Genomic DNA, 55,785 nt, shown 5'->3' with positions numbered 1-55,785 from the left:
GCGGTCCACGGGCACGTCGAGGACGCGCTGCTCGGTGCGCAGGTCGATGGTGGAGCCGGTGAAGCGGAACCGGGACAGCCGGATCAGCCCCTTGAAGGGCGCGAAGTCCGCGGGCTTGCCGGTGACCGGGGCGTCGCCCTCGTTGACGTCCGGCGTCGCGGGGTCGTCGATCGGGGTGTCGAGAGGTGGCGAGTAGTAGAGGTAGACCCAGTCATCCTTCTTGGAGCCGGTGCCGAAGCCGGGGCCGAGGGCGATGCTCTGCAGCCCCTCCTCGTCGTGCCGGTAGACGTCGAGCCGGGCGGCCAGCGTGTTGAGGCCGGTCTTCGGGTCGTTCAACCAGACGTCGCCGCGCCGGGTGGTGTGCAGCACCCTCGAATCCGGTAACACCGCCAGGTCCATCGGCTCGCCCGGATTGTCGTTGAGCGTCACCTTCTGGAAGTCACTGTCGGGAGGCGGGGCCAGGGCGCTCGCAGCGCTCCCGGCGCTCCCGGCGCTCCCAGAGGCGTGGGCGGCGGCGGGCAGGAGGATCGCCGCGGCAGACACGGCCGCGATCACGGTTCTCACTCGCATTGCCTCTCCCTTCGGTCTACTCGGGGGATAAGAGAGGGCAAATCACCGTGAATGTAACCCGAGTTACGCCGATAGAGGAGGGGGCAATCGCGGATGATCGAGCATCTTTCGCCTTCCGCTCGGACTAAGTGCCTCATCGGTTCCAAGTTGCGCTGCAGTGTGCTCCAAGTCGGCTTGATCACACTTGGCCGGTGGAATTCCGAGTTCTGGGGCCCTTGGAGGTCCGTACCGGTGACGGGCGGGCCGTCGCGCTGGGCGGGGCACGCCCGCGGGCGGTGCTGGCGCGGCTGCTGGTCGCGCGGGGAACGGTGGTCTCCTCCGACGCCCTGATCGACGACCTGTACGCCGGAGCGCCGCCGCCCAGCGCCCTGCCCACGCTGCACTCGTACGTGTCGAACCTGCGCCGCGCCCTCGAGCCCGGCCGCCTCCCGCGCGCCCGGCCCGGACTGCTGATCGGCCGGCCACCCGGTTACCTGCTCGCCGCCGAGCACGTGGACGCCGACCGGTTCGCCGAGCTGCTGCGCCGGGCGGAGCTGCGGCCACCGGTGGAGGCGCTGGCCTGCCTGGAGGAGGGGCTCGGGCTGTGGCGCGGCACGCCGTACGGGGAGTTCGCCGAGGAGCCGTGGGCCGTCACCGAGGTGAGCCGGCTGCGCGAGCTGCGACTGGTCGCGCTCGAACGGCGCGCGAACGTGCTCCTGGAGCTGGGCCGGGCCCAGGCGGTGATCACGGACCTGGAGACCGAGGCGGTCGCGAACCCGCTGCGCGAGCGGCTGTGGAGCCTGCTCGCGCTGGCCCTGTACCGTACCGGCCGCCAGGCGGAGGCGCTGGGCGTGCTGCGCCACGCGGCCGAGCTGCTGGCCGACCAGCTCGGCCTCGACCCGAGCCCCGAGCTGCGCGCGCTGGAGCAGGACATCCTGCGGCAGGCGGGCTCGTTGCTCCCCGCGCACGACACCCCCGCGTTCCTCTCCGCGCCCCCGTCCACCCCCGCGTTCCTCTCCACGCCCCCGTCCACTCCCGCGTTCGTCTCCACGCCCCCGTCCACTCCCGCGTTCGTCTCCGCGCTCCCGTCCACCCCCGCCATGCGCGGGCGCGACCGGCAGCTCGCCGAGCTGACGGCGCTGGCCGCGCGGGCCGCCGACGCCGGTCTGTCACTGGCGGCGGTGAGCGGCGAGCCGGGGATCGGCAAGACGCTCCTGCTGGAGGAGTTCGGGACGCACTGCGCCGCCCGGCTCGGGCAGCTCGTGCTCCGCGGACGCTGCCACGACGCCGAGGGCGCGCCGCCGCTGTGGCCGTGGATCCAGGTCCTGGAGGCGCTCGAACACCACTGCCCGCCACCGGACCGGCAGGCGCTGGCCGGGCTGCTCGACGCCGGGACCCCGGCGGGTCCGGCCGACGGGATGCTGTTCCAGCGGAACCAGGCCGTGGCCCGGTGGCTGTCGTCGGCCGCGCGCGCCCGGCCGCTGGTGATCGTCCTGGACGACCTGCAGTGGGCCGACGCCGCGTCGCTGGACCTGCTCAGAGATCTCGTCGTGCTGCTGCGGGCGGCCTCGGTCACGCTGGTCGCGGCGTTCCGCACCGGATGCGACGACCCGCTGGGCCGGCTCGCCCACTACGACCTGCTGAGCCTGCGCATGTCCGGCCTGGAGCCGGCCGCGGTGCGGGCCATGGCGGCGGACCTGGGGGTGGAGCTCGACGCGGACGCCGCGCTGCGGATGGCCGGCCGGACCGCGGGCAACCCGTTCTTCATCCGGGAAAGCCTCCGGCTGCTGGCCCAGGGACAGGCCATGGACGCCGTCCCGGACGGCGTCGCCGAGCTGGTGCGGCAGCGGCTCGACGCGCTGGCCGGGGACCCCGCGGCGCTGGAGGTCGCCGCCGTGATCGGCAGGGAGTTCGACCCCGCGATCGTGACCGAGGTAGCGGGCCAGGAGGCGAGCGACCTGCTCCACCGCGGGGTCCGTTCGAGTCTGGCGGGCGACCTGCTCGACCGCGCGGTCCGCTCGGGTCTTCTCCAGGTCGCCGGGGGCGGCCGGCTGGCCTTCGCCCACGACCTCGTCAGGGAGGCGCTGGTACGGGATCTCCCGCCGCTGCGCAAGGCCGCCGTCCACCGTGACCTGGCCACCGCGCTGGCCGCCCGCCCGTCGACCGACGTGGCCGTCATCGCGCACCACGCCGTACAGGCCGGGCAGGAGTCGTACGGCCAGGCCGTGCACTGGGCCACCGCGGCGGCCGAGCAGGCCGGCCTGCGCCTGGCCTACCAGGAGGCGGCCACCTGGTGGGGGCACGCGGTGGCCGCTCACGACGCGGCCGGCGGCGATCCCGCCCAGCACGTGGAGCTGCTGCTCTGCCACACCCGCGCGCTCCTGGCCGCCGGCGATCCGGCCACCGCCCGCCGGAGCGCCGCCACCGCCCTCCGCACCGCCGACCGCGTCCCCACCGGCCACGTCCCCACCGGACCGCGCGCCGCGGACCGCGTCCCCGCCGGTCGTGACCTGGTCGTCCGGGCCCTGACCGCGCTCGACACCCCCGCCCTCTGGGTGCTGCGCGACCCCTACGAGACGGTCCACCGCCCCCTCGTGCACCGCCTGGAAACCGCCCTCGACGACCTCCCCGCCACCGACTCCCCCGAACGCGCGCTCCTGCTGGCCCGCCTCGCCCAGGAGCTCTACGACGGCACCGCCGACCCCCGCTGCGACACCCTCTCGGCCCATGCCGTCGCCATGGCCCGCCGCCTCGGCGACCCCCACCTGCTCATCCGCGCCCTCAACGCCCGCCACCTCTCGATCCCCCAGCCCCAGTCCCTGCCCGAGCTGATCAAGCTCACCGGCGAGCTCCACGAGCTGGCGCGGCGCACCCGCAACCCCCGCGTCGAGCTGCTGGCGGGCATGATGGACACCCACAACCGGCTGGAGACCTTCGACATCGCCGGCGCCGACCAGGCCGCCGCGCGCTGCGAGGCCCTACTCGAACGCCTCCCGCTGCCCTGGCCCCGCTTCCAGCACACCCTCTGGCGGGCCAACCGGCTCGCCCTCGACGGCCGCTTCGACGAGGCCGACCAGGTCTACGACGACGCCGACGACCAAGCCCGCGACCTCAAGCTCTGGCACGCCCGCCCGGCCGTCGCCGCCGGCCGCATCGCCCTGAACCACCACCGCGGCACCATCGCCGACACCGCGTCCCTCATCGCCACCGTCCGCGCCCACCCCACCCTCTACCACGACGCCACCACGCTCCATCTGGTCGCCCAGGGCCGTCTCGACCACGCCAGGAGCCTCAACGGCGGCCCCCGGCCGGCCCCGCCCCAGGACTGGTCCTGGCTGTCGGCCACCTGCCTGCGCGCCGCCGCCGTCGCCGCGGTCGGCCACCCCCACGAATGCCGCGCCGTCTACACCACCCTGCTCCCCTACAGCGGCCGCATCTCCGCCCTGTCGGCGGTCCTGTGCCTGGGCCCCGTCGACTGGTACCTCGCCCTGCTCGCCACCGCCACCGGCCATCACGACACCGCCGCCGCCCACCTCACCACCCTCGAACAGCAGGCCGACGCCGCCGGCCTGCACTGGTGGCGCGACCGCGCCGCCGCCACCGGCGAGCCCCTTCACGTGGCGACCAGTGGATGACAAGCGCCGCCTGGTCGGCTGGCAGGCCGATCACGAGAAAGCCGCTTTCGGTCAGCTCAGCAGCTCGCGGACCAGCGCCTCGCTCCACCAGCGCTCGACCCGCTCGGGTGACCAGCCGCGCTCGGCGGTGAGCGTGGCGTAGACGTCGATGCTGCACATGCCCGCATAGACGTCCACGGCCGCCGGCACGTCCAGGCCCGGCCGGAGCGCGCCGGCGGGCCAGGAGGAGAACACCGCCGTGCGGGTCTCGTCGGCCCGCCTGCGGCCGTCGCGATAGACCGTCGCCAGCTCGGGCTCGACGCGGCCGGCCTCGCGCAGCAGGGTGATGACGTCCCCGGCGCGCTCGTACAGGCGCCGGTCGAAGCCGGCCATCGCGGCCAGTTGCCGCGCGGGATCCGTCCCGGGGGCCTCCAGCTCCGCGAGCTGCTGGGACGGGTCGGCCGACAGGTCGGCGGCGTCGGCCAGGGCCCGGGTCAGGCCGGTCTTGTTGCCGTACACCGAATAGACCGTCGGCACGGAGACCCCCGCCTCGCGGGCCACGTCGCGTACGGTCGTCGCCGCCCAGCCGCGCTCGACGAAGAGCCGCCGCGCGGCTCGGGCGATCTCGGCCCGCGTCTCCAGCGCCTGCGTCGTACGGCGCAGCGAGTCATAACGGCGCGGCCCCACCTCTGCCTCCATGACTTGCACCCTAAGGCTCCCGGATCGGCGGCATCGCCGCCATCGGCTTCGCCACCTCGATCGTGACCGCCAACCTGATCATGGCCGCGGCCGGCCTGCCGCTGACGGGCGCCGGGCTCGACGAGGTCAACGCGTTCTTCGGCGCGTACGGCCACGTCGTCGGCCTCGAACCCGCGTTCGGCCCGTCGCCTGGGTGCCGGCCACCGTGTTCGGCGCGGGCGCGGTCTCCGCGCTGTGGGCGTCCGTGGCGGGCCTGCGCGCGAAGCTGCTGCGCCCCTGGGAGGCATGCTGGGGTTCGCGGCCTGCGCGAGGCTTAGCAGTCCACCTGGAGCTCCTGGCAAGGTCCCCCCGGCGCTCCCGCGAGCCCGGCGAACGGCGTCCGGCTCACACTGTCCCCATGTCCACGGCGATCGTGCTGTTCAACAGGGACCTGCGCGTCCACGACCACCCCGCCCTCGTCGCCGCCTGCGAGCGGGCCGAGCGGGTGGTGCCGCTGTTCGTGCTGGACCCGGCCGTACCGGAGGGGAATCGGCACGGTTTCCTCCTGGAGTGCCTGGCCGAGCTGCGGACCGCGCTCCGCGCCCGCGACGGCGACCTGGTCGTACGGCAGGGCGACGTCGTCCACGAGACGATGAAGCTGGCCGCCGAGGTGGACGCGACGACGATCTGCGCCGGCGCGGACGTCAGCTCGCTCGCCAGGCGGCGCGAGGAGCGCTTCGCCCGGGAGCGGATCGAGTACCTGCGTTTCCCCGGCGTCACCGTCGTGCCGCCGGACGCGCTGCGGCCCTCGGGCGGCGGCGACCACTACCGGGTCTTCACCCCCTACTGGCGCGCGTGGACCCGCCACCCCCGCCGCCCGGTCCTGCCGCCGCCGCGCACGGTAAGGACGCCCTCGGGCCTGGCCGCCGGGCGGCTGCCCCGGCCCCAGTCGCCCGGGCCGATGCCCGGCGGCGAGCCGGCGGCCCGCGAGCGCGCCGACCGCTGGCTGCGCCAGAGGCTGGACGGCTACGCCGAGGGGCACGACGACCTGGCGGGCGACCGCACCTCACGGCTCAGCCCGTATCTCCGCTTCGGCTGCCTGTCGCCGCTGGAGCTGGCCTGCCGCGCCGAGCGCAGCGAGGCCTTCGTCCGCCAGCTCTGCTGGCGGGACTTCCACCACCAGGTGACGTACGCGTTCCCGCGCATCGGCCGCGAGAACTACCGCCACCCCGAACGGCGCTGGCGGCACGACCCGGACGCGCTGCAGGCGTGGCAGGCCGGGATGACCGGGCTGCCCATCGTGGACGCCGGGATGCGGCAACTGCTCGCCGAGGGCTGGATGCACAATCGGGCCCGCTTGATCACGGCCGCATATCTGGTCAGGCATCTCGGCCTCGACTGGCGCGACGGCGTACGGCACTTCTTCGAGCACTTGCTCGACGGCGATGTGGCCGACAATTCGGGCAACTGGCAATGGGTCGCCGGCACGGGGAACGACACCCGTCCCAATCGCACCTTCAATCCCCTACGCCAGGCCAAGCGCTACGACCCCGAGGGCCACTATGTCCAGCGCTATGTGCCCGAACTCGCCGCCGTGCCGGCCCCGTACGTCCACGAGCCCTGGCGACTTTCCGCGCCGCCCGCCGGGTACCCCGCGCGGCTTGACAGTGCCGCTGACCAGGGATGACTCTCGGACGATCTATTACGCCGGCCATGTCACGAAGAATCTGGTCACAAACATTTCCCGAAATAACCGGTCTATCGTATTGTCATTGACTGGAATTGTTGGAACATATGGTCAGAGTCATCGAGTGAAGTCCAAAGATCGCTTACCGCAAAAAGGTCAGCGGCGAGGGGAAAGGGGACAACGCTCATGCACCGACGTGCTGTCCGAAACCTGGCCAGGCTCGACACGACGCAAGCCAGAATCACTCGGATATTCGACGCCGCCGCAGGTGGGAAGGACAACTTCCTGGCGGACAAAGACGTGGTGCGCCATTTTGATCAAGTTACACCTGCCCTCACGACTGCGGCCCGCGCCGTTCTACAATTCGTGTCCCGGGTCGTGGCCCACCTGGCGGCCGAAGGCGTGGACCAGTTCATGATCGTGGGCAGTGGCGTCCCCAGCGGCCTCTCGGCCGGGAACCGGTTACACGACATAGCCCGCCGCGCCTCGCCCGGGTCCGCCGTACGCGTCGTGTACGTCGAGAACAACCCGATGGTGGTGGCCACCGCCCAGGCCACCATCGAGCCCTTCACCGACCTGGTCCGCGTGGTGGACGGCGATGTTCGGGAGATCGACGAGATGCTCCGGGACCACGTGGTCCAGACGTTCATCGACTGGGAGCGGCCCCTGGCCGTGCTCCTGCTGTCGTCGCACAGCCTCGACGACGACGAGTACGCCCACTACGTCGTCAAGCGGCTCCAGCACGCGGCGCCCAAGGGCAGCTTCCTCGGCCTGCTGCACACCACGTTCGACGCCGTCCCGCCGGAGCTGCTGCCCGCCATCCGCGACATGGTCGCCATGACGCTGCCCCGCCTCGCGATCCGCTCGCGGGAGGAGGTCGCGGCCCTGCTCGACGGCCTCGACCTGATGGAGCCCGGGCTGGTGTGGGTGCCGGAGTGGCACCCCGGCGGGCGTGACCTCGCCTGCGCCGACGAGCCGAGCGCGTCGGGCAACTACGGCGCCGTCGCCCACATCCCCTGACGCGTCTCTCCGAGCCCGGAATCGTAACGAAATCGCATTCGCATAAGTGAGGACGAGAGCTTATCGTGGAGTTGGGAGCGCTCCCAATCTGAGAGACGTGATGCGTATGTCCCCCCGCCCCAGCTCCTTGTCCGCCGCTCCGACTCGCGCGGTCGCGTACCTGCTGCCGTCGGTGCCGGCCGGTGTCTGCGAGGCGCGCTCCCTGGTCCGGGCCGAACTGACCGGCTGGGGCCTGGAAAGGCTGATCGACGACTGCGTGCTCATCGTCAGCGAACTGGTGACCAACGCCGTCCGGTACGGCGGGTCGGCGTACGCGTTACGCCTGGAAGATCGTGCGGACCGGTTGTACGGGGAGGTCTTCGATCCGGGCGACGGCGAGCCCCGCCCGTGCTCGCCCGACGCGGACGCGCTCTCGGGGCGGGGGCTGCAGATCGTCTCGGCGATCGCCGACGACTGGGGAGTGACCGCGGCGGACGGCGGCAAGGTCGTCTGGTTCTCGGTCCTGAGCGCCATCTGACCGGCGCGGCGGGCCGCCCTCAGACCGGCGCGGCGGGCGCGGTTTCAGCGGGCGAGGCGTCAGCGGGTCATGGCGTCAGCGGGCGAGGACGCGGGCCAGGGCGTGCAGGGTCTCCACGGGTGTGCCGGGTGGCGGGGAGACGCGGAGCACGGGTTCGCGCAGGTCCAGCGGCGCGCGGGCGGTCGGTACGACGTTGACCAGCAGCGACGCCTCGGCGGCCCGGACGGCGGCGCTCTGCGCGCTGTCTCCCGGCGGCGGCCTGAGCGTGACCAGGGCGGACGGCTCGTCGAGCGGCTCGACCACGCGCCACCCGCCGGCCCCGTCGAGCACGCCGCGCGCCGTACGGCCGAGGTCGGCCAGGTGCGCGTGGACCGCGAACGGCCCGAGCTCGTGATGCTCCAGCACGGCCGCCCCGAGCCCGGCCCGCGCCGCGACCGCCGCCTCCGAGCTCTCGAACCGCACCACCCCGGGCAACGGCACCGGGCCGCCACACTCGGGCACCACCCCGGGCAGCGGCACCGGGCCGCCACACTCGGGCAACCGGCCGTCAGAAGTCCACAGGTGGCCACCCAGGGTGGGGACCGCGGCGTCCATGGCCGGCGTGAGCCCGGGGACGATCAGGAAGCCGACGCCGCGCGGCCCGGCCAGCCACTTGCGCGAGGTGCCCACGTACGCGGTCGCACCCGCCCCGCGTACCTCGACATGCCCGAGTGACTGGCAGACGTCGAGCACGAACGGCACCCCCGCCGCGCGGCACAGCGCCCCGATCTCCTCGGCGGGCTGCACGACGCCGCGATGGGAGGCCACGTGGGAGACGATCACCAGGTCGAGCCCGGACGCCAGCAGGGCCCGCAGCCCTTCGAGGTCGAGGCGGGCGTCGCCGTCCACCGGCAGCTCGACCGGCTGCCAGCCGCGCTGGGCGGCCAGGCGGTGCAGCAGCATCAGCGTGCCGCCGTACTCGGTGCGCGCGTGGCCGACGCGGCTGCCCGGCGGGAGCCGCCACCCGCCCAGGAGGGCCGCCATCGCCGCCGTCCCGCTCTCCAGGAACGCCACGTCCGCCGGGCCGCCCCCGACCAACCCGGCCAGGGCCGATCTGGCCGGGGTGAGGTCGGGGACGGCCGCATAGCCGCCGCGTTCCCGTTCCAGCCGCAGGTGCGCCACGACCGCGTCGAGCACCCGGTCGCTGGGCACGTTGCAACCGGCCGCGTCGAGATGCCCGGGCGGCACGACGCTGCGCGCCGCCCGCCACAGCTCACCGGCCCGCGCCGCCCACCCGGCCCGATCGGCCCGCGCGTCCGGCCCGACTCCGGCGGCCGACGCGTCCGGCCCGGTCCCGGCGGGCGGCGCCACCTGCCCCGTTCCGGGGATCACGCCTCCGCCAGGATCAGGGTGAAGTCACCGTCCGGGTCGGTGTAACCGCGGCGGACGAGGAAGCCCGCCCCGGCCAGCTCCGCCCGCAGCCCCTCCGGCCGGAACTTGGCGCTGATCTCGGTACGCATCTCCTCCCCCGCGGCGAAGTCCACCTCCAGCCCGAGCTCCGAGACCCGCACCCGCAGGTCCCGGACGGCCCGCAGCCGCATCTCGATCCATTCGTGCCGCTCGTCGTAGAGCGCCACGTGCTCGAACGCCTCCGGCTCGAAGTCGGCCCGCAGCTCCCGGTTGATCACGTGGAGCACGTTGCGGTTGAAGGCGGCCGTCACTCCGGCCGCGTCGTCGTAGGCGGCCACCAGCCGCTCGGTGTCCTTCACCAGATCGGCCCCGAGCAGGAACGTGTCCCCCCGCCGGAGCGTGGCCCGCACCTCCTTCAGGAACGCCCGGCGGGCGACGGGTTCGAGGTTGCCTATCGTGCCGCCGAGGAAGGCCACCATCCGCCGCCCGGTACGCGGCAGCAGCCCCAGGTGGTGCTCGAAGTCGGCGCACACCGCCCGCACGTCGAGCCCCGGGAAGCGCCCGGCGACCCGGCGCGCCGCCGCCTCGAGCGTGACGGCGTCCACGTCCACCGGCGTGTACGCGCGCAGCATGCCCGCCGCGGAGAGCGCCTCCAGCAGCAGCTCCGTCTTCTCGCTGGTGCCCGACCCCAGCTCGACCAGCGTGTCCGCGCGGGAGGCGGCGACCAGGTCCGCGGCCCGGGACCGCAGGATCGCCAGCTCGCGCCGGGTCGGGTAGTACTCGGGCAGCCGGGTGATGCGGGAGAACAGCTCGCTGCCCGCGGTGTCGTAGAACCACTTGGGCGGCAACCACTTCGGCGAGGACGTCAGACCCATCCTGACGTCACGTTCGAGGGCCTGCCGCAGGTAGTCACGGTCGAGATGGTTGATCACATGCACGGACGACTGGCTGACGGCCATGAGGCCTCCTATGGTGAGATCACAACGGCTGCACGGCAACGCGGTCGGGGGTGACGGTCAGCAGGCTGCGCTCGGGAACGGGCTGCCAGCCCGGCAGGTCGTCGAGCGGCTCGCTGGCCACGCGCACGCCGTCGTGGCTTCGATGGTGGAAGAGCGTGTCGCCCCAGGCGGTCGCGGCGATCGAGGCGCCGTCGCAGGCGAGCAGGTTGAGGCGGGCGCCGGGGTCCTTCTTCCCGGCGTGGACGACGACTTCGGCCAGCGCCTCGCCCAGCCCCAGCCCGGCGCGTCCGCGCAGGAACACGGCGGTCGCCACCCAGGCGGCGTCGCACGCGCTCTCCGCGCGACCGGCCAGGTCGTCGGCGAGGTCGCGCAGCGCGTCCTTGCTGACGCGCCCGTTGTGGCTGAGCAGCCACCCCTTGTCGGTGAACGGCGCGGTGGCGCTCTCCTCGATCGGCATGCCCGCGGTGGCCGAGCGCACGGCCGCGAGCAGGCAGGTGGAGCGGGCGATCTGGGCGAGCGCGGGCAGGTTGGCGTCGGACCAGATGGGCACGGTACGGCGGTAGCGCACGGGCTCGGGGCGCGTGGAGTCGTACCAGCCCATGCCGTAACCGTCGGCGTTGATCATGCCATTGCGCTGGTGCCGGGGCGCGTACGACTGCTCGAACAGGCCGTGCTCGGGTTCGTGGATGAGCCAGGTGAGCGGGCGGGGCTCGCCCAGCCAGGCCGCGTGCCTGCACACCTAGACCAGCTCCGAACGCGCGCAGCGGAACCCGGTGAAGATCTGCCGCCGGATCGGGTAGTCCCAGTTCCTGAACGTGGTGCGGACCGCCGCCGGGTCGGCCGCCCAGGAGCCGCCGCGCAGCACCCGGTATTCCTGTCCGAAGAACACCTCGCTGTACTCCTTGTAGGGAAACGCGCGGAAGCCCGGGTAGGGCTGGAACCAGGAGCCGGTCCACTCCCACACGTCTCCGACCATCTGCTCGACCCCGTACGCGCTGGCCCCGGCCGGGTAGGCGCCCAGCGGCGCGGGGTGGGCGGCGCGGTGGCCGAGGTTCGCCCTGGCCGGGTCGGGGGCCTCCTCGCCCCACGGGTAGCGGCGGGCGCGGCGGGCCTCCGGGTCCCAGCCGCAGGCCTTCTCCCACTCGGCCTCGGTGGGCAGCCGCTTGCCGGCCCAGCGGGCGTAGGCGTCGGCTTCGTACCAGCTCACGTGCTGGACGGGCTCGTCCATCGGGATCGGCTCGGTGCGGCCGAAGCGCCTGCGCCACCAGGCGTCGCCTTCCTTGACCCAGAACAGGGGGGCGACCACCCCGCTGCGCTGCCGCCACTGCCAGCCCTCGGCGGACCACCAGCGCGGCTCGTCGTAGCCGCCCTCCTCGATGAACGCCGCGTACGCGCGGTTGCCGACGGGGAGCCGGTCGATCCAGTACGCGGGCAGGTCCACCTGGTGGGCGGGACGTTCGTTGTCGTAGGCCCAGGGGAGGGTGGCGGTGCCCATCATGAAGGAGCCCGCGGGCACGTACACCTCCTCGGGGCCGCCGCTCCGGCCCTGCGGCAGGTCGCCCTCGCGTACCAGGCCGGGCTGCCCGGACAGCTGCAGGGTGGCGAGCATGGTCTCGTCGTGCTGGTGCTCGTGCTGGATCACCAGGCCGAACACGAAGCCGTCGCGGTGCAGCGGGTCGGCGCCCTCCAGGTCGACCGCGTCGAGGACGTCGAGCACGCGCCCGCGTACGCCCTCGATGTAGCGGCGGGCCTCGGCCGGGCCCAGGAGGGGCAGGGTGGGACGGTCCTTGCGCGGATGTTTGAACGCGTCGTAGATGTCGTCGATCTCGGGGCGGATCGGCTCGATGCCGCCGGCCGCGCGCAGCACCCACAGCTCCTCGTAGTTGCCGACGTGCGCGAGGTCCCACACCAGCGGCGACATCAGCGGGGAGTGCTGACGCACCAGCAGGTCGTCGTCCGCCTCGGTGTAGGCGAGCGACCGGTCGCGCACGGCGAGGAGTTCGGCCGCGATGCGTTCCTTGGAGTCGGTCATTGCCGTCCTTCCCCGTTCAGCCAGGCCGGGACGCGCCGTCCCGGCACCGGATCCATCAGGTCGGCCGCCGGTGAGCGGCCCGTTGTCACGTGCCGGTCGGCGAACGCGGCCACCTCGCCGACCAGGCCGGGGTCCGCGCCGAGGCGGGGCAGCGCCTCCAGCGCGGCGCGGAAGCACGCCTCGGCGGCCCGGCTCAGGCGCGGCTCGGTCAGCCCGCACCGTGCCGCGTCCCGCCACAACTCCCGGCTCGGCACCCGGCCGGGCCCCAGGTACGGCTCCACGGCGGCCAGCGCGGCGTCGGCGGCCCGGTCGTCGGCGACGAGGGCGTGGGTCACGGCCACGCACACCGGCCAGGCCGCCGGGTGCTGGGCGTCGAGGTAACGGATCTCCAGCCAGCCCCTGGGCCGTACCGGGGGGAAGACCGTCGTGGCGTGATAGGCCAGGTCGTCGGCGGTGGGGCGGCGCTCGCCGGCGCCGTTCAGCCAGTCGCGGAACGTCGAGCCGTCGCGGACCGGGCGACATCGCTCCCCGTCCTCGCGCACCAGCATGAGCCGGGCGTCCAGCAGGTAGCCGGCCCAATCGGCGGCGGGGTCGCCCGAGGCGGGCACGGGCGCGGTCCGGGTGCGGTCGAGGCGGTCCCAGACGGCCTGGCGGCCCGACATCCAGCCGCACGGCCGGCCGCCGCTGAGCGGCGAGTTGGCGAAGGCCGCCATCAGCACGGGGCCGAGCGCGTGCGCCCGCTCCCACCGGGCCTGCGGCCGCTCCCCGAGGTCCAGGTTGACCTGGACGGAGGCGGTCGAGCACATCATCAGGGCCCCGTACGGCTCGCCGAGGAACTCGGCCATGGCGTCGTACCTGGGCAGGCGGAGCTGGCGGCGGGCCGGGCGCACCGGGTCGAGGCCCACCCCGGCCAGCACCAGCCCCGCCGGGCGCAGGGCGGCGCGCACGGCGGAGACGTCGGCGGCCAGGCCGTCGAGCGCGTCCTGCAGCGGGGCCGCGGGACCGGACAGCTCGAGCTGCCCGCCCGGCTCGAACGTCACCCGGCTGCCGCCCGGCAACGCCGGGACGGCCCGCTCGACCTCGGCCATCGGGACCTGCGCGGCCGCCGCCGCACGGTCGAAGACCAGGAACTCCAGCTCGACGCCCACCCGCTCCTCGGCGTCCGGATCCTGCGTGGCCGGCTGGAAGCAACGGCGCGCGAAATCCGCCACCTCGGAGGCGTCCCGCAGCGGCGTGCTCTCGGACGTCAGCCCGATCATCGTCGTCCCCTTCGCGTGGCGCACAGGTCTACAGACCCGCGAGGCGCGCGAACGTTACAGGCGAATTTTCGTGTAACGGATGGGACGTGACCGGGACTAGGTCACATGGAGCGGGCAGCGGACGACCTCGGATGCGACGACGTGCTGGAGCTGCTCACGGACTATCTGGAGGCGGCGCTCCCGGCGGGGCGACGGCGGCGGGTCGCGGACCATCTGGACGCCTGCCCGGCGTGTTCGGAGTGGCGGGCGCAGATCCTGGCGACGATCGCGGCGCTCGGCTGCCTGCGTGACGACGTCATGCCGGCGCCGGTGCTCGCCGCGCTGCGGGCGAGCTTCCGTATAAGCCCCGGCTCATAACCGGCGTCGCTCGCGGAAGGCGGACATGAGCCGGTCGCGCATGTCGGCGGGCAGCTTCTCCGGATGCGGGTCGCCGAGGGCGTCGATGGTCGCCCGGAACTGCTCGACGTAGCGCTCGCACCCCTCGCAGCAGGCCAGATGCTCCCGCACGCCGTCGCGGGCGGGCCGGTCGAGGGCGTCCTCAAGGTAGGCGGTGATGAGTCCCGCCAGCTCGTCGCAGGTGAACCGCTTCACGACGTCGACCGCCCTTGCCTCTGGATATGAACCGTTTCACTTATTGTCGCCGCTTCGCCGCCCAGGAGAAGCCCACCGGCTACTCCGGCTGCTTCACGGACTCGAAATAGTCCGCGAGCCAGCCGCGCACGGCCGTGCGGGCGCGATGCAGCAGCACCCGCTGGTTGGCCTCGGAGATCTCCAGGATCTCGCACACCTCCTCGGACGTGCACCCTTCCACGTCCCGCAAGGTGATCACGATCCGCTGCCGGGGAGGCAGCCTCGCCAGCCCTTCGGCGATCAGCCCGCGCACCTCAGAGGCGAGCGCCTCGCTCTCCGGCGTCGGCCAGGTCGCGGGGAGCTCCTTCCAGCCGCCCGGCAGCACCGCGTCGAAGCCCTGGTCCGCCACCGAGACGCCGTCGTGCTCGAAGGAGCTCCACGGCAGCGTGCGGCTCTCGCGGGCGCCGCGCTTCTTCGCGGTGTTGATCAGGATGCGGTAGACCCACGTCTTGACCGACGAGCGGCTCTCGAACGCGTCGATCCCGCCGATCACCGCCAGCCACGTGTCCTGGACGACCTCCTCCGCGGAGTGGTCGGTGGACACGTAGGACCTGGCCACCCGCAACATGCCCCCGGACCAGGTGTCGAGCAGCGCCGCGAACATCGCCTCGTCCCCGGCGCGCAGGGCCGTGACGACGACGTCATCCGGGGGCAGCTCACCGCCCGCGAGAGACCCCACGATCGCTTCCCTCCGCTCGAACGCTGAGACATCCATGGCATCGGGACCGATCGCCGGCCCTCGCCCGGGACATACCGCCCCACGCTAATCCTTCCCACTGACGTTCTTCCGTCTCGGCGAAAGGCCACAAGATGTGTATTTTTCGGATAAACAGGTCAGAACCTTCCCAAAGGCGCAGTTCACGACGTTACGGGCCCGTGATCCCGCTCCCTTAGGACCAGACTCCCAAAGTTCCGGACATCCCCGGCGCCACATCCTGGTGGAGATCCATCCTCGGGGCGATAGTCGGCATCATGTTCGATATCTCCCTCGACCCCAGTGTCCGCTTCGCCGTCCAAGGGGCCTGGGCACCCTGATGCCGGCCTGAACCGCACTCCTCCGGCGGCCGCGAACACGGCCGCCGGAGGAGGCATGACGCCTGCGATGGGCCACGGGTTCGCTTGCGGTTGATCAAAAAAGCTTGAGCGTCGCCTTCCGGGGTGGCTCGCGTCGCAATCCCCCTCCCGTAATTACTTTCTGTCGTGGCACACATCTGTCTGTAACCGAGGGGGACTTCATGCTCCGTCGTATCCTGGCGGGCGGGCTCGCTCTGACCGCCACCGGTCTCGTCCTGGCAACCGGCCCTGCCGTGTACGCCGACGAACTCAAGGCCCCGTACGCGCGGGCCGGGGCGGTCGTCGACGCGGACGGCAGGCTCAACCTGGGCAAGAACATCGTCGCGACCTGGCGGGCGGCCACCGGCAAGTACTGCGTGCAGGTCGCCCAAGACGTCGACGTGACCGAGGCAGTCATCCAGATCACCGCGCGCCACGCGCTGCGACTGCCGCACATCGCCTTCAGGAACCCCTCGGCGACCTGCCACCGGACCAACACCGTCACGGTCAACGTCTTCAACCCCCACACGGCGCGGCTCGCCGACTCCGGTTTCGACCTCTCCATCTCCTGATCTGGACCGAAGGGACAACCAATGAAGAACATCAGGCGCATTGCCGCAGGAGTGCTCGCCGCAGCCGCCGTCCTGACGCCGGTCGCCGCCCACGCGGACACGCCGTACGCCCAGGCGTCGGCCGAGGTGGACATGGACGGTTCCCTGATCGAGGGCAGCCACGTCAACGACGTCTGGCACCCGTACAGGGGCGTCTACTGCGTGTCCGTCGACGAGAGCGTGGACTTCACCGGCGCGACGGCGATCCACGTCACGCCCATCGGCGAGTACTCCGCTCCGCGCTCGCTGTCCGTCGAGCTCAATCCGTCGTCGGCGTGCGGCGAGACCCGCCTGGACACCATCGCCGTCTACAGCCAGGTCGGCTTCAGGGTGCGGGGCGACTCGGCGTTCTACCTGTCCGTCTCCTGACGCCGCCAGGGCCGCGCGCGACGAACGCGATGCGCGCGGCCCTGCCGCCTGGCGGCCTTCGGCTTCTGCCAGAGGAGTTACGCCGCATTTCCCGGCAAAAGCGCAGATCAGCGACCTGCAGTCGGAGCGAATCCCCTCCGGGGCACCGGTGAATACAGCATCCTGGGCATGCCATCACGCTCACCCCGCCCCCTTCAGCCGAGGAGGTCGCGTGACCCGGTACGCCATAGATCACAGCCGCAACATGCTCATCGCCCAATGGAGCACCGGCATCGGCGACAGCGCCACCACCGTCGCCGAACTGCCCCGGGCCCGTTCCCCCTGGGACGCCCTGCGGCTGGCCACGTCCCTGACCGACCTGTCACAGGCCTGCTGGCGCTGCTACACCCATCCGGCCAGCACCGCGGAGCGGCACGGGCCCAACAGCCTGGGCTGGTACCGGCAGTGCGAACGCGACGCCTTCGCCGCCATCGTCCCCGCGCTGACCAGCCCGGGCCCCTCCATCGGCAGCCCGTTCCCCACGGCGACCACCAGGGTCGAGGACAGCGCCCATCGCGTCGGCCGTTCCCTGCGCGCCTTCGACATCTCGCAGCTCACGGTCCGCATCATCACCGAGGTCACCGACGAGCTGGCCGCAATCGAGCAGGCCGAGCTCGGCGACCTGTCCGACCGGGCCCAGCAGGCCGTCGTCCTCAGCCGCGAGGACGCCTCCCCTCTCCAGGTCGCCCAGGCCGACGGCCTGCTGCACCGGCACCCCTTCGGCCCCGAGGAGCTGTTCACCCACGTGGATCCGGCCGCGGCCGCCATCGCCGCCGCGCACTGGCTCTACGCGGCGGCCTCCACCACCGCCCGCCGCGCCCGCCTGCACCCGGCGCAGGTCGTGGCCCGGGTCGACGGCATCAGGCCGCTCGTCCAGGAGAGCCTCACCGAGATCGTGACCTCGATAGGCGCGGGCATGTCCCCCCGGCAGGCCGTCATGCCGATGATCCGCCACGCGCTGCACATCGCCGAGGGCCACCTCAGCGGCGTCACGGAGGCCAGATACCGCATCACCGCGGCCGAGGAGCTCGCCGAGCGGGCCCACGCCGACCACCCCGAGCTCGGGCTCGACTTCGACGCCGTCTACCTGCCGATCACCCCGCTCGACCCGGCCCGCCCGGCCCTCGACCTGCTGGAGAACCTGCTGGAGGCCATCCACGGCTGCTGGCTGCTGGACGTGCACCGCGTGCACCCGCTGGGCACCCTCGTCGACGAGAGCACCGACCCGCTGCGGCGGGGCCCGGTCGAGGCGTTCCTGGCGGAGGTCAGGCAGGAGGCGGCCGTCCGCCACGAGGATCTGCTGTAGCGAGCCGACAGTTTCAGGCCTTTCGAAATGAGTCGGCCCCATGGCGGCCGTTGATTAGTGTCGCTCTCCTTGATCACCTCACTGGGGGAGCAGCATGCGAAAGATATCGGCATACGTCGGGGCCCTGGCGCTGGCGAGCGTGGTGGTCGTGGGCTCGGTCGCGCCCTCCGCGTCGGCGGCCACGGCCCACAGCGTCACGGCGGGCGTCGAGCGTACGACGTGGTTGAACCCGGGTCAGCTGCTCAAGGCGGGTGACTCCGTACGGTCGTCCGGCGGCGACTACGTCCTGCAGCAGCAGACCGACGGCAACCTGGTCCTGTACCGGGGCAGCACGGCGCTGTGGAGCAGCCAGACCGGCGACAGCCCGGGCGCGTTCGCCGCCATGCAGGAGGACGGGAACCTGGTCGTCTACCGCGGCAAGACCCCGCTGTGGGCCTCGAACACCGACACCCCCGGCGCCCGCCTGGCCGTCCAGGACGACGGGAACCTGGTCATCTACGCCGGCAAGACCCCGCTGTGGACCCGCCACGCCACGATCAGCGTGCTCAAGCCCGGCTACGGTCTCAAGCCCAACCAGTACGTACGCTCCCGCAACGGCGACTACCAGCTCGCCATGCAGGAGGACGGCAACCTCGTGCTCTACAAGGCCGGCAAGGCCCTGTGGGACTCGAAGACGGGCGGGAACCCGGGCGCGCGGCTGGAGATGCAGAAGGACGGCAACCTGGTCGTCTACAAGGGCACGACGCCGCTGTGGGACTCCGAGACCGGCAAGAACCCCGGCGCGCGGCTGGAGATGCAGGACGACGGCAACGTCGTCATCTACGACGGCAAGCGCCCGCTCTGGTCCACCGAGACGGGCCGCTAGTTCGGGGTGAACCTCCTCGACGACGACGGCCAGGTCGTCGAGGAGGCAGTCAACCACAGTGCGCTCGCGCCGTCGCGACGGCGCGAGACCCGGGTGCGGCCATCGCTTGGTCCTCCCGGCGTCTATGACCTGGACCGCCGAAGGGCGATGGCCGCGGGTAACAGTCTGACGCCTCTGCGTGAACAGCGCAGCTCATCACCGCAAATGGCGGCGGCGGTGGCGGTTACTCCCGGTATCGGCAGCAGTTCGTCCGGTAATGGCGCTATATCAATATGTGCATGCCTTGAGGAAGATACTTAGCGCTGTACGTACCTCCATGCGGCAGATTCCGGTTTCGGGAGGTACGAATGCATCGCAGAGTCGTCCTGCTCTCCGCCGTCGCGCTCGCTCTGGCGGGCGCTCTGGTCCCGGCGGGCGCCGCCCAGGCGAGCGCACCGAGCGGCCTCGGTCCCAGGCCCGTCGGCTGGTCCGGCGCGGACTCCTGGTCGGAACGCAGGAGCGTCCTGCAGTACTGGACACCACAGCGCATGCTGGCGGCGCAGCCGCTGGGGGACCCGCCGCCGCGCCGCAGCCAGTCGAGCGGGCCGACCGAGGGCTCCCCGTGGGCCAGCCGGAACGGCTCGGTCCAGCGCTCTTCCTGGTCGACCGGCAGCGGCGCCGCCACCCGGGGCGCGGCCTGGTCGGTCGCCGGCACCCAGGCCGTCAACCAGCGACTGCAGGCCGTGGTGCCCAACAGCCCCGGCCTGCGGTGGACCGACGGCGGCGCCATCGTCCGCACCACCGGGCGCGTCTTCTTCACCACCGCGGAGGGCGGCAACGCCTCCTGTTCGGGCTCGGCAGTGACCAGCGCCAATGAGAGCGTCGTGATGACCGCCGGGCACTGCGTGAAGATGAACGGGGCCGCGCACCGCAACTGGGTGTTCGTGCCCGGGTTCGACAACGGGCGGCGCCCGTTCGGCACCTGGGTCGCCACCAGCTTGCTCACCACGCAGCAGTGGAACGCCAACGAGGACATCAACTTCGACGTCGCCGCCGCCGTGGTCGCGCCGCTGCAGGGGCAGACGCTGACCGACGTGGTCGGCGGGCAGGGGATTGCGTTCAACCAGCCCAGGGGACGGCAGATGTTCTCCTTCGGCTACCCGGCGGCCGCGCCCTTCGACGGCTCCCGGCTGATCTACTGCAGCGGGCGCACGTTCAACGACACCGTCCAGACCAGGGACCAGGGCCTGCGCTGCAACATGACCGGCGGGTCGAGCGGCGGGCCGTGGTTCCAGGGGTTCAACGAGTCCACCGGGCTGGGCTGGCTGAACTCGGTCAACAGCTTCAAGTACGACTTCGCCCCCCAGTTCATGTTCGGGCCCTTCTTCGGGAACGAGGCAATGGCCGTCTACCAGTCCGCCCAGCGCGCCAACGCGGCCTGAGCCCGCTCGGTGCGGGTTTCAAGGCGATTGCCTTAATAAGGCGGCCGACTTATATTCGGAAGGGTCAGGCTTCCGAGCTGGAGGACACATGACCGCTGACGCGATCCCCGATTTCCCGTTCGACCGCCCCACCGCCCTGGAGCCGCCGCCACAGCTGGCGGAGCTGCGGGACAAGTGCCCGGTGTCGCACGTACGGCTGCCGAGCGGGGACGTGGCCACCCTGGTGACCAGGTACGACGATGCCCGCGCCGTCATGGCGGACCCGCGCTTCAGCCGCAACCTCGCCAGGGAGGGCGCCGCCCGGCTGTCCACGACCAAAGACGGCGGGCTGTTCAACCGGCGCAACGAAGGCACCATGGACATCAGGGAAGGGCAGGGCCACATGCGGTGGCGACGCCTGCTCAGCCGCTGGTTCACGGCGCGGAAGATGGAGGTGTGGCGGCTCAAGGTCCAGGCGATGACCGACGACCTGCTGGACGCGATGCTGGCCAAGGGCTCCCCCGGCAACCTGTCGGCCGGGCTGGGCCTGCCGCTCCCGGTGCGGGTCATCTGCGCGCTGGTCGGCGCGCCGAGCGAGGACCAGGACAAGTTCGCGCACTGGTCCAGGACCATGCTCACGCTGACGCGCAACACCCAGGAGGAGGTCGACCAGGCGTACCAGGAATTCACCTCGTACGTGTCCGACCTGGTCGACCACAACCGGGAGAACCCGGGCGACGACCTGCTCAGCGAGCTGACCCAGATCACCGACGCCGAGGACGGCCGGCTCAGCCAGGACGAGCTCATCTCCACCGTGCGCGGCCTGCTCCTGGCCGGCCACGAGACGACCTCGAACATGATCGCGATCATGGTGGCGATGCTGCTCGCCGACCGGGATCGCTACGAGGCCGTGATCGACGACCCCGACCTGATCCCGGGCACCGTCGAGGAGGTGCTGCGCCTGGACAGCACGCTGTCGGTCATCGGCGGGGTGCCCCGGTTCATCACCGAGGACGTCGAGCTCAGCGAGGTCACGGTGCCCGCGGGCAGCACGCTGATCCCCAACATCCCCGCCGCCAACCGCGACCCGGCCAAGTTCACGGACCCCGAGCGGTTCGACGCGCGGCGGCAGAACAGCAACCAGCACCTCACCTTCGGCGCCGGACCGCACTACTGCCTCGGCCAGCCGCTGGCCAGGCTAGAGCTCCAGGTCGTGCTGGGCACCCTGACGCGCAGGCTGCCCGGCCTGCGGTTGCGGGACGCCCCGGACGACCTGCGCCTTCGCACCGGAGGGCTGTCGGGAGGGCTCCAGGACGTATGGGTCACCTGGTGACCTCCTGAGCACGGCGCCGGTGGACCGCTCGGCGGGCCGCCGGCGTCATCCGTGCTCGTGGCGAGGGCGATAATCGATCGGGGGACGGCACAGCAGGACGAGTTCAAGGATCGATCATGAAAGTCAGCACGGCGGTCGCCACGCCGTCACCCCGCTCGCTGCGCGCCCGCGACAAGCTCATGCACACCGCGGAGCGGCTCTACGCGGAGCACGGGTTCGCCAACGTCTCGATCAGGATGATCCGCGAGGCGGCGGGCCAGCGCAACAAGTCCGCCGTCCAATACCACTTCAGCACCCGCGACGAGCTGATCCAGGCGATCCTCGCCCGCCACGCGGCCGAGATCGACCGGCTCCGGGCCCCGATGGTGGCCGAGCTGGAGTCCTCGGGCGAGGTGTCGCGCCGCGATTGGATCACCTGCGTCATCGCCCCGAGCATCGAGCACCACATCGAGCTGGGCACCCCGTCCTGGTACGGGCGCTTCCTCGCCCAGGCCGTCGTGGAGCCGTCCCTGCGCGACCACACGACCGAGGCGAGCGTGAGCACGCCGTCGTTCCAGCGCCTGGAGCAGCTGCGACCCCCGCGCGGGCAGGAGCGCGACCCCGAGCTGATCGAGCGGTACGCGTCCATGACCCGCCTGCTCATCGTGCACATGTGCGCCGAACTCGAAGGCGACCTGGCCTCCGGACGGGTCGATCCGGCCACCGCCGAACGGTCGTGGCGCGAGCTGGGCGAAAACCTGGTCACCGCGGTCTGCGGCCTCAGCTCCGCTCTCCTCGACCAGGAGGCCGGCCCCACGCCGGGCTAGGAGGTGGTCAGCGGTGGCGGCGCGGCCGGGCCAGGAGGATGACCATCGCCCCGGCGCCGATCGCGAACAGCGCCGCGGCGGTGACCAGCCACGGCATCCCGGTGTACCCGGTGAGCCGGTACGCGGTCGCCGGCCCGGGCTGGGCCCGCGCGCCGGCGGCGGGACCAGAGGCGGTGTTGCGGAAGACGACGTCCGAGCACGAGTAATAGGTGTCCGGCGTGTCGGAGTTCTGCCAGATCGTGTAGATCAGGTGGCGACCGGTCCGGCCCGAGGGCAGGCGGCCCTTGATCGCGTACGAGCCGTCCGTCAGCTTCGGGTCGGTGACCTGGAGGAAGGGCTTGCGCTCCAGGTCGGCCCACTTCAGCGGCTTGGCCGGGTCGTAACCCTTCTTCGTGACGTACAGCCGGAACGTGCCCTGGTGCGGGATCGTGCCGCGGTAGCGGAAGGTGAAGCGCACCCCCGGCTTGAGCGTGGTCGCGGGCCAGTCGGCGCGCGCGAGGTCGAGCCCCTTGAACTCCGGGATGCCGCCGCTGCACAGCTTGCCGTCCGGGATCGTCTCACGGTCCCTGCCGGCGACGTTCGCCACCCGCAGGTTGTCCCATTCCGCGGTCGCCGTCCTCCCCCCGGCCGCCACGGCGGCGCGGCAGGCGGCCGGCCGCGTCTTCAGCGGGCTGTCGGCGCCGCAGGCCGCCGCCCGGCTGAGCGGGCTCTCCAATGCTCCGTGCGCGCCCGCGGGGGCGGTGATCAGGCCCAGCGACAGCAGCGCTCCGACGCCTACGCTCGTGATCCGGTGCCGCACGTGGCCGTCCTCCTCGCATAGTCCTGCAACGAGGTACGGCCACCCGCCCCCACAGGTTCATGCAGACCTGGTAGAAAAGGCAAAAACCGCAGATGCGACATATGAGGTGAAGCTCTCGTGACAGATCATTCACCCCTGGATCCCGCACTCCTCTCCAGGATCGACACCAGCAAGCCGCATCAGGCCAGGGTCTGGAACTTTTGGCTGGGTGGAAAGGACAACTATCCGGCCGACCGCCAACTGGCTGAGAAACTCCGGGACATCTATCCGGGCATGGAGGACATCGCCCGCCATTCCCGCGTCTTCTTGGGACGTTCCGTTCGATATCTCGCCGGAACGGTAGGAATCAGGCAGTTCTTGGACATCGGTACGGGCTTGCCGACCGTTGATCACACCCACGAGGTGGCACAACGGGTGGATCCCACCAGCCGGGTGGTGTACGTGGACAACGACCCTCTCGTCCTGGTGCACGCGCAAGCCCTGCTCACCAGCGACCCCCGCGGCGCCTGCGACTACATCGAGGCCGACGTCCGCGACCCCGGCACCATCCTGGAGTTCGCCTCCAAGACACTCGACCTGAGCCGCCCGACCGCGCTCATGCTCCTCGGCGTGATGGGCACGGTCTTCGACGACGACGAGGCGTACCGGCTGGTCGAGCACCTGCTCGGCGCGCTGCCCTCGGGCAGCTACCTGGTGTTCGAGGACGGCACGAACATCGTCAAGCCCGACGCCGCCGCGGAGGCCGAGCGGCTGCGCGACAAGGGCGAGGTCTACGAGTACCGGCTGCGGACTCCCGAGGAGATCGCGCGGTTCTTCGACGGGCTGGAGCTGGTGGAGCCGGGCATCGTGTCCGTCTCCCGCTGGCAGGTGGAGTCCGACGTGTTCGGGCTGCCGCCGGAGGTCGACGCGTTCTGCGGGGTCGCGCGCAAGCCGTGACGGTCAGAGCTCGGCGATGATCTCGCGCAGGAGCGCCGGGGTGGCGGTCGGGGGCGAGGCGTGCACGCCGAGCTCGTCCATCAGCCTCTGGTACGGCAGGACGTCTGCCCTCTTGGTGAGGTACTGGGCGTTGGTCAGCTGTTCGAGGTAGACGACGTCGTGCAGCTCGAACTGCGGGAAGCGCAGGATGGTGACGGGGCCGACGCCGCCCATGGCCCAGCCGCAGCCGAACGGGACCACCTGCACGGTGATGTGAGGCCGCGCGGCCATCCGGCCGAGGTGTTCGAGCTGGCCGCGCATGATCGCGGGGCTGCCGACCTGGTGCCGGAGCACCGCCTCGTCCAGCACCACCCAGAGCTTGCGTGACGTGGGCGGCTCGAGAATGAGCCGGCGGCGCATCCGTACCTCGACCCGGCGCTCGATCCGCTCCTCGGACTCGCCCTTGTTGCCCATGGTGAAGATCGCGCGGGCGTAGTCTTCGGTCTGCAGCAGGCCGGGCACGAACTGCATCTCGTGGACGCGGATCAGCGAGGCGTCCTGCTCCAGCCCCAGGTACGCCTCGAACCAGTCGGGGATCACGTCGCGGTAGTCGTGCCACCAGCTGGGCTCGTTGGCCTGCTTGGCCAGGGCGAGCAGGGCCGCGCGCTCGGCCTCGTCGGCGACGCCGTACATGATGAGCAGGTCGGAGACGTCACGCGGCTTGAAGCTCGTGCGCCCGCCCTCCATGCGGCTGATCTTGGAGTGTGAGCTGCGGATGGCGTAGCCGGCGTCCTCCCGGGAGATCCCGGCGGACTCGCGCAGCCGTCGCAATTGTGCACCCACGAGAATACGCAGCGCGGTCGGCCCGGAGTGGGCGGCATCACCACCGAGCGTTTCCGCCAGGTCACCCATGCCGTGAGCAGTCGACATCCATATCCTCAATCGGCAACTCGCCACAGTCCGGTCCCGCCGTCAATATTGCCACGGGAGTCGCGACAGAGCGGATATTTCCTTGTGTCACCGGAGGCGTGGTGCGGCGGCCCGGCTCGTCCGGGTGCGAGCGGGACCGCCCTCATGACCGGGTACGCCTCAGATGGCGACGTCCCCGCACACGTGCACCTCCACACCGAGCCGCTGGAAGAACGCCGCCTTCGCCACCAGCGCCTTGTCGGCCGTGGCGGCGTCGGGAGCGTAGGCGACCTGGACGTGATTGGCCTTGTGGCGGGCCATGAACTGGTCGCGGTCGACCCCGTGGTGCACGACGTGCGCGATCGGCCACTCGGGGTTGGTGGCCGCCCACCGCCGCTCGGTCTCCTCCTCCGGCAGCTCCACGACGGAGGCGCGGCCGAGGTCGAGCTGGAGCCGGGCCTCGGCGATGTAGAGCCGGGACCAGACGATCTCGCCCGGCTTGCTCACGCCCTTGATGGTGCCGCCGCCGGCGGGGAAGTACATCGGGTTCTGCCGCCAGCTCACCGCGCCCGCGTACCCGCCGGTCAGGTGGGACGGCGGCACGGAGCCGGAGATCTCGTAGACCCAGACGAAGTCGTCGCCGTACTGCTCGCCCCAGCGCACGTCGTGCAGCGTGGTCGCGGGGTCGAGGCCCATGGCGGTCCACACCCGGTTGGTCACCAGCGCGTCCACGGCCACGCCCTCGTCCGCCTCGTTGAAGTGCGGCAGCGGGGCGCCGTCGTAGAGCACGCGGGCGCCGTCGCGGCTGGTCACCGGCGGGCGTACGACGTTGTTGAGCAGGCCCTCCGCCAGGTCGGAGGCCGGGGTCAGGTCCTTCAGACCCTGCTGGTACTGGATCCCGACGGCGTCGAGGCCGAAGTCGTCGGCGATCCGCAGCGCGGCGACGTACATCTTGAGCTGCTCGCTCAGCTGCCGGTCGGTGAGCTCCGTGGCCTCGTCGGCGCCGGTGGCGAAGCGCATCCCGGCGGCGTCGAGCCACGCGCGCACGGCCGCCGCCTCGGCGTCCGGCACCTTGAGCATCTCGGCGTACAGGGCGCTCTGCGACAGCCGCTCCTTGTAGATCCCGAGGGGGTTGAGCAGCTCGTCGTCGATGATCGCGTTGTACATGCCCATGCAGCCCTCGTCGAACACGCCGATGATGGCCTTGTCGCGCAGCAGCTCCTCGGCCAGCGCGAGGCCGAGCCCGGACTCCGGGCCGGGCGGCAGCGGGGGCAGCGGGCGGACGTGCGAGGAGTCGTGCGCGATGTGGCCGGTCCGCACCCAGCTCGCGAGGCCGTCCAGGAAGTAGCGGTCGGTGAAGTCGACGGACCAGATCGTCGAGTACGCGCGGCCCATCTTGGTCAGGCCGGCGTTGAGCCCGAGCAGGCCGACCAGTCCGGGCCAGGTGCCGTCGAAGTTGGCGACGGTGAGGATCGGGCCCCGGTGGGTGCGGAGCCCGGCCAGCACGTGGTGGCTGTACTGCCACACGGCCTCGGCGACGATCAGCGGCGCGTCGGCGGGGATGGCCTTGAAGATCTCCAGGCCCATCCGCTGGCTGTCGATGAAGCCGTGCCCCTTGGCGGGATCCACCTCGTGCGCGCGGACCACCGTCCAGCCGAGGTCGTCGAAGGCCGCCGAGACGGCCTTCTCCAGGCTCTCCTGTGCGGCCCAGCCGGCGACGTTGGCCGACAGGCGCAGGTCTCCGCTGGCGATCAGGTACGCGGTGCGCGGCGCGACGGGCTGCTCCGCGCGGGGAACGGGCATACGGTACGGGCTGGTCATGGCGTCTTCTGCTCCAGATCTGCGAGGGGCAGCCGGGCGAGGACGATGCCCCTGCGCTGCCAGGTGTAGGTGACGAGGAGGTCGTCGGGGGTGACGACGGCGAAGGGATAGCTGTATTCGGCGACGCCGCTGGTCACGACGCCGTCGTCACCGGGCGCGAACCCCGGGGCGGCGGCGCCGGCCGGCGGCAGCCGGGGCACGGCCGGGTCTATGGAGAGCGCGCCGTCGTCCAGGGTCGGACCGGCGTGCCAGGTCAGCCCGTCGTCGTCCGACAGCGAGACGACGAGCGGGCAGCGGCTGCCCCACGACTCGGCGGCCGGGTTGTGCACGCAGGCCGCCCGCCCGGACGGCAGCGCGACCACCGTGAGGCCGCTGTTGTTGTTCGGCAGGCCCGTGGGCTCGGCGGGCGTCCAGGTGCGCCCGCCGTCGGGGGAGGTCGAGCGGTACGCCCGCCCCTCGGTGCTGCGCATCAACGCGACCGGGCCGCTCGTCCCCCACCACAGCGCGGGCTGGATGTGCCCGGCGCCGGTGAGCGCGTCGTGGTCCACGGGGATCGGGGTACGCGTCCAGCTCAGCCCGCCGTCGCCGGACACGTCCACGAACGGGTCCCACCGGGGCGGCTCGCCCCACCGCTCCGTCGAGCCGGGCGCCAGCCAGGGGCCACCGCCGGGAGCGAGCAGCGGCGGGTTCTTGACGGGGCCGCGGCCGCCGGACCGGTCTCCCGGGACGAGCTCGCGTACCGGCTCCCACGTGACGCCGCCGTCATGCGAGCGGGTGACCAGCGTGATCCACTCGGATATGCGCGCGCCGGCCTTGCAGAACAGCCACAGGGCGCCGTCGGGGCCGCTCGCCAGCACCGGATTCCAGTGGGCGACGTCCCGGCCCGTCTCCAGGGTGCGCACCTCGCCGCTCCGGGCGATGCGGATGCGGTTGTCGGGCGTGCCCTCCCTGGTGCCCGCGAACCACGCGACGACGGGAATGCCGTCCGCCACCGCGAGCGTGGACGCGTGGCACTGCGTCCAGCGGGGGTCGTCGACGGTCACGAACTCGCGGTGGATCCGCCCGGCCTCGCTCATCTGGTCACCCGCGCCGTGATCATCGTGCTTGGGCGGTCTCGGCCAGCCGCGCGATGCGCTGCCGCTGCTCCGGGCCGATCTCGGGGGCAGGCATGCGGAGGGCTCCCGTACCGCGGCCCAGGAGGCTCAGCGCCAGCTTGATGCCCTCCACGGTGCCGCCGAGCGCGGCCAGCACCTCGTCCACCCGAGCCTGCGTGGAACGTTCCGATTCGGCGTCCCCGGCGGCCACGGCGTCGGCGAGCCGCGCGAACGGGTCCGGGAAGGCCGACGAGAGACCCGAGACGACTCCGTTGCCGCCGCCGCGGACGACCTCGGCGAGCCTGGTGTCCGAGCCCGACCACAGCCCGGCCGAGGCGGGCAGCGCCGCGCGGTACTCGGCGAACCGGTCGGCGGCCAGACCGCTCAGCTTGGCCCCGGCCAGCCCGGTCTCGGCGGCCATCGCGGCGAAGTCCGCGGGCTCGACGACCACGCCGGAGCGCTCGCTGAACAGGTAGCCGTAGACGGCGGCCGGACCGGCCGCCGCCGTCACCGCGGCGAAGTGCCGCAGCACGGCGCCGCTGTCGGCGGGCAGGTAGTACGGGGTCAGCGTGGCCAGCCTGCGCGCCCCCATCGCGACGGCGTCGCGGGTCAGCGCCACCGCCTCCCGGGTGGCCGCGGCGCCGACGTGCACCACGACCCGCTCGGGGCCGAACACGGCCAGCGCGATCTCGGTCACCGCCCGGCGCTCGGCCCGGTCCAGCGCCGGGAACTCGCCGGTGGTGCCGCACACGAAGACACCGTCGACGCGGCTCGCGAGATCCGTGAAGTGCGCCTTGGCGGTGGCGTGGTCGAGCTCGCCCGCCTCGTCGAAGAAGGTCGGGACGGCGGAGAGGATCTCGGCGCGGCGCCGGGTGTTTTCTGGCATGGCAAGGCCTCGGTTCGTCAGTGGTTTTCGTTGTCGAGGCGCGGCGGGCCTCAGCTCGTTGAGGGATGGCAGGCGAAGGAGGGCCCCGGACCCCTTGGAAGGTCCGGCGCGGGCGGTGGGACGAGGAGGCTAGAGGGCGGGCTGGGTGCGCTCCCGCTCGATCAGCGTCGCGCGGATCCGGTCGCAGGAGCCGTCGAGGTGCGACACGAGCGCGACGAGCGCGGCGTCGACGTCGCCCGAGCGGACGACGTCCCGCAGGTCGGCGTGGTCCTGCGCGACGGGCACCAGGTCACGGGCGGTGTTGGTGATCTCCAGCACCGCCGCGAACAGCGGCCGGTGCAGCGCCCACGTGGCGGTGAGCCAGCGGTTGTCGCCGATCACGTAGAAGCCGCTGTGGAAGTCGAGGTCCGCGGCGGCGAACTTGGCGGCGTCGCGGTCGTCCGCGGCGGCCCGCATCTGCTCGACGGCCTCGTCGATCGAGGTCCAGTCGGCGGCGTCGAGGCGGGCGATGGTCTCCTTGATGGCCAGGCTCTCCAGAGCGCCGCGCAGCGAGTAAAGCTCCTGGAGATCTTTGTCGGACAACCCCCGGACGAAGACCCCCCGCTTGCGCGTCTCGACCAGCCCTTCGATCTCCAGCTGGCGAAGCGCGTCGCGGACCGGCCCGCGACTCACCCCGAACTGCTCCGCGATCCGGCCCTCGACCAGGTGCGTCCCCACGATCAGCTCGCCACGCACGATGAGCGAGCGGAGCTGGATGAGCAACTGATCACCGAGCGGTGGATTGCGCAGCGGATTGGTGATCGCCACCAGCTCTCCTCTCGTCTTCCCGCCCGAAGGTTCTTCGCCGAACGGAGACTATCCCGCACAACTCCATACGGTCAACGTTAACGGATGACCGTTGACGGTTAACCGTCTTCCAAGTAATAGTGTGCGACAACTGAACCACTGCGGAAACATCGAAGCCGCCAGCAGAAAGGGAGGCGCCATGGTCGCGACCCTTCCGAAGCCCGATCTTCGCTACACCTGGAAGGTCACGGCATCCAGCTTCCTCGGCAACACGCTGGAGTACTACGACTTCCTCGTCTACGGGACGGCGGCCGCCGTCGTCTTCCCCAAAGTCTTCTTCCCCGACGCCAGCGGCTTCGTGGCCACGCTGTCCGCCTTCGGCACGTTCGCCGTCGGCTTCCTCGCCAGACCCCTGGGCGGCCTCTTCTTCGGCAGCCGGGGCGACCGGCACGGCCGCAAGTCCACCCTGATGGTCACGCTCGTCGTGATGGGCCTCAGCACCATCCTCATCGGCCTGCTGCCGAGCTACGGGACGATCGGGATGTGGGCCCCGATCCTGCTGGTGGTGCTGCGGCTGATGCAGGGGTTCGCGGTCGGCGGTGAGTGGGGCGGCTCCATGATCATCGTATTGGAGTCAGCGCCGCCGAACCGCCGCGGCTTCTTCAGCGCCTGGCCCAACACCGGCGGCTTCTCCGCGCAGATCCTCATCACCGGGGTCTTCGCCTACATCTACACGCTCCCCAACGATCAGTTGCTGAGCTGGGGATGGCGGATCCCGTTCCTGCTGTCGGCCGTCGTCCTCATCGTGACGTTCTGGATGCGGCGCAGCCTGCACGAGACCCCCGTCTTCACCAAGGCCGTGGCCGGTGACAAGGAGGGTGAGGCGGGCGCGGTGGAGGCCGAGCGTCCCAAGCACGGCCCGATCCGTACGATCTTCGTGGACGACTGGCGCAACCTGCTGCTGATCGTCGGCCTGCGCTTCGCCGAGGCGCTGCCGTACTTCCTGCTCACGGTGTTCGCGCTGTCCTACGGCAGCAGCGCGCTCGGCCTGGAGAAGAGCCAGCTGAACAACGCGATCCTCATCGCCGCCGTGCTCTCCTTCATCAGCCACGGCATCTTCTCCGCGATCTCCGACAGGATCGGGCGGCGGCCGGTCTACTTCTTCGGCGCGGTCGTGGTGTTCGTGATGGCGTTCCCGTTCTTCGCGATGCTGCACAGCGGGTCGATGGTGCTGATCGTGCTCGGTTACGTGCTGGTGCTGAACCTCGGGCACAACGCCATCAACGCCATCCAGCCCGCGTTCTTCGCCGAGCTGTTCCCCGCCGAGCGCCGCTACACCGGCGCCGCGGCCGGCCGCGAGATCGCCTCCATCTTCGCGGGCGGCCTGACCCCGTTCATCGCCACCGCCCTGGCCGGCGCGGACGGCGCCCGCTGGCCGCTGGTCGCCGGGTACGTCATGCTCGGCGCCCTGATCACCATGTTCGCGGTGTGGAAGGCGCCGGAGTCCTTCCGCCGCGACCTCAGCGCCACGGGCAAGACCGTCCGCTGATCACATCCTCCAGTCCTCGACCGGCCCCTGACCGACGGGGCCGGTCGGGCTGAACCCGACGGGCAGGGCCTCCAGGCCGCGCATCCACACCGACGCCCGCCAGCGCAGCTCCTCCGGCTCCCCGAGGAGGTGAACGTCGGGCAGCCGGTCCAGCAGCACCTCGATGGCCGTCTTGACGATGATCTCCCCGAGCTCCGGCGCGGGGAACGGGCAGCCGTACTCGCCGTGGCTGAACGACATGTGCGCCCGGTTGGCGCCCGAATGGGCGTGCGCGGCCGGCCGCACCTGCGGATCGGCGTTGGCCGCCGCGAACCCGAGCAGCAGCAGGTCGCCCCGGCGCACGCGCTTCCCGCCCAGGTCGCAGTCCCGTACGGCAAAGCGCGAGGGCATGTTCTGCACGGGCGGGTCCATCCACAGCACCCTGATCAGCGCCTCGCCGACGCTGCTGCGCCCGCCCTGGAGCGTCATCGAGAAGTCGTCGTCGATCAGCATGAGCCGCAGCGTGTTGCCGATCCAGTTGGCGGTGGCGGCGTGGGAGGCCGCTATCAGCACCAGCAGGTCCTGGATGATCTCCAGCTCGGACAGCCCGGCCGGGTGCGCCAGCAGGTAAGAAGTGAGGTCGTGCCCCGGCCGGTCGCGCTTGGCGGCCATCAGCCCGCCCATGCGGTCCTGGACGCGGAGGAACCCGGCGAAGGACTCCTCGCCGCCGTCCAGCATGAAGCCCAGGTCCTCGATCAGCTCCGGCAGCTCGGACTCCGCCAGGCCGTAGAGCCGGGCGATGACCTGGGCCGGGGTCCGGTAGGCGTACTGGGCGATCAGGTCGGCCCGGCCGTACCCGGCGAACTCGTCGAGCAGGAGGTCGGCGACCTGCTCGCAGATCGCGGTCAGCTCGGTGCGGTCGATGGTGTCCAGCGCGTCGCCGATGGCGCCGCCGCGCCGCTTGCGCTCGGCGCCCTCGGTGAACATCAGGGACGGCGTCCACTCCAGGTACGCCCGCGACGGCCAGTCCCCGGGGATCCGGTCCTTCAGGTTCCAGCGCCTGGGGTCGCGGCCGAAGAGCTGCGGCTGGCTGGTCACGTGGTGCAGTTCGCGGTAGCCGGCCACGAGCCAGGCCGGTACGTCGTCGTCGAGCAGGATCGGCACGATCGGGCCGTGCTTGCGGCGCATCTCCTCGTACACCGCGGCCGGGTCGGCGAAGACCTCGGGCCCGTACATCCGCATGGCGTCGGCGTGGCCGGTGTAGCCCTCCAGCAGTGGGTTGGTCACGACGTGCTCTCCGGGGCCGAACGGGCGTTCATACGGGTGATGTGCTCCACGAGCGTGATGAGCACGTGCTTGGACGAGGACCTCTTCCGCGCGTCGCACTCGATGAGCGGCACGTCGGGCGACAGCGCGAGCGCGTCGCGCACGGCATCCAGCGAGGGCCCGTCGGCGAAGCGGTTGACGGCCACGACGAACGGCATCCGGTGGTGCTCAAGCCGGTCGATGGAGTACCACGAGTCCTCCACGCGCCTGGTGTCCACCAGGACGACCGCGCCCAGGCTGCCCGCGAAGAGCTGATCCCACACGAACCAGAAGCGCTCCTGCCCCGGCGCCCCGAACAGGTACAGGACCTTGTCCGGCGTCACCGTGATCCGGCCGAAGTCGAATGCCACCGTGGTGGTGGTCTTCTCCCGCACCCGGCTGGCGTCGTCGATGCCCACGCTGGCCTGGGTCATGACCTCCTCGGTGCTCAGCGGGCGGATCTCGCTCACCGAGCCGACCATGGTCGTCTTGCCCACGCCGAAGCCGCCGACGACCACGATCTTCAGTGCGTCCAGGGCGGTTTCGCGGAGCGGTGTACGTACGTCGTCAGAGGTCTTGGAGGGCACTGAGCACCTGCCTCAGAGTTTCGGGATCCGGCCGCCCGAACTGGAGGGCGGCCGACGGGTGACGGACGGTGATGCGGCCGGTGTCCAGCAGGTCGCGCAGCAGGATCTTCACCACGCTCACCGGCAGCCGCAGCTCGGCGGAGATCTCCACCACCGCCGTCGGCTGCCGGGTCAGCTGGAGGATCCTGACGTGCTCCGACTGCATGCCGGGGGCCGGCTCGCACTCGCTGACGATCAGGGAGACCGAGTCGAACGCGGTCTCGTCGGCGCGGGTGCGGCCGCCGGTGACCGTGTAGAGCCGGTCCGGGTTCTCCCGGTCGATCGGGCGCGGCGTCATGGGCGATCGACGCCTGGCTGCGCTCTCCGCGGCGCCGCGGAGAGGAAGACGCCGATCTGCTCGACCATCTCGTTCATGTTGTGCGCGATCAGGCCCACGTCGCCGTCCTCGTCGGCCACCACGGCGAGGTGGGCGCCCTCGCCGGCCGGCACGATGAGCAGCAGCCCGCCGGCGAACTCCACCATCGCCTGCCCCGCGCCGATGCCGTCGCCGAACTCGGCGGAGGCGCTCAGCGACAGGCTCTGGATGCCCGCGGCCAGGGCCGCGAGCTGGTCGGCGCGGTCCCGCTCCAGGCCGGCGGTGACGCACATCTTCAGTCCGTCCCTGGTCAGGACGAGGACGTACCTGACCCCGGGGGTCTTCTCCTTGAGGTTCTCAAGCAGCCAGTCGAGCTCGCGATCGGTGGTGCCTGCAGCGTCGATAGTGCTCATCGAAACGACGGGGCGGGCGTCCGGCGCGGGCGCCGGAGGGGCCGCCCCTGCCTCCTTACTGTGATCCGATAAGTTCCGGTGACCGACGGCGCGTGCTCACGCATCGTCCGCGGCTGGAGCAGTGGCCGGGGATTCGGCCGGCGGAGACGTTGTCCGGTTGCGGCCGCCCGCCTGGCGGAACGCGGCGAACCTGGCCGCCGAGTCGCGCCCCTCGCGCGCCACCGGCCGGGCCGCCGGCGCCTGCCGCGCCTTCATCGCCTCGGCCAGCGTCTGCCCGCGCTGCCGCCTGGGCAGCAGCTCCTCGCCGGTCGGATGCTCCTCCGCGGGCACGGACTCCGTGGGCGGCGCGGCCTGCGCGGGCACGGCCGGCGGCTGCGCGGCAGCCGTACTGGGCTGCGTGATCAGTACGCGCGGGATCAGCACCACGACCCCGGTGCCGCCGCGGGCCGACGGCCGGAAGCTCACCGTGAGGCCGTACTTGTCGACCAGGCGCCCCACCACCGCGAGGCCCAGCCTGGTGCCGGAGAGCGTGCGCAGGTCGAGCGGCTCGGACACGAGCTTGGTCGCGTGGTGCCGCTCGCGCGGCCGCATGCCGAGGCCGCTGTCGTCGATCGTGATCACCACGCCGGCGTCCTCCTCGTCCGCGTACACGTGCACCTCCGTGCCGTGCGCCGAGAACGTGGCGGCGTTGTCCATCAGCTCGGCCAGCGTGTGCATCACGCCTTCCGCGGCGTACCCGGCCACGGCGACGGTGCTGGTGGAGTGGAGCCGGATGCGGCGGTAGGCGCCGATGCGGCCCATGGCACCGCGCAGGATGCTCTCCATGACGATCGGCCGCGTCCACCGCCGCCCGGACCGGCCGCCGCTCAGCAGGGCGATGTTGTCGGCCAGGCGGCTGAGCTGGGAGACCCGGTGGTCGAGGTCGAGCAGGTCGCTGAGGATCTCCTCGTGCTCGCCGTACTGCTCCTCCAGGCCGCGCAGCTGGGCGAGCAGGCTGGTCGCCTGGGCCTGCACCCGGGCCGCGGCGCCGGCGCAGGCGGCCATGACCGCGGCGCCCCCGCGCTCGCTCTCGCCGAGCTGCTCCGCCGTCTCGCCGAGCAGGTCACGCAGCGGGCCGTACGCGGGCTGGCCCACTTCGGCCAGTGCCGCGCGGACCGACATCCGGTCCGTCCGGATCCGCCGTACGAGCTCCGGCATCGTCTCGGCGGACAGCCGCGAGATCTCGTCCTCCATCGCCTGGCGGGCCGCGCGGGCGTTGGTCTCCGCCACCGCGCGTGCCTTCTGGGCGGCGGCGCGGTCGCGCTGGAGCAGGTCCAGCTCGCTGCCGATCGCCTGGACGAGCGGCTGCACCGAGGTCTCCACGATCCGCGACACGCTGGCGAGCGCGTCGGCGAGCGGCACGCCCTCGCGTACCTGGCGTCCGAGCGCCGGCAGCGCCTCCTCGGCCACCCGCGCGTTCTCGCGGCGCAGCCACATATAGCGCGCCTCCGCCCACCTGGCCTGCTCGCGCAGCTGGCGGGCGGTGGCGGCGTAGTGCACGGCCGCGCCGGCGGCGCCGGCCAGCAGCAGGGCCGAGCCTCCGCCGACGGCCGCCATCAGCCCCATGGCGCCGGCCGGGGCGGCCAGGATCGCCCACAGCCACAGACCGGCGGTGACGATCAACGTGCCCAGAGAGGCAGTGACCGCCAGCTCCTTCGGAGAGAGCCTTCGCTGTGTCGTCCGTTGAGGTACGTCTGCTTGCATGTTCTGGGAGTCCTCAGAGCGGGGGGTGGTGTGCCCTTTTCACGCATGCGATCGGGAACGGCACACACCGTAGCACCACGGGTATCTCAAGAACAGACAAGCGCTCCTTAACCATTCGCTTCAGCAGCAACCGGGACAAGACAGCGTGGTGTCCCGCACGTGGCCTGGATCTTTGAGAGGACAGGGGTGGCGTCGGCGGGGTGGGGCGGGTCGCTAGACCTCCTCGGCGACACCCAGGTACATCACTCCGGGGTTCGACGGGTTGAACGCGATGGAGGTGACCCGGTCGTAGGCGTTGTGGTTGACGGTGACCTGGTTCCGGCGGGCGTCGTACTTGTAGATGTCGGTGCCGGTCGCCGCCCATCCCGTGCCGAAGTCGAAGTACAGCACCCCCGGGTCCGTCGGGTGGGGCGCGAGCAGCGGGCCGTTGGCGAGGGTGACCCCGTCGCCGTGGTCCACGACCGGGGCGAAGCGCCGGCCCCCGTCGAACGAGCGGTAGATGTGCCGCCCGCCGGACGGCGCGCCCCCGTCGGCCTCCCCGATGTCGAGGCCCATCGCGTACACGACGTTGGGGGCGGCCGGGGAGATCGCGGCGCTGAACACGTTGACCTTGCCGCCGTTCTTGCTCAGGCCGGTGGAGGCGGTCCAGGTCCGGCCGCCGTCGAAGGTGACGCGGGCGCCGGTGTCGGAGCCGCCCACCACCACGTGGTTCAGGTCGTACGGGTCGAACACCGCCGTGTAGACCAGCACGAGATCGCCCTGCGCCCAGGCGGGCGCCCCGACGGTCCGCCAGGTGCGCCCGCCGTCCCGCGACTCGTGGAGCTGCCCGCGGCCGTCGGAGACCCGCAGGCGGTCGCCGCGGTAGCGGTCGACGCCGAGCCCGGCCACCTCGCCGGCGGGTGAGGTGAGCTGGGTGACGGCGCCGGACGTGGCGAGGGTGAGGTTGCCGTCGCGGTCCCAGGCGTAGGCCCGGCCGCCGCGGGCCGCGACCAGCTCGGTGTTCCTGCCGTTCACCTTGCCGACCGTCGCCCAGGTGCAGCCCGCGTCCTGCGAGGTCAGCAGCGCGTTGTTCGACATGGCGAGCAGTTCGTCAGGACGGTCGAGGGCGACGAGCCCGGTGGTGTAGACGACCGGCCGCAGCACCTGGCTGGTCGGCGCGATCGTCCTGCCGTCGTTGCGCGTGTACGTCACCGAGCCGTCGCCGTTGACGGTCCCGCAGGCCGGCTGACGCCAGCGGCCGAAGGGCTCGTCGTCCGCGGCGGCGGGCCCGGCGGCCGACAGGACCACAAGCGCGGTCGCGACTCCGATGGTGAATGCCTTCTTCAACACTGCCTCCCCGAACAGGCCGGACTTACGGATCCGTCCTATCGGGCACGGGAGTGCCCGGGCTAGGCCGACGAAGGGCGGATTTGTGACATGGCAGGTATCTGACACAATTGCCGATCATGGACACGGACGAGAACGCACTCGCCGCCGTCGGGGTGGACGCCGAGGACGAGCGGATCTACCGCGACCTGCTGCGCCGGCCCCGCGCCACGCTGCCCGAGCTGGCCGCGCACACCGGCCGCACCACGGTGGCCCTGCGCCGCGCCTGCTCCCGGCTGGAGGCGCTGGGCCTGGTCAGCCGCATGGCGGGCCGTCCGGTCCGGTTCCTGCCGACCCGGCCCGACGTCGCGGTGGCCGCCCTGATCTCGCGCCGGGAGGAAGGGCTGGCCCAGGCGCGGCTGGCCGCCCTCGCGCTGCTCGCCGAGACGCCGCGTACGGAGAACCAGGCCCCCGAGGAGCTGGTCGAGGTCGTGCAGGGCCAGGCGGCGGTGGTGCAGCGGTTCACGCAACTGCAGCAGACCGCGACCGAGGAGCTCCTGGTGCTGGACCGGCCGCCGTACGCGCAGGACCCCGGCCAGCAGAACGTCGCCGAGATGGACCGCCTCGCGCACGGCCTCCTGGTGCGCGGCATCTACGACGCCGCGGCCCTGGAGATCCCCGGCAAGCTGCGCCTCGCCCAGGAGGCCGTGGCCGCCGGAGAGCAGGCCAGGATCAGCCCTGAGGTCCCCATGAAGCTGGCCATCGCCGACCGGAAGACCGCCATCCTGCCGCTGAGCACGGCCGCGACCTCGCACGCCGACAGCGCGGTCATCGTGCACTCCTCGACGTTGCTCGACGCGCTGGTCACGCTGTTCGAGGTCCTGTGGCGGTCGGCGCTGCCGCTGCCCGCCAAGCCGCTCGCGACGCTCCCCTCCGGCCCGGCCGAGCTGCCCGACCCGGAGCTGTTCACGCTGCTCGCCGCCGGGCTCAAGGACGAGGCGGTCGCGCGCCAGCTCGGCGTGAGCCTGCGGACCGTGCATCGGCGGGTCAGCGAGCTGATGGACCGGCTCGGCGCGCGCACCCGCTTCCAGGCCGGGCTGCTCGCCGCCCGCCGCGGCTGGTGGGGCGCGGACTAGCGGGGGGTGGGGCGCAGGCTTGCGGGGTGGGGCGCGAGCTCGCGGGGGTGGGGCGCGAGCTGGAGGGCGTCGCCGTGGGCCATCAGGTGGGCCGTTGCCAGCGAGCTCCAGGGGCGCCACCGTTCCAGGCAGGCGGCGGGGTCGAGGCCGAGATCGTCGAGTGCGGCGCGGAGAGAGGGGTCGGCCAGGGGGAACGCGTCGGGGTGCCCGAGCCGGAAGGCCAGGTCGTGGCGTAGGTCGCGATCCGCGTACGGCAGGGCCGCCATCGTGTCCGGGCCCGTGCCGTGACCGAGCGCTTCGTGCTCACCGGCCACGTCGGCCGCGAGCGCCCCGACCACGGACGCCTCCGTCGCGATCGCGGTCGCCTCCGGGAAGGTGTGCGTGAGGCCGCCCGGCAGCCCGGGCACCCTCGTCCCCAGCGTGGCCACGAGCGCCCCGAGCCGGTCCGCCGTCTCCCCCGGTGTCCTGCCGCGCCCGAGCACGGCCCGTACCCCGACTTCCAGAGCGCTCCAGGCCCCCGGCACGACGAGCCCCGGGCGGGCCCGTACCAGCGGTCCGAGCACCGGATCGGCCGACAGCGCCGCCACCCCCGCCCCGTGGTCGGCCTCCACGCCGAGCAGCCGCGTGACCTGCCCCACCACGTGGATCAGCCCCTCCCAGTACGGCAGGTGGGCCCGCAGCAGCAGGTGTCCCTCGCCGCCCGGCGACACCTCCAGCACCCCGGGCGCACCGTCCACCGTGATCGTGCGCCGATAGGTGTCGCCGTCCACCTCCTCGACCCCCGGCACGGCCCGTACGGCGAGGAAGTCCCGCACGGCGGCCCAGTCGTAGCCGGGCACGAACGGCAGCCGCAGCACCAGCCCGCCGTCGGCCACCAGCCGGTCGGCGCGCCGCCGCCGCTCGCGCAGGTCGGACGGCGCGGCGCGGAACACCTCCCGCATGATCCGGTTGAACTGCCGCAGGCTCCCGAACCCCGAGGCGAAGGCCACGTCGAGCACCGTCAGCTCGGAGTCGTCCAGGAGCCGCCGGGCGAAGTGCGCCCGCCGCGAACGCGCGAGCTGGTCGGGCGTCGCGCCCAGATACCTGAGGAACAGCCGGCGCAGGTGCCGCGGCGACATGCCGATGCGCGCCGCCAGCGCCGCCTCGGTGCCGCCGTCCAGCACGCCGTCGATGATCAGCTGCCACGCCCGGCAGACCAGCTCGGGCGCGCCGGCCTCGATCGAGGCCGCCACCCGGTACGGCCGGCAGCGCAGGCACGCCCGGAACCCCGCGGCCTCGGCGGCGGCCGGGTGCTCGTACGTGCGCGTGTTGCGGAGCAACGGCTTGGCTCCGCAACCAGGCCGGCAGTAGATGCCGGTGGTGACGACGGCGGAGTACGTGGTCATGTCCTAGATGTACGTCATGCGCGCGTGGCCTGGAGGCGGCTGGAGAAGTTGACGCTGATCCGGACCCCGGCCGGAGCCGTCTGCTTGGGCACGCAGTGCCGCCAGTCGCGCTGGCAGCGCCCGCCCATCACCACCAGATCCCCACCGGCCGGCGTCAGCGCGACGCTGCGCCCGCCGGTCCTCGGCTTGAGCAGAAACCGCCGGGTCGCCCCGAGGCTGAGCACCGGGACCACGCACTCGTCGCGCCTGCACGTCTGCCAGTCGCCGTGCCACCCGGTGCTGTCGCGGTGGTCGCGGTAGAGGTTCACCCAGAGCCCGTCGTACGGGACGCCGTAATGCTCCGACAGCGCGGCGGTGATCGCGAGGAGCAGGGGCTCGGGCACCTCGGCCAGGTCGGTGTACTCGGCGGTGAGCCGCGGTTCGACGTACTTCTTGTCGAACATCCAGCGGTCGCGCTGCTCCCAGCCGGCCTTCTCCAGCAGCGAGTCGAGCAGGTGCCGGCTGCCGCGCAGCCAGCCGGGGACGTGCTCGACCCATGAGGTGGCGTCGAGCCGGATGCGGCGCGCGCCAGCGAACGTGGGATCGAACCCCGGCTCCTCCACGGCCGGGTCCGTCTCCAGGAAGAGCGGCGGTTGCAAGGTGGACCTCCCGATGTCGCGTACCCGGAACATGGTGCGCGCGAGACCGGGGGCGAGTCCGGCCACATCCGGACAACGCGAGGTCAGCCTCTAGCTCCCGAACCCGGTGCGCCAGGTGGCATGCCGCGGCCGCCACCCGAGCGAGCGGGCGAGGCCGTTGTCGGCGCCGCGCTGCCAGCCGGCCCGCCCGTCGGTGGGAGCGGGGGCGGGAGCCCCGACGGCGGCGGCCAGCGCGGGCAGCCACTCGCGGGCGGGCGCGGGCTCGTCGTCCACGATGTTGACGGTCCCGCTCGGCCAGCGCAGCGCGGCGACGGTCGCCTCGGCCGCGTCCTCGACGTGCACGAACGAGCTGACCGCGGCGTCGGCGGCCAGGCCGCTGAGGAAGACCGAGGCCGGGTCGTCGGTGGGGCCGCCGTTGCGCAGCACGTCCGCCACGAGGCCGCCGGGCCGGTACCACGTGCCGGGTCCGTAGAAGAGGCCGTAGCGCAGCACGACGTGCTCGTCCAGCTCCGCGACGGCCTCTTCGAGCGCCCGGACGCCGCCGACCACGCCCGAGCGCGGCGCGGGCGCGGTCACGTCCAGTGGCGTGTCCTCCGTGGCCGGGGCGTCGCCCGCCTCGTACGCCCAGGCGATGGACTGGGCGACGATGCGGCGCACGCCGGCCCGCTTGGCGGCGTCGACCAGGTTGCGGGTGCCGATCCTGCGGATGCGGCCGTTGTCGGCGGGGGTGCCGCCGTTCAGCGCGGTCAGCTGGTGGACGATCGCGTCGGGCGCGGCCTCGGCCACCGCGCGGGCGACCGCCTCGGCGTCGAAGACGTCCAGCCGTACGGCGCCGGCGCCCTGGGCGCGCAGCCGGTCGAGGCCGGAGTCGCTACGGGAGCTGCCCGTGACGCGGTGACCGGCCTCGACCAGCAGGGGGACGAGGTAACGGCCGATGGCGCCGGCGGCACCGGCGACGAAGACGTGCATGCGGAGGTTTCCTTGCGTTGGGCGGCGTGGGCGGCGTGGGCGGTCGGGCGGATCGACGCTCGCACGGCCAGGCTAGGAGACAACTGTCCCAGTATTATGGTCCAGTCATCGGCCGGAAAATTGGACCATTCACATGACCGACGCGCTCGGGCCCGAGCTCCTGCTGGAGCTGCCCGGCTGGGGTTCTCGTGGCAGGGCGCTGGAGGAGGCGCTGCGGTCCGCGATCCGCGGCGGGCGGCTCGTGGCCGGCACGCGCCTGCCGTCGAGCCGCGATCTCGCCTCCCAGCTGGGGCTGTCGCGGGGGACGGTGACGCAGGCGTACGAGCAGCTGGTGGCCGAGGGCTGGCTGACGGCGCGGCAGGGCTCGGGCACCCGCGTGGCGGCGGGCACCGCGGAGGCCCCGGCTCGTTCCGGGAGGTCGGCGGGCTCGGCAGAGGCCGCGTCGGGGCGCTACGACCTGCGGCCCGGGCGGCCGGACGCGTACGCGTTCCCCCGCGAGGCGTGGGCCCGGGCGATGCGGCACGTCCTGCGGGAGGCGCCGACCGAGGTGTTCGGGTTCGGTGACCCGCGGGGGCGCATCGAGCTGCGCACGGCGCTGGCGTCGTATCTCGGCCGGACCCGCGGCGTCCGGGTCGATCCCGCGAACCTGATCGTCTGCTCCGGGTACACGCAGGCGCTCGGCCTGCTCGCGGAGGTCTTCACCGAGCTGGGCGTGCGTACGGCGGGCATGGAGGACCCGGCCATCGGCGACCACGTCCGCCTCCTGGCCGGCCGGCTGCGCGTCGCCGCCGTCCCCGTGGACGCGGCGGGCCTGCGCGTGGACGCGCTGCGCGACTCGGGCGCCGAGGTGGCCGTCTGCACGCCGGCGCACCAGTTCCCGCTGGGTGTGAGCATGGCGCCGGAGCGCCGCTCCGAGCTGCTGGAATGGGCGGACGACAGCCTCGGCTGGATCGTCGAGGACGACTACGACGGCGAGTTTCGCTATGACCGGCATCCGATCGCCGCGCTCCAGTCGCGCCGCCCGTCCAGGATCGTGTACGCGGGCTCGACCAGCAAGACCATCGGCCCCGCCGTCCGGCTGGGCTGGATCGCCTGCCCACCGCTGCTGCTGGAGCCGCTCACGGAGGCCAAGCGGCGGGCGCGCGAGACCCGGCCCCTGGAGCAGCTGGCCCTCGCGCGCATGATCGAGCTGGGCGACTACGACCGCCACCTGCGCACGATGCGCCGCGGCTACCAGCGGCGCCGGGACACGCTGGTCGCCGCCGTGCGATCCGGCCTGCCGGACGTCCGGGTACGCGGCATCGACGCCGGCCTGCACGCCCTGCTCGAACTGCCCTCCGCGCCGTCGGAGCGGGCCATCGTGGAGGCGGCGCGGGCGACCTCGGTCGACGTGCACCCGCTGGGCGAGTACATGCGCGGCGACCGCGACCGGCACCCGCCGTCGCTGGTCGTCGGGTACGCCACGCCGCCGGCCCACTCCTACCCCGCCGCGCTCGACGCGCTGATCCGCGGCCTGCGCCGGCTCTGACCGGAACCCCGCGTTCGCCTGACTCGTTTTCTCATCAAACGGGGTTCCCGGGGGAAAGGCGGACATGGTCACGAGTGAGCGGCGGCTGAGAAGGCGCGCCCGCCGGCAGGCGGTCAGGTTCGTGTCGGTGCCTCCGGAGAAGCGCCGGCGCCTGACCCAGCGGCAGCGCCGACGGATGGCGCACCAGGCCAGGGCGGACGCCGCGCAGCGCCGCTCGGTGTGGCGGGAGTGGGGACCGGTCACGGCGATCACGCTGGTCGTCTTCGAGCTGATCTACTTCTTCCTGGTCGCCGACATGATCGGGGGGACGAGCGTCGCCGGTGTGATCGTGACGGGCGCCATCGGCTGCGTCACGGTCTGCTCCAGATTCGTGCAGGAATATACGACGTCGAACAGCGCCGATTCCAGGGCCGTTCCGTTCCTCGTCGTGGCCGTGGTCTCGGTGGCCGTGACGCTGCTCGCCGTGGGCGCCGAGACGCTGTCGAAGATGCTCTGAACCCGTCTCGTACGAACGTGTTTTCGAGTAAACTGCCGGCATGCCGAACCCGCTGGCCCTCAGCCTGGAGAGCGCGCGACGCCTGGCGGTGACGTGCCAGCACCTGGCCGGCCCGCGCCCCGGCGGCGGCCTCGACGGGCTGCGGCAGGTGCTGCGCACGCTGCGGTGCCTGCAGCTCGACCCGATCGACGCGGTGGCCCGCAGCCACTTCCTGGTGCTCTGGAGCAGGCTCGGCGGCTACGACCGCGCCGACCTCGACACGCTGCTGTGGCAGGAGCGCTGGCTCTTCGAATACTGGGCGCACGCCGCGTCGATCGTGCTGGCGGAGGACTATCCGATCCACCACGTCATGATGCGCGGCTACGCGACGGGCGAGTCCCCGCACGCGCAGCGGGTGCGCGGCTGGATGGAGGCCAACGACGGGCTGCGGCAGCACGTCCTCGACCGCTTACGCACGGCCGGACCGCTGCCTCCGGGGGCGTTCGACGACCTCACGAGCGTGCCCTGGCAGTCGAGCGGGTGGACCAACGGCCGCAGCGTCGAGCGGATGCTCGACTTCCTGTGGTTCCAGGGCAACATCATGGTGGCCGGCCGGGCGGGCCGCACCCGCCACTGGGACCTGGCCGAGCGCTGGCTGCCCGCCTGGGCCGACGCCACGCCGCTGCCCCGGCGGGAGGCGGTGTCACTGGCGGCCGAGCACGCGCTGCGCGCCCTCGGCGTGGCCCGCGTGGCCGACATCGAGCGCCACTTCATCCGCGACCGCTATCCCGAGCTCCCCGAGGTCCTGGACGAGCTCCAGCGCTCCGGCCGCGTGGTGCCCGCCGAGGTCGAGGGCGGCACCGAGCGCTGGCACGTGCACCGTGACGTCCTCGGGCTGCTGGAGCGCGAGTGGCAGTCGCGCACCACGCTGCTGTCGCCGTTCGACAACCTCATCTGCGATCGGGCGCGCACCGAGCGGCTGTGGGGCTTCGAGTTCCGTACGGAGATGTACGTGCCCAAGCACAAGCGGCTCTACGGCTACTACATCATGCCGATCCTGCACGGCGAGCGGCTCATCGGGCGACTGGTGCCCCGCTTCGACCGGCGCAAGCAGGTGCTGGAGATCGAGGGCCTGTTCCCGGAGCCCGGCCTCCCGGGCGACGAGGTCTCCGTCCGGGCCGTCGGGGCGGCGGTGACCGAGCTGGCCGCGTTCACGGGGGCTCGCGAGGTCGCCTACGCGGCCACCGTACCGGCGCCCTGGCGGGCCGTCTCGGGCTGAGCTGGGGCATCGCGCATCCCCCGTTCGATTCCCTCGATCGCGGGCAAGTAGGGCATGCTAAAGATCCGTCAGCATCCGCTCTCGCATCACCAGGAAAGCCGTAGTCATCCACCCCGTCACCGCCCGCAGCACCCGGCGATGGATCCGCACAGGACGTCTGACCAGCAACGACGTCTCCCAGCCCATCGCCCGCGCGACGGTGCCGTGTCGCCCCGAAACCCCGCTCAGCGCGGCGATCACGCCTTTACCCTGCTGTGATCACATATAGCAATCTCATGACTACTTTTCGTTAATCGGCGGTTGCGAGACTCATCGAAAAGCTTGAGGGAGGTCCCCTATGCCGTACCTGACCCAGCTGGCCGACGTCGCCCGCCGCACAGGATTCCCCGTGACCGAAGTGGCCGGGTGGCAGACCCGCGGCCACGGCCCGCAGCCCCAGGTGCAGGGCGTCGTGTGCCACCACACCGCGGGCCCCGCCGGCGGCGGCGACTACCCGTCGCTCGCGGTGGTCCGCGACGGCCGCCCCGGCCTCGACGGGCCGCTGTCCCAGTTCGGGCTCGGGAGATCCGGCCACATCTACGTCATCGCCGCCGGGCGTTGCTGGCACAACGCCCCTTCGACGTCGACGATGCACACCAACTCCGCGTCCCTCGGCATCGAGGCCGAGAACGACGGCACCCAGCCCTGGCCCGACGTCCAGAAGGACGCGTACATCCGGCTGTGCGCGGAGCTGTGCCGCGAGTTCGGGCTGCCCGCCTCGCGCGTGAAGGCGCACCGGGAGGTCAACACCTCCAAGCCTGACCCGCACTCCATCGACATGAACGACTTCCGGGCGGCCGTCGCCGCCCTCATCCAAGGCGCCCCCGCGCCTGACCCATCGTCCTGGACGGAGGAGATCGTGAAGCAACTGCCTATGGTCCGGCCGGGTGACGACAGCTTTGACGTCAAGACCGTCAGAGGCTGCCTGTTCGCCCGGGGCCGAGTTCCCGTGTCCGCTTACGCGCAGGTGGGGCTGGAGGACTGGCTCAAGTCCACCCGCTGCGACCCGGGGCTGGTCGAGCTGGTCCGCGGCTTCCAGCAGGCGGAGGGCATCGGCGCGGACGGCGTCGTCGGCCCGAAGACCTGGCCGTCCCTGCTCCGCGTCTGACCCCACGACGCCCCTGCCCCCACCCAACGGTCCGGGCCCCAACGGCAAACGGCCTGACGGCATGAGGCCCGGCGGCGAGCGACCCCGCAGCAAGCGACCCCGTGGCGGGCGGGTCGATGGCGGGCGGGTCGATGGCAGGCGGCCCAACGCCGGTGGCTCAGCGGCAAGGAGCCCCGGTGGCGGGCTGCTCGACGCCAGGCAGTGCCGTCGGTCGGCTGGGTGCGCCCGCCGTCGGTCAGCCGGACACCTTTGGCGTGGCGCGCATCCCGACGTAGCACACCGGGGTCCCGTCGGGCAGGGTCGAGAAGACGACGGGCATGTAGTCCTCGCTGAACGAAGCCCCGATGCCCGAGGCCGCGAACACCGTCTCCGAGACCGGGGTCAGATCGGCCTCCAGCGGCGGCGACAGGTCCTTCATGCCGTCGACGAACTCGTACCGGATCCGGCTCGGGCTGATCGTGATGACGACGCCCTCGCGTTTGTACGTGCCCACGAACGGCGCCATGTCCACCGTGATCGGCTGCGCCGGCGGGCCGAACGCGTCCGGCATGCGTACCCCGGCCAGCTCGGCCAGCAGCTCGCGGAACAGGGCGGCGTACACCTGCCGGGCCCCGCCCCCGTTGGTCATGAGCGCGACGGCCACGCCGGCCTGCGGAACGACGCGCAGGTAGGCGTACTGGCCGATGGCGGCGCCGTCGTGGCCGTAGCCGAAGATGCCGTCCCAGTCGTAGAGAGTCCAGCCCAGGCCCCAGCCGTCCGCGCTGACGGTCCACTTGTCCGGGACGTCCACCTCGCGCCGCTGCATGGCCGCCACCGCGTCCGCGGGCATCACGCGTGTGCCGTCGGGGGCCAGGCCACCGGCCAGGTGCATCTGAGCGAAGCGGACGAGGTCGCCGGACGAGGTGATGATCCGCCCGTACGGGCCGGCCGAGCGCGGCATCATGTCCCAGACGGGCGCCGGGTCGGGGTCCTGGCCCGGCTCCCCCAGGTGGCTCATCGCCGCGCGGAACCGCAGCGCCTCCTCCGGCAGCGTCATGGAGCGTTCGAGCCCGAGCGGCGTGAACACCAGGTCCCGCAGCGCCTCGTCCCAGGTCTTGCCGGTCAGCACCTCGACGAGGCGGCCGAGCACGACGTAGCCGAGGCCGCCGTAGGAGACGGCCGTGCCGGGCCGGCAGTCCAGGGCCACGCCCCGGGCCGCCTCGACGTACTTGGCCAGGCAGTCGTCGCCCCGGCCCGAGTCGTGATTGAAGTCGTTGGTGACCCCGCCGGTGTGGCTGAGCAGCTGCCGGACGGTGATCACCTTGGTGGCCTCCTCGTCGGGAGTGGCGAACTCCGGCAGCACGTCCACCACCCGGGCGTCCAGGTCCAGCCGGCCCTCACCGACGAGCCGCATGACCAGCGTCGCGGTGTGGACCTTGGCGATCGAGCCGGACAGGAACACCGAGTCGGGGGTCGTCGGCACGCCGGTCGCGCGGTTCAGCACGCCGGTGGCCAGCTCGTGGATGTTCCCGCCGGTCAGCACGGCCAGGGTGGCGCCGGGCACGTGGTGGGCGGCGCACAGCTCGTCGAGCCGCCGCTGCCAGTGCTCGACGTAGAAGCCGCGGCCGGTCGAGTCCAGCGTGCCCCAGTCACCGGTGGCGTTCCAGTTCAGGTTCATGATCATTCTCCTTAGATCGAGGCGGTCTTCTTGGGCATCACCAGCAGGGCCAGTACGGCGGCCGCCACCACGCCGGCGGCGCTGATGAGGAAGGCGGACGACATGGCCGTGGTGAAGGCGTCGCGGGCGGCGGCCGCGATCCCGGCGTCGCCGAGGCCGAGCGCGCTCCCGATCGAGAGGCGGGCCGCCGCCGGCGCGGTCGCGGGCATGGCCGCGGTGTAGGCGCTGGCGAGCACGCTGCCCAGGACGGCGATGCCGAGGGCGGCGCCGGCCTGCTGGATGGTGTCGTTCAGTGCCGAGCCGACGCCGGCGTGCTCGGCCGGGATCGTGCCCATGAGGGCGGAGACAGCGGCGGGCATGGCCAAGCCGCCGCCGGCTCCCATGAGGAGCAGCGAAACGGCCGCGGTGGCCAGGCCGCTCGACGTGTCGAGGGTGCTCAGCAGCGCGAATCCGCCGGCGCTCACGGCGAACCCGGTGACGATCAGCCGACGGTTGCCGATCCGCGCGCCGAGGGTCGCGCCGAGGGTGTTGCAGGCCAGGGAGGCGACGGCCATCGGGATGAAGGCCAGGCCCGACTCGGTGGGCGTGTAGCCGAGGACGTACTGCAGGTACTGGGTGAGCACCAGCAGCAGGCCGCCGTTGCCGATCTGGACCAGGGTGAGCGAGAAGCTGCCGCCGCTGAAGGTGCGGTTGCGGAACAGGCGGAGCGGGACCATGGGGTGCGGCGTACGCAGCTCCCAGATCACGAACCCGGCGAGCCCGACGACCGCCACGGCCAGCGCCGGCACGGACAGGCCGTGCGGCAGCTCGATGATCGTCCAGACCAGCGCCGACATGCCGGCCACCGACAGCACGGCGCCGATCGGGTCCGGCTTGGTCTGCGGACCCTTGGACTCGGGCATGAGCACCAGCGAGGCGACGATGGCCAGCGCCGCGATCGGCACGTTGATCAGGAAGACGGCGCCCCACCAGAACCAGGCGATCAGCGCGCCGCCCAGCACCGGCCCGCCGACCAGGCCGACCATGGCGACCGCGCTCCAGGCGGCCATCGCCTTGCGCCTCTCCTGCTCGTCGAACACGGTGATCAGGATCGACAGGGTGCTCGGCATGATGAGCGCGCCGCCGATGCCCATCACCGTGCGGGCGGCGATCAGCGTCACCGGATCGGCGGCGTAGGCGGCCGCCAGCGAGGCCACCCCGAACAGGGCCAGCCCGATGACCATGACCCTGCGCCTGCCGAACCGGTCGGACAGGCTGCCCGCCGTCAGCAGCAACCCGGCGAAGACCAGGATGTACGAGTCCAGGATCCACTGGATGTCCTGCGCGCTCGCCCCCAGGTCGGCGGTCAGCGGCGGGATCGCCACCGAGAGCACCATGTTGTCGATCACCAGCACGAGCGTGCTGAGACACAGCACCACCAGGATCAGCCAGCGGCGCGAATCACGTGCTTGCATCAGACTCTCCCAGACCGCGAGTACGTCGTCCTCGTTATGCGAACACTGTACGCACAAGGGAGTGGCGTACGCAAGCGAGGCGGGCCCGCGTCCGGACGCGGGCCCGCCCCTACCGGGTCAGCCCTGGTTGCGGGTGAAGTGGAACGGGCAGTGGCTGCCGCCCAGGCCGATGGTGGTGCGGCGCTCGAATGCGAAGCCGTGCCTGCCAGGCTCGATGGCCTCGATCCAGTTGGCGTCGAACGCGCACATGACCGGGGTCAGCTCGGGAGCCCCGTTGGCGGTCAGCACGTCGTGGTAGAAGCACCGGCGGACGTCGACGTGGTAGCGCCGGTCGTCGTCGGCCGGCCGGTCGAAGACGAACCCCTTGCCGAACGCGTGCTCCTCGCGCGACCTGGACACCGCCACCATGGCCAGGAAGGGGTCGGGAGCGGTGTCCAGCATGGCCAGGGTGCCCTGCCGGGTGGCCTCGCCGAGCGGCTCGACGAACGCCGCGCGCACGGCGTCGATCGTCGCCGGCCGGCCCAGCCTGGGCAGCAGCAGCTCGTAAGCGGCCACGAGGGCCAGGGTCATGCGCAGGTTGTGGCGGGCGGGCTCGTCGACGATCAGGTGCCGGTTCGCCGCTTCGAGCTCCTCGTGACGTGCCCGCATGGCGGCGACGAGATCGCCGTGCTCGCGGGCGAGATGGTCGTAGAAGCCGTCGAGGAGGAGGGCGGTGTCGCCATCGGGGTCGGGAACGTATTCGCCGCCGGAGAGCCCGAACTGGTCGGTGGACATTGCGGTCCTTTCGGTACGGTGCTCGGTCCGTACACGGCCGCGATCTCTCCCGGAGGCGTGACTGGCCGTGCTCGCGACCGAGCGAGCACGCCAGCGCGCTCCACCGACCTACCAGGCGCTGACAAGCTTGAGTTGATGTTGTCCCGGCCAGTCTAGCGATTGATCGTTCAGGCGAGCGCCTCGGCCAGCGCGACCACGCCTCCGACGGCCAGCCCCACGACCACGACCAACGGGCTGCCCTTGAGTGCCTCGACCGCGTGGAAGCCCAGGTCGCGGTACTCGGGCATGCCCTCGGTGCCCGGCAGCACCAGGAGCCCGGGCCGCAGCCCCACGAGCACGATCCAGTCGAGCACCACCAGGTCGAACAGCGACAGCGTGGCGAACATGACCGCCCCGGCCACCGCCGCCGCCGCGAACCCCAGGTCCGAGCCCAGCGCCGACCGCAGGTGCAGAATCGCCCCCGCCATGAGCGGCAGGCAGCACCCGCCCCAGAAGATCACCCCGAACCACAACGCCACCCGCCGGCCCCGCTCGCTCTTGGGCCTGCCGTAGCGCTCCTGGACGGCCTCCGGGTAGTCGTTGAGCAGGAAATCCCTGCTCAACGCCGCCCCGGCGAACACCCCGGCAGTGAAGAGCACGCTCATCACCAGCCCGTAGGCGAGCGCGTAACCGACAACGAGGGACCAATCCATGCCGCTCCTCCTTGGTCAGGCTCACCTAAGTCTGGGAGGTCTGGCGGCTTAAAGTCAACGCTGTGTGAAGTTCAAGCGCCTGGCTAGCATGTTCCCGTGCAAGAACGGCGCAGGCGTCCCGAATCGCGGAAGGGCAGACCCACCCTGACCAGGGAGCGCATCGCCCGCGCCGCCCTGCGGATCCTCGGCGCGTCCGGTCCGGCCGAGCTGACCATGCGCAACGTCGCCGCCGAGCTCGAGGTCTCGCCGCGGGCCCTGTACAACTACGTGGCCGACCGGGACGACCTGCTGCGCGAGGTGATGGCCGTCTGCCAGGCCGACCGGCCGCGGCCGCGCCTGGACCCGGCGCGCTGGCGGGAGAGCCTGGGCGACTACTGCAGGGAGCTGCGGGGCTGGTACCGCTCGCACCGCGGCATGCTGGCCCTGGCCCACACGGAGGACCTCACCTACCTGGTGGCGCCCGGCCATCTGCGTGCCGACGACGCGCTCGTGGGCTTCTTCCTGGACATCGGGCTGGCGCCGCAGGACGCGTACCGGGCCTGGACGATCACCGTCCTGCAGATCGCCGGGTTCGCCGAGGTCTGGGACTCCTGGCACGACCATCCGCCGGCCGGCGCCGACCCGGCGAGCTGGACGGGGCTGCCGGCGTCGGCGGAGCTGCCGCACCTGCGGCGCCTGGCCGGGGAGGCCGCGGCGGAGCCGCCCGACGAGCTGTTCGAATCGGTGATCGCCATGCTGACGTCGGGCATCGCGGCGATGGCCGGCTAGATTTTTCCGGCTGTTCCGCCCGGGGCGCGACCGTCGCGGCCTGCGGCGATAAGGCGGGCGTCAGGGTGCGCCGGGCACCGAGATCTTGGGCTTAAGCAGGACTTACTCGCCGTTCGTCACGCTGGTGTCATCGGGACTCTAGGAGATGACATGGACGCGAACGCCCCCCGCGAGGACAGTGCCGGCGGCTGGAGCCAGTTCGGCGACAAGCCGCCCACCACCGGGACCTTCACCCGACCCGGGCCGGTGCTGCCGCCTCCTCCGCCGCCGCAGCGGCAACGGGCCGGGTTCGTGCTCACGCGCAAGGCGGTCGCCGGGCTGGCGCTGGCGGCGTTCGCGGCGCTGACGGCGACCGCGCTCGGGGGCGGCGCCGTCGGCGCCTACGTCGCCGGCGCCGGGCAGCCGGTCCCGACGGTCACCAAGACCGTGGCGAGCCCGGTCTTCCGTACGGCCTCCGGCCAGCTCACGGTCGCGCAGGTGGCGGAGAAGGTACAGCCGTCGGTCGTGATGATCCAGGGGCAGTCCGCCGAGGGCTCCGGCGTGGTGCTGTCGGAGGACGGGCTGATCCTCACCAACAACCACGTGGTGAGCGGCCAGGGCAGGCAGCTGACGGTCAAGTTCAGTGACGGCAAGACGGCCAAGGCCACCGTGGTCGGCACCGACCCGGCCACCGACCTCGCCGTCATCCGGGCCGAGGGTGTGTCGGGGCTGGCCAAGGTCACGCTGGGCGACAGCGACCAGCTCAAGGTGGGGGACGACGTGCTGGCCATCGGCAGCCCGCTCGGCCTGGACGGGACAGTGACATCCGGCATCATCAGCGCGCTCGACCGTACCGTGACGGCCGGCGGCGGCCGGGGCGACCAGCAGCTCCCGCCGGGATTGGGCGGGCAGCAGCAGAGCCAGGCGGAGGAGCCGACCACGCTCGGCGGCATGATCCAGACGGACGCGGCGATCAACCCGGGCAACTCCGGCGGCGCCCTGGTGAACGCGGCCGGCGAGCTGGTCGGCATCAACAGCGCGGTCGCCGCCGACGGCGTCAACCTCGGCTTCGCGATCCCCGTGAACACCGCCAAGCAGGTCTCCGAGCAGCTCATCAGCAGCGGCAAGGTGACCCACGCCTTCCTCGGGGTGAGCGTCACCGACGCCACCGGCGACGTGCCCGGCGCGCTGGTCCGCCAGGTGAGCGCCGGCAGCCCGGCCGAGAAGGCCGGACTGAAGCAGGGAGACCTGATCACCAAGATCGGTGACACGGCGGTCTCCGGCGGCGACACGGTGGTGGGCCAGGTCCGCGGGTTCAAGGTCGGCCAGCAGGTGCCGGTCACGTACCAGCGGGACGGCAAGACCGACACCGTGACCGTGACCATGGAGGAGAAGAAGTAACCCGTCTCCCGCGAACTTCCCGGTCAAGCACCGACCGGGAAGTTCGCGCGGAACACGCCCTGCGGGTCGCGGGCGCGCTTGAGCTCGCGCAGCCGGGCCAGGGTCCCCTCGTCGAAGGCGTCCGCCGCCCGCTCCCCCGCGGTCAGGAACGTGTACGGCTTGCGCCCGCTGACACGCAGCTCCCCGACCAGCCCGGCCCGCCTGGCGACCACCGCGTCCTTGAGGTGCGGCAGCCCGAGACCGATCAGATAGAGCAGGTACGGCTCCGCGACCGCGCCCCGGGCACCCGCCCCGGACCGCTCCTCGGCCAGCGCGCCGCCCAAATGCCGCACCTGGAGACCGAGCAGCGGGGCCAGCGGAGCGTCCAGCAGGACCCGCTCGTCCAGCTCCGTCAGCAGTTCGGCACGGGCCATGGCGGGGGCGGGATCGGTCGGCTCGGCGGTGATGTCGGCCAGGTTCGCGACCGGCAGCGCGGCCCGCTTGTCCACGACAGCTCCGTCGATCTTGTCCAGGGCGGCCAGCAGCGCGCCGCCCTCGGCGGCGTCGCCCAGGTAGGCGGCGTCCACGGCCACCATGGGCGGCCCGTCGGGGAGCTGGACCCGGTTGAACCAGACCGACAGCTCGTCCGGCGCGTTCTCGGTGATCCGCCGGTAGGCGTCGAACACCTCCGCGGTCCGCGTGCCCGGCCACATCACGCGCCCGCCGTACAGCCGCGGCGCCGGGTGCAGGTCGAACTCCACGGCGGTGACCAGCGCGAAGTCGCCCCCGCCGCCCCGCAGGGCCCAGAACAGGTCCGGGTCGGAGCCGGCGGTCACCCGGGACCGGTCGCCGTCGGCGTCCACGACGTCGAAGGCGCGCACGGAGTCCGAGGCCCAGCCGTACTTCCTGCCGAACCAGGACAGTCCGCCGCCCAGCGTGTAGCCGACCACGCTGAGGGCCGGCATGCTGCCCGCCAGCCCGGTCAGGCCGTGCGGCCCGGCCTCCTGGAGCACCCGACCCCACCGGGCGCCCGCGCCCGCCCTGGCCACGCGCTGCCCGGGGTCCACGGTGACGTCGTTCAGGCGGCCCGTACGCAGCAGGATCACGCCGTCGGTGGCGCCGGAGGCGCCGTGGCCGTTGGGCTGGGCCGCCACCGTGAGGCCGGACTTGCGGGCGTGGCGCACGAGGGCGACCACGTCGTCGGCGTCCTCGGCCGTGACCACGGCGGCCACCGGCTGGGCGACCGTCAGGTTCCACGCCTTGGCGGCCGCGTCGAAGCCGCCGTCCTCGGGCAGCAGCACCTCGCCCCGCACGGCGTTCCGCAACTCGTTGAATGTCATGGTCTCTCCCGTTTCTGAGGTGTTCGGGGCTATGACGGAGCGGGAGACGAGAAGGTGACCGCGATCGCCTGTCACCTTTGGCGAGGCTGCGCCGTCAGGTAGGTAGGAGCCCTGATCGAGGATGTGACCGTGGACGCCGACGACTTTCTTGCCGACCGGTTCGAGGAGCACCGCACCCATCTCAGGGCGGTGGCCTACCGGATGCTCGGCTCTCTCGCCGAGGCCGAGGACGCCGTCCAGGAGTCGTGGTTGCGGCTCAGCCGTACGGACTCGGGTGAGATCGACAACCTGGGTGGTTGGCTCACCACGGTCGTCGGCCGGGTCTGCCTGGACATGCTGCGCACCCGTACGTCACGGCGCGAGGACCCGCTGGAGCAGCGGCTGCCCGACCCGGTCATCAGCCCAGAGGACGGGGGCGACCCCGAGCAGCAGGCGCTGATCGCCGACTCGGTCGGGCTGGCGCTGCTCGTGGTGCTGGAGTCGCTCAGCCCGGCGGAGCGGCTGGCGTTCGTGCTGCACGACATGTTCGCGGTGCCGTTCGAGCAGATCGCCCCGATCGTGGACCGCACTCCCGCGACGGCCAAGAAGCTCGCGAGCCGGGCCCGGCAGCGCGTACGCGGGACCGTCCCGTCGCCCGACCCCGACCCGGGCCGGCAGCGCCGGGTCGTGGACGCCTTCCTGGCCGCCGCACGCGACGGCGACTTCGAGGCGCTGCTCGGGGTGCTCGATCCGGACGCGGTGATGCGCGTGGACGCGGGAGCCGCGGGCGGGATGCGGACGATCATCGGCGCGGCGGCCGTGGCCGGCGAGGCGACGAACTTCCGGCGGTTCAGCCGCGCCTACACGGTCGAGCCGGTGCTGGTCAACGGCATGGTCGGGCTCGTCGGCAGGGAGAACGGCCGGCCCCGGTCGGTGCTCGGCTTCACGATCACCGACGGCAGGATCACCGCCCTGGAGATCCTCAACGACCCGGAGCGCCTCGCCCTGCTCGACCTGAGCGCGTCGGCCGAGTAAGCCTCAGCGGAGGGAGATGTACAGGGCCTCGCCGACCTTGCGGTAGCCCACGCGGGCGTAGACCCGCGCGGCGCCGTCGTCGGCCGGGGTGAGGAACGGGGTCGTGACCCCGGCGCCCGCTCCCTCGCGGGTCAGCAGCGCCGTGACCGCTCCCGCGATGCCGCGCCGCCGGTGCGAGGGCAGCACCGCGATGCCCGCGACCTCGGCGACCCCCTGGTGCGGGCGGCCGAGCTGCCCGGCGCCGACGGCCTCCCCGGCGTCGAAGGCGGCGGCGATCAGGCCGCCGCCGTCGAGGACCCGCCGGAACCGCGCGATGTCGTGCTCGGTGGGCTCCGGCGCGTCGAACGCCTCGTTCATCACCCGCGCGACCTGCCAGAGGTCGGCATCCTCGGTCACGAGCGCGACCCGTACGTCCACCGGCCGCTCCACCACCTCGTCCGGCGGGCACACCAGCAGCGGGTAGCGCCCCTCCTGGGCGAACCCGGCCGCGAGCAGGGCGTCCTCCACCTTCGGGGACACCTGCGGCACGTATTCCAGGCGAGGCGTCCTGGCCCGAGCGCGGAACGCCTCGACCAGCTCGGCGACCTCGTCCGCTGTGAGCGCGGCGTCGTCGTCGGGAACGGCGTAGTTGAACGGGAGCGCGTCGTCGTGCTCGTCGAACTTGATCGTGAACGGCCCGCACCGGACCGCCCGGTCCCCCGCCATCGACCTGAGATAGGCATGCACGTGAGCGCCCAGCAAATGCGTTCTCCTTCCCGAAGGATCCGACGCATACGCTATCGCCAGTGCCGCCTGATCACCCGCCCCCGGGGACGATCAGGCCGCTCTCGTAGGCGGCGATCACCGCCTGTACCCGGTCCCGCAGCCCCAGCTTGGTCAGCACGTTGCTGACGTGGGTCTTCACGGTGTGCTCGCTGACCACCATGGCCTGCGCGATCTCCGCGTTGGACAGGCCGCGGGCGATCATGCGCAGCGTCTCCTGCTCGCGTGCCGTGAGCACGGCCAGCCGCTCCGTCGGCGGCACGGCCGGACGGGCGGCCGTTCTGGCGGTGAACTCGGCGATCAGCTTCGTGGTGACCGACGGCGCGAGCAGCGACTCGCCGGCCGCCACCACCCGTACGGCGTGGATGAGGTCGTCGCGGCGGACGTCCTTCAGCAGGAACCCGCTCGCCCCCGCGCGCAGCGCGTCGTAGACGTAGTCGTCCAGGTCGAACGTGGTCAGCATGAGGACGCGGCAGCCGCTGTCCGCGCACACGATCCTGGCCGCCTCGATGCCGTCCATGACCGGCATGCGGATGTCGAGCAGCAGCAGGTCGGGACTGTGCTCACGGACGGCGGCGACGGCCTGCTCGCCGTCTCCCGCCTCGGCGACGACCTCGATGTCCGGCTGGGCGTCGAGGATCATGCTGAATCCGGCGCGTACCAGCTCCTGGTCGTCCGCGACCACCACGCGCACGCTCATGCCGCCACCGCCCGGCCGGCCAGCGGGAGCCGTACGAGGACCCGGAAGCCCGGCCCGTCGGGGCGCCGGCCGAAGTCGGCGGTGCCGCCGCAGGCCGCGGCCCGCTCGCGGATGCCGATCAGGCCGTTGCCGCCCGAGGGGAGCGA

General features: G+C 72.2%; 55 protein-coding genes (2 of these 55 only partly in view). 22 read left to right on the top strand and 33 right to left on the bottom strand.

Annotated elements, in window-relative coordinates:
• Window positions 1–570 carry the beginning of a PQQ-dependent sugar dehydrogenase gene (locus tag ABZX61_RS12420; protein ID WP_355193933.1) on the bottom strand. It extends 1,551 nt beyond the left edge of the window, so 570 of the gene's 2,121 nt are visible here — the first part of the coding sequence; its start codon is at window positions 568–570; its stop codon lies beyond the left edge, outside the window.
• Between the two features lie 191 nt (window positions 571–761).
• Between ABZX61_RS12420 and ABZX61_RS12415 the strand changes: the two genes are divergently transcribed.
• The gene (locus tag ABZX61_RS12415; protein WP_355193931.1) at window positions 762–4,184 is read left to right on the top strand and encodes a BTAD domain-containing putative transcriptional regulator; all 3,423 of its coding nucleotides are present in this window, start codon (window positions 762–764) and stop codon (window positions 4,182–4,184) included.
• A gap of 51 nt (window positions 4,185–4,235) precedes the next feature.
• Here the strand turns inward: ABZX61_RS12415 and ABZX61_RS12410 are convergent, their stop codons facing one another.
• Window positions 4,236–4,862 carry a helix-turn-helix domain-containing protein gene (locus ABZX61_RS12410; RefSeq protein WP_355193929.1) on the bottom strand — a complete coding sequence of 209 codons (627 nt, stop codon included), beginning with the start codon at window positions 4,860–4,862 and terminating at the stop codon, window positions 4,236–4,238.
• Between the two features lie 397 nt (window positions 4,863–5,259).
• Between ABZX61_RS12410 and ABZX61_RS12405 the strand changes: the two genes are divergently transcribed.
• From ABZX61_RS12405 to ABZX61_RS12395, 3 genes are all read left to right on the top strand, one after another.
• Window positions 5,260–6,528 (top strand): deoxyribodipyrimidine photo-lyase, encoded by a 1,269-nt coding sequence (locus tag ABZX61_RS12405; protein ID WP_355193927.1) that lies wholly within the window; start codon window positions 5,260–5,262, stop codon window positions 6,526–6,528.
• 186 nt (window positions 6,529–6,714) lie between these two features.
• A complete protein-coding gene (locus ABZX61_RS12400) occupies window positions 6,715–7,548 on the top strand; it encodes an SAM-dependent methyltransferase (protein WP_355193925.1) in 834 nt (277 codons plus the stop codon).
• A 100-nt stretch (window positions 7,549–7,648) separates the two neighbouring features.
• On the top strand, window positions 7,649–8,065 hold the full coding sequence (locus ABZX61_RS12395; RefSeq protein WP_350724327.1) for an ATP-binding protein: 417 nt from the start codon (window positions 7,649–7,651) through the stop codon (window positions 8,063–8,065).
• A 75-nt stretch (window positions 8,066–8,140) separates the two neighbouring features.
• On the opposite strand, the gene egtE is transcribed toward ABZX61_RS12395, so the two are convergent.
• The 5 genes from egtE to egtA are packed head-to-tail and all read right to left on the bottom strand — an operon-like array spanning window position 8,141 to window position 13,704.
• Complete coding sequence (gene egtE, locus ABZX61_RS12390; RefSeq protein ID WP_355193923.1) at window positions 8,141–9,436, bottom strand: ergothioneine biosynthesis PLP-dependent enzyme EgtE; 1,296 nt, start codon at window positions 9,434–9,436, stop codon at window positions 8,141–8,143.
• Entirely contained in the window at window positions 9,433–10,413 is a 981-nt protein-coding gene (gene egtD / locus ABZX61_RS12385) for an L-histidine N(alpha)-methyltransferase (protein ID WP_355193921.1), read from the bottom strand. The genes egtE and egtD overlap by 4 nt, the downstream gene beginning before the upstream one ends.
• 19 nt (window positions 10,414–10,432) lie before the next feature.
• Window positions 10,433–11,152 carry an ergothioneine biosynthesis protein EgtC gene (egtC, locus tag ABZX61_RS12380; RefSeq protein ID WP_350723379.1) on the bottom strand — a complete coding sequence of 240 codons (720 nt, stop codon included), beginning with the start codon at window positions 11,150–11,152 and terminating at the stop codon, window positions 10,433–10,435.
• Window positions 11,153–12,445 carry an ergothioneine biosynthesis protein EgtB gene (gene egtB, locus ABZX61_RS12375; RefSeq protein ID WP_355193919.1) on the bottom strand — a complete coding sequence of 431 codons (1,293 nt, stop codon included), beginning with the start codon at window positions 12,443–12,445 and terminating at the stop codon, window positions 11,153–11,155. It lies immediately after the preceding gene.
• Window positions 12,442–13,704 carry an ergothioneine biosynthesis glutamate--cysteine ligase EgtA gene (gene egtA, locus ABZX61_RS12370; RefSeq protein ID WP_355193917.1) on the bottom strand — a complete coding sequence of 421 codons (1,263 nt, stop codon included), beginning with the start codon at window positions 13,702–13,704 and terminating at the stop codon, window positions 12,442–12,444. The genes egtB and egtA overlap by 4 nt, the downstream gene beginning before the upstream one ends.
• Window positions 13,705–13,809: 105 nt before the next feature.
• On the opposite strand from egtA, the gene ABZX61_RS12365 reads away from it, so the two are divergent.
• Window positions 13,810–14,061, top strand: coding sequence for a zf-HC2 domain-containing protein (locus tag ABZX61_RS12365; RefSeq protein ID WP_355193915.1), 252 nt, complete (start codon window positions 13,810–13,812; stop codon window positions 14,059–14,061).
• On the opposite strand, the gene ABZX61_RS12360 is transcribed toward ABZX61_RS12365, so the two are convergent.
• Together ABZX61_RS12360 and ABZX61_RS12355 are read right to left on the bottom strand one after the other, a co-directional pair.
• The gene (locus ABZX61_RS12360) at window positions 14,056–14,295 is read right to left on the bottom strand and encodes a zf-HC2 domain-containing protein (RefSeq protein ID WP_350723386.1); all 240 of its coding nucleotides are present in this window, start codon (window positions 14,293–14,295) and stop codon (window positions 14,056–14,058) included. The genes ABZX61_RS12365 and ABZX61_RS12360 overlap by 6 nt on opposite strands.
• Window positions 14,296–14,374: 79 nt before the next feature.
• On the bottom strand, window positions 14,375–15,013 hold the full coding sequence (locus ABZX61_RS12355; protein ID WP_350723388.1) for a sigma-70 family RNA polymerase sigma factor: 639 nt from the start codon (window positions 15,011–15,013) through the stop codon (window positions 14,375–14,377).
• 556 nt (window positions 15,014–15,569) lie between these two features.
• Here ABZX61_RS12355 and ABZX61_RS12350 point away from each other — a divergent pair.
• The 7 genes from ABZX61_RS12350 to ABZX61_RS12320 all read left to right on the top strand — a co-directional run bounded on the left by ABZX61_RS12350 (window position 15,570) and on the right by ABZX61_RS12320 (window position 22,116).
• On the top strand, window positions 15,570–15,959 hold the full coding sequence (locus ABZX61_RS12350; protein WP_350723390.1) for a hypothetical protein: 390 nt from the start codon (window positions 15,570–15,572) through the stop codon (window positions 15,957–15,959).
• Between the two features lie 21 nt (window positions 15,960–15,980).
• On the top strand, window positions 15,981–16,367 hold the full coding sequence (locus ABZX61_RS12345; RefSeq protein ID WP_350723391.1) for a hypothetical protein: 387 nt from the start codon (window positions 15,981–15,983) through the stop codon (window positions 16,365–16,367).
• A 211-nt stretch (window positions 16,368–16,578) separates the two neighbouring features.
• Window positions 16,579–17,712, top strand: coding sequence for a hypothetical protein (locus ABZX61_RS12340; protein ID WP_355193912.1), 1,134 nt, complete (start codon window positions 16,579–16,581; stop codon window positions 17,710–17,712).
• Between the two features lie 94 nt (window positions 17,713–17,806).
• Entirely contained in the window at window positions 17,807–18,577 is a 771-nt protein-coding gene (locus ABZX61_RS12335; protein ID WP_355193911.1) for a hypothetical protein, read from the top strand.
• 347 nt (window positions 18,578–18,924) lie between these two features.
• Window positions 18,925–19,998: a peptidase gene (locus ABZX61_RS12330; RefSeq protein WP_350723397.1), complete on the top strand. Its 1,074-nt coding sequence runs from the start codon at window positions 18,925–18,927 to the stop codon at window positions 19,996–19,998.
• A gap of 88 nt (window positions 19,999–20,086) precedes the next feature.
• Window positions 20,087–21,310: a cytochrome P450 gene (locus ABZX61_RS12325; RefSeq protein ID WP_355193909.1), complete on the top strand. Its 1,224-nt coding sequence runs from the start codon at window positions 20,087–20,089 to the stop codon at window positions 21,308–21,310.
• A gap of 116 nt (window positions 21,311–21,426) precedes the next feature.
• The gene (locus ABZX61_RS12320) at window positions 21,427–22,116 is read left to right on the top strand and encodes a helix-turn-helix domain-containing protein (RefSeq protein ID WP_355193907.1); all 690 of its coding nucleotides are present in this window, start codon (window positions 21,427–21,429) and stop codon (window positions 22,114–22,116) included.
• A 7-nt stretch (window positions 22,117–22,123) separates the two neighbouring features.
• Here the strand turns inward: ABZX61_RS12320 and ABZX61_RS12315 are convergent, their stop codons facing one another.
• Window positions 22,124–22,915, bottom strand: coding sequence for a lytic polysaccharide monooxygenase (locus ABZX61_RS12315; RefSeq protein WP_355193905.1), 792 nt, complete (start codon window positions 22,913–22,915; stop codon window positions 22,124–22,126).
• 117 nt (window positions 22,916–23,032) lie between these two features.
• Between ABZX61_RS12315 and ABZX61_RS12310 the strand changes: the two genes are divergently transcribed.
• Complete coding sequence (locus ABZX61_RS12310; RefSeq protein ID WP_355193903.1) at window positions 23,033–23,851, top strand: SAM-dependent methyltransferase; 819 nt, start codon at window positions 23,033–23,035, stop codon at window positions 23,849–23,851.
• A 3-nt stretch (window positions 23,852–23,854) separates the two neighbouring features.
• On the opposite strand, the gene ABZX61_RS12305 is transcribed toward ABZX61_RS12310, so the two are convergent.
• From ABZX61_RS12305 to ABZX61_RS12285, 5 genes are all read right to left on the bottom strand, one after another.
• Window positions 23,855–24,760 carry a helix-turn-helix transcriptional regulator gene (locus ABZX61_RS12305; protein WP_350723406.1) on the bottom strand — a complete coding sequence of 302 codons (906 nt, stop codon included), beginning with the start codon at window positions 24,758–24,760 and terminating at the stop codon, window positions 23,855–23,857.
• A gap of 159 nt (window positions 24,761–24,919) precedes the next feature.
• Entirely contained in the window at window positions 24,920–26,560 is a 1,641-nt protein-coding gene (locus ABZX61_RS12300; protein WP_355193901.1) for a hypothetical protein, read from the bottom strand.
• On the bottom strand, window positions 26,557–27,636 hold the full coding sequence (locus tag ABZX61_RS12295; protein WP_355193899.1) for a sialidase family protein: 1,080 nt from the start codon (window positions 27,634–27,636) through the stop codon (window positions 26,557–26,559). Before ABZX61_RS12295 ends, ABZX61_RS12300 begins: the two co-directional genes overlap by 4 nt.
• A 19-nt stretch (window positions 27,637–27,655) precedes the next feature.
• Window positions 27,656–28,540 (bottom strand): dihydrodipicolinate synthase family protein, encoded by an 885-nt coding sequence (locus ABZX61_RS12290; RefSeq protein WP_355193897.1) that lies wholly within the window; start codon window positions 28,538–28,540, stop codon window positions 27,656–27,658.
• Between the two features lie 129 nt (window positions 28,541–28,669).
• Window positions 28,670–29,347, bottom strand: coding sequence for a GntR family transcriptional regulator (locus ABZX61_RS12285; protein ID WP_355193895.1), 678 nt, complete (start codon window positions 29,345–29,347; stop codon window positions 28,670–28,672).
• Window positions 29,348–29,525: 178 nt separating this feature from the next.
• Here ABZX61_RS12285 and ABZX61_RS12280 point away from each other — a divergent pair, with 178 nt between their 5' ends.
• Window positions 29,526–30,875, top strand: a complete 1,350-nt coding sequence (locus ABZX61_RS12280; RefSeq protein ID WP_355193893.1) for an MFS transporter — start codon at window positions 29,526–29,528, stop codon at window positions 30,873–30,875.
• Here the strand turns inward: ABZX61_RS12280 and ABZX61_RS12275 are convergent, their stop codons facing one another.
• From ABZX61_RS12275 to ABZX61_RS12250, 6 genes are all read right to left on the bottom strand, one after another.
• Window positions 30,876–32,141 (bottom strand): cytochrome P450, encoded by a 1,266-nt coding sequence (locus tag ABZX61_RS12275; protein WP_355193891.1) that lies wholly within the window; start codon window positions 32,139–32,141, stop codon window positions 30,876–30,878. It lies immediately after the preceding gene.
• A complete protein-coding gene (locus ABZX61_RS12270; protein WP_350723419.1) occupies window positions 32,138–32,746 on the bottom strand; it encodes an ATP/GTP-binding protein in 609 nt (202 codons plus the stop codon). The genes ABZX61_RS12275 and ABZX61_RS12270 overlap by 4 nt, the downstream gene beginning before the upstream one ends.
• On the bottom strand, window positions 32,727–33,083 hold the full coding sequence (locus ABZX61_RS12265; RefSeq protein WP_355193889.1) for a DUF742 domain-containing protein: 357 nt from the start codon (window positions 33,081–33,083) through the stop codon (window positions 32,727–32,729). The genes ABZX61_RS12270 and ABZX61_RS12265 overlap by 20 nt, the downstream gene beginning before the upstream one ends.
• The gene (locus tag ABZX61_RS12260; protein ID WP_350723423.1) at window positions 33,080–33,514 is read right to left on the bottom strand and encodes a roadblock/LC7 domain-containing protein; all 435 of its coding nucleotides are present in this window, start codon (window positions 33,512–33,514) and stop codon (window positions 33,080–33,082) included. Before ABZX61_RS12260 ends, ABZX61_RS12265 begins: the two co-directional genes overlap by 4 nt.
• 96 nt (window positions 33,515–33,610) lie before the next feature.
• Window positions 33,611–35,176: an ATP-binding protein gene (locus ABZX61_RS12255; protein ID WP_350723424.1), complete on the bottom strand. Its 1,566-nt coding sequence runs from the start codon at window positions 35,174–35,176 to the stop codon at window positions 33,611–33,613.
• Window positions 35,177–35,470: 294 nt separating this feature from the next.
• On the bottom strand, window positions 35,471–36,583 hold the full coding sequence (locus tag ABZX61_RS12250; RefSeq protein WP_355193886.1) for a sialidase family protein: 1,113 nt from the start codon (window positions 36,581–36,583) through the stop codon (window positions 35,471–35,473).
• A 119-nt stretch (window positions 36,584–36,702) separates the two neighbouring features.
• Between ABZX61_RS12250 and ABZX61_RS12245 the strand changes: the two genes are divergently transcribed.
• The gene (locus tag ABZX61_RS12245; protein WP_350723428.1) at window positions 36,703–37,698 is read left to right on the top strand and encodes a helix-turn-helix transcriptional regulator; all 996 of its coding nucleotides are present in this window, start codon (window positions 36,703–36,705) and stop codon (window positions 37,696–37,698) included.
• On the opposite strand, the gene ABZX61_RS12240 is transcribed toward ABZX61_RS12245, so the two are convergent.
• The 3 genes from ABZX61_RS12240 to ABZX61_RS12230 form a co-directional block, all read right to left on the bottom strand.
• A complete protein-coding gene (locus tag ABZX61_RS12240; RefSeq protein WP_355193884.1) occupies window positions 37,695–39,083 on the bottom strand; it encodes an AlkA N-terminal domain-containing protein in 1,389 nt (462 codons plus the stop codon). The two genes, ABZX61_RS12245 and ABZX61_RS12240, sit on opposite strands and share 4 nt — an antisense overlap.
• 14 nt (window positions 39,084–39,097) lie before the next feature.
• Window positions 39,098–39,721, bottom strand: a complete 624-nt coding sequence (locus ABZX61_RS12235) for an alpha-ketoglutarate-dependent dioxygenase AlkB (protein ID WP_355193882.1) — start codon at window positions 39,719–39,721, stop codon at window positions 39,098–39,100.
• A 90-nt stretch (window positions 39,722–39,811) separates the two neighbouring features.
• A complete protein-coding gene (locus tag ABZX61_RS12230) occupies window positions 39,812–40,690 on the bottom strand; it encodes an NAD(P)-dependent oxidoreductase (RefSeq protein ID WP_355193880.1) in 879 nt (292 codons plus the stop codon).
• A gap of 133 nt (window positions 40,691–40,823) precedes the next feature.
• Between ABZX61_RS12230 and ABZX61_RS12225 the strand changes: the two genes are divergently transcribed.
• From ABZX61_RS12225 to ABZX61_RS12215, 3 genes are all read left to right on the top strand, one after another.
• A complete protein-coding gene (locus ABZX61_RS12225; RefSeq protein WP_355193878.1) occupies window positions 40,824–42,218 on the top strand; it encodes a PLP-dependent aminotransferase family protein in 1,395 nt (464 codons plus the stop codon).
• 64 nt (window positions 42,219–42,282) lie between these two features.
• Window positions 42,283–42,714, top strand: a complete 432-nt coding sequence (locus tag ABZX61_RS12220) for a hypothetical protein (protein WP_355193876.1) — start codon at window positions 42,283–42,285, stop codon at window positions 42,712–42,714.
• Window positions 42,715–42,754: 40 nt separating this feature from the next.
• Window positions 42,755–43,972, top strand: coding sequence for a crosslink repair DNA glycosylase YcaQ family protein (locus tag ABZX61_RS12215; RefSeq protein WP_355193874.1), 1,218 nt, complete (start codon window positions 42,755–42,757; stop codon window positions 43,970–43,972).
• A 57-nt stretch (window positions 43,973–44,029) separates the two neighbouring features.
• On the opposite strand, the gene ABZX61_RS12210 is transcribed toward ABZX61_RS12215, so the two are convergent.
• Entirely contained in the window at window positions 44,030–44,212 is a 183-nt protein-coding gene (locus tag ABZX61_RS12210; protein ID WP_355193872.1) for a hypothetical protein, read from the bottom strand.
• A gap of 97 nt (window positions 44,213–44,309) precedes the next feature.
• Here ABZX61_RS12210 and ABZX61_RS12205 point away from each other — a divergent pair, with 97 nt between their 5' ends.
• Entirely contained in the window at window positions 44,310–45,119 is an 810-nt protein-coding gene (locus ABZX61_RS12205) for an N-acetylmuramoyl-L-alanine amidase (RefSeq protein ID WP_355193870.1), read from the top strand.
• A 235-nt stretch (window positions 45,120–45,354) separates the two neighbouring features.
• Here the strand turns inward: ABZX61_RS12205 and ABZX61_RS12200 are convergent, their stop codons facing one another.
• From ABZX61_RS12200 to ABZX61_RS12185, 4 genes are all read right to left on the bottom strand, one after another.
• Entirely contained in the window at window positions 45,355–46,776 is a 1,422-nt protein-coding gene (locus ABZX61_RS12200) for a serine hydrolase domain-containing protein (RefSeq protein ID WP_355193868.1), read from the bottom strand.
• An 11-nt stretch (window positions 46,777–46,787) separates the two neighbouring features.
• Window positions 46,788–48,230: an MFS transporter gene (locus ABZX61_RS12195; protein WP_355193866.1), complete on the bottom strand. Its 1,443-nt coding sequence runs from the start codon at window positions 48,228–48,230 to the stop codon at window positions 46,788–46,790.
• A gap of 117 nt (window positions 48,231–48,347) precedes the next feature.
• Window positions 48,348–49,004 carry an L-2-amino-thiazoline-4-carboxylic acid hydrolase gene (locus ABZX61_RS12190; RefSeq protein ID WP_355193864.1) on the bottom strand — a complete coding sequence of 219 codons (657 nt, stop codon included), beginning with the start codon at window positions 49,002–49,004 and terminating at the stop codon, window positions 48,348–48,350.
• A 167-nt stretch (window positions 49,005–49,171) separates the two neighbouring features.
• Window positions 49,172–49,696, bottom strand: a complete 525-nt coding sequence (locus ABZX61_RS12185; protein ID WP_355193862.1) for a hypothetical protein — start codon at window positions 49,694–49,696, stop codon at window positions 49,172–49,174.
• Between the two features lie 96 nt (window positions 49,697–49,792).
• On the opposite strand from ABZX61_RS12185, the gene ABZX61_RS12180 reads away from it, so the two are divergent.
• The gene (locus ABZX61_RS12180) at window positions 49,793–50,464 is read left to right on the top strand and encodes a TetR/AcrR family transcriptional regulator (protein ID WP_355193860.1); all 672 of its coding nucleotides are present in this window, start codon (window positions 49,793–49,795) and stop codon (window positions 50,462–50,464) included.
• 150 nt (window positions 50,465–50,614) lie between these two features.
• Window positions 50,615–51,844, top strand: a complete 1,230-nt coding sequence (locus ABZX61_RS12175; protein WP_355193858.1) for a trypsin-like peptidase domain-containing protein — start codon at window positions 50,615–50,617, stop codon at window positions 51,842–51,844.
• 23 nt (window positions 51,845–51,867) lie between these two features.
• Here ABZX61_RS12175 and ABZX61_RS12170 read toward each other — a convergent pair whose 3' ends face one another.
• Window positions 51,868–53,163, bottom strand: coding sequence for an FAD-binding oxidoreductase (locus ABZX61_RS12170; RefSeq protein ID WP_355193856.1), 1,296 nt, complete (start codon window positions 53,161–53,163; stop codon window positions 51,868–51,870).
• 129 nt (window positions 53,164–53,292) lie between these two features.
• Between ABZX61_RS12170 and ABZX61_RS12165 the strand changes: the two genes are divergently transcribed.
• Window positions 53,293–54,177: a sigma-70 family RNA polymerase sigma factor gene (locus ABZX61_RS12165; protein WP_355193854.1), complete on the top strand. Its 885-nt coding sequence runs from the start codon at window positions 53,293–53,295 to the stop codon at window positions 54,175–54,177.
• A gap of 3 nt (window positions 54,178–54,180) precedes the next feature.
• Here the strand turns inward: ABZX61_RS12165 and ABZX61_RS12160 are convergent, their stop codons facing one another.
• The 3 genes in view from ABZX61_RS12160 to ABZX61_RS12150 are tightly spaced (at most 55 nt apart) and all read right to left on the bottom strand, a layout consistent with a single transcriptional unit that may run on beyond the window.
• Window positions 54,181–54,918, bottom strand: a complete 738-nt coding sequence (locus tag ABZX61_RS12160; RefSeq protein ID WP_355193852.1) for a GNAT family N-acetyltransferase — start codon at window positions 54,916–54,918, stop codon at window positions 54,181–54,183.
• Window positions 54,919–54,973: 55 nt separating this feature from the next.
• Window positions 54,974–55,639 carry a response regulator transcription factor gene (locus ABZX61_RS12155; protein WP_350723458.1) on the bottom strand — a complete coding sequence of 222 codons (666 nt, stop codon included), beginning with the start codon at window positions 55,637–55,639 and terminating at the stop codon, window positions 54,974–54,976.
• A protein-coding gene (locus ABZX61_RS12150) for a histidine kinase (RefSeq protein WP_355193850.1) crosses the window boundary here: on the bottom strand, window positions 55,636–55,785 show its end. The gene runs 1,023 nt beyond the window's last position; only the last 150 of its 1,173 coding nucleotides appear in the window; the start codon falls outside the window, past its right edge; the stop codon is at window positions 55,636–55,638. The genes ABZX61_RS12155 and ABZX61_RS12150 overlap by 4 nt, the downstream gene beginning before the upstream one ends.

This window comes from Nonomuraea sp. NPDC003709, assembly GCF_040610775.1.
Lineage (GTDB): Bacteria > Actinomycetota > Actinomycetes > Streptosporangiales > Streptosporangiaceae > Nonomuraea > Nonomuraea angiospora_A.
This window is presented reverse-complemented; position numbering and strand designations above follow the sequence as displayed.

Bases quoted from the DNA above. Each gene is read 5' to 3' on its own strand.
- ABZX61_RS12240 (WP_355193884.1), bottom strand. From the start codon at position 39,083: ATGACCACGTACTCCGCCGTCGTCACCACCGGCATCTACTGCCGGCCT.
- ABZX61_RS12200 (WP_355193868.1), bottom strand. From the start codon at position 46,776: ATGAACCTGAACTGGAACGCCACCGGTGACTGGGGCACGCTGGACTCG.
- ABZX61_RS12305 (WP_350723406.1), bottom strand. From the start codon at position 24,760: ATGTCGACTGCTCACGGCATGGGTGACCTGGCGGAAACGCTCGGTGGT.
- ABZX61_RS12195 (WP_355193866.1), bottom strand. From the start codon at position 48,230: ATGCAAGCACGTGATTCGCGCCGCTGGCTGATCCTGGTGGTGCTGTGT.
- ABZX61_RS12230 (WP_355193880.1), bottom strand. From the start codon at position 40,690: ATGCACGTCTTCGTCGCCGGTGCCGCCGGCGCCATCGGCCGTTACCTC.
- ABZX61_RS12335 (WP_355193911.1), top strand. From the start codon at position 17,807: ATGCGAAAGATATCGGCATACGTCGGGGCCCTGGCGCTGGCGAGCGTG.
- egtD (WP_355193921.1), bottom strand. From the start codon at position 10,413: ATGGCCGTCAGCCAGTCGTCCGTGCATGTGATCAACCATCTCGACCGT.
- ABZX61_RS12295 (WP_355193899.1), bottom strand. From the start codon at position 27,636: ATGAGCGAGGCCGGGCGGATCCACCGCGAGTTCGTGACCGTCGACGAC.
- ABZX61_RS12325 (WP_355193909.1), top strand. From the start codon at position 20,087: ATGACCGCTGACGCGATCCCCGATTTCCCGTTCGACCGCCCCACCGCC.
- ABZX61_RS12395 (WP_350724327.1), top strand. From the start codon at position 7,649: ATGCGTATGTCCCCCCGCCCCAGCTCCTTGTCCGCCGCTCCGACTCGC.
- egtA (WP_355193917.1), bottom strand. From the start codon at position 13,704: ATGATCGGGCTGACGTCCGAGAGCACGCCGCTGCGGGACGCCTCCGAG.
- ABZX61_RS12185 (WP_355193862.1), bottom strand. From the start codon at position 49,696: ATGGATTGGTCCCTCGTTGTCGGTTACGCGCTCGCCTACGGGCTGGTG.
- ABZX61_RS12365 (WP_355193915.1), top strand. From the start codon at position 13,810: ATGGAGCGGGCAGCGGACGACCTCGGATGCGACGACGTGCTGGAGCTG.
- ABZX61_RS12155 (WP_350723458.1), bottom strand. From the start codon at position 55,639: ATGAGCGTGCGCGTGGTGGTCGCGGACGACCAGGAGCTGGTACGCGCC.
- ABZX61_RS12175 (WP_355193858.1), top strand. From the start codon at position 50,615: ATGGACGCGAACGCCCCCCGCGAGGACAGTGCCGGCGGCTGGAGCCAG.
- ABZX61_RS12280 (WP_355193893.1), top strand. From the start codon at position 29,526: ATGGTCGCGACCCTTCCGAAGCCCGATCTTCGCTACACCTGGAAGGTC.
- ABZX61_RS12205 (WP_355193870.1), top strand. From the start codon at position 44,310: ATGCCGTACCTGACCCAGCTGGCCGACGTCGCCCGCCGCACAGGATTC.
- ABZX61_RS12260 (WP_350723423.1), bottom strand. From the start codon at position 33,514: ATGAGCACTATCGACGCTGCAGGCACCACCGATCGCGAGCTCGACTGG.
- ABZX61_RS12190 (WP_355193864.1), bottom strand. From the start codon at position 49,004: ATGTCCACCGACCAGTTCGGGCTCTCCGGCGGCGAATACGTTCCCGAC.
- ABZX61_RS12320 (WP_355193907.1), top strand. From the start codon at position 21,427: ATGAAAGTCAGCACGGCGGTCGCCACGCCGTCACCCCGCTCGCTGCGC.
- ABZX61_RS12220 (WP_355193876.1), top strand. From the start codon at position 42,283: ATGGTCACGAGTGAGCGGCGGCTGAGAAGGCGCGCCCGCCGGCAGGCG.
- egtB (WP_355193919.1), bottom strand. From the start codon at position 12,445: ATGACCGACTCCAAGGAACGCATCGCGGCCGAACTCCTCGCCGTGCGC.
- ABZX61_RS12225 (WP_355193878.1), top strand. From the start codon at position 40,824: ATGACCGACGCGCTCGGGCCCGAGCTCCTGCTGGAGCTGCCCGGCTGG.
- ABZX61_RS12345 (WP_350723391.1), top strand. From the start codon at position 15,981: ATGAAGAACATCAGGCGCATTGCCGCAGGAGTGCTCGCCGCAGCCGCC.
- ABZX61_RS12215 (WP_355193874.1), top strand. From the start codon at position 42,755: ATGCCGAACCCGCTGGCCCTCAGCCTGGAGAGCGCGCGACGCCTGGCG.
- ABZX61_RS12300 (WP_355193901.1), bottom strand. From the start codon at position 26,560: ATGACCAGCCCGTACCGTATGCCCGTTCCCCGCGCGGAGCAGCCCGTC.
- ABZX61_RS12350 (WP_350723390.1), top strand. From the start codon at position 15,570: ATGCTCCGTCGTATCCTGGCGGGCGGGCTCGCTCTGACCGCCACCGGT.
- ABZX61_RS12170 (WP_355193856.1), bottom strand. From the start codon at position 53,163: ATGACATTCAACGAGTTGCGGAACGCCGTGCGGGGCGAGGTGCTGCTG.
- ABZX61_RS12265 (WP_355193889.1), bottom strand. From the start codon at position 33,083: ATGACGCCGCGCCCGATCGACCGGGAGAACCCGGACCGGCTCTACACG.
- ABZX61_RS12245 (WP_350723428.1), top strand. From the start codon at position 36,703: ATGGACACGGACGAGAACGCACTCGCCGCCGTCGGGGTGGACGCCGAG.
- ABZX61_RS12405 (WP_355193927.1), top strand. From the start codon at position 5,260: ATGTCCACGGCGATCGTGCTGTTCAACAGGGACCTGCGCGTCCACGAC.
- ABZX61_RS12330 (WP_350723397.1), top strand. From the start codon at position 18,925: ATGCATCGCAGAGTCGTCCTGCTCTCCGCCGTCGCGCTCGCTCTGGCG.
- ABZX61_RS12400 (WP_355193925.1), top strand. From the start codon at position 6,715: ATGCACCGACGTGCTGTCCGAAACCTGGCCAGGCTCGACACGACGCAA.
- ABZX61_RS12290 (WP_355193897.1), bottom strand. From the start codon at position 28,540: ATGCCAGAAAACACCCGGCGCCGCGCCGAGATCCTCTCCGCCGTCCCG.
- ABZX61_RS12410 (WP_355193929.1), bottom strand. From the start codon at position 4,862: ATGGAGGCAGAGGTGGGGCCGCGCCGTTATGACTCGCTGCGCCGTACG.